Below are 57671 nucleotides of genomic sequence, written 5' to 3' on the forward strand. Positions count from 1 at the left end.
GGCGTCACTGCCCGGTGCTGGTAGGCATCATCGAGCAATATTACTTGTACTTCGGGGTGTTCGGTTAAAATATATGGAATGGCCAATGCCCTTTCTTCTCCCACACTTACTACCGCCTGGGTTCCATATTTTTTGTAAAACTGCATAGGTTCATCGCCTATAGTAGTAGCCGTGGCTTGTTCATCTGCCAAAATAAACCCCTTTGAATCTCTGCCGTAGCCCCGGCTTAGGGTGGCTACCTGGTAGTGCTTGCCCAGCAAACGAATGAGGTATTCTACGTGGGGGGTTTTGCCAGTGCCCCCTACGGTAAGGTTGCCTACATTGATCACGTTGGTGTCAAACTTAATGGCGGGACGTTGCCCTATGTTGTAGAGGTGATTCCGAAAGTCGGTGATCAATCCATACAATAAAGTAAAAGGATACAGCAGGATTTGGGTAAAGTTCATAAAGCAAAAATAGGCAATATCAATAGTTATACTTTGAACCACACGAGTTAACCAAAAAAACTGATGTTGACTGTTGACAATCCTCCGGGTACAAGTTCGAGGCATTGAGCCGAACTCGATGCGGAGGCATAATGGTTAACACTTCGATCATTGTTTACATAGTTGCTCTCTTATTCATATTCAAGAAGAGGCAAATACAGACTATCAGTCACAGATTTTGGTTGTATACCAAACATCTAAAACTTGGCAGTGTCTGGAAATAAGGGCACAAAGATAGAGAATATTTGGGTTTTGTTATACAATCTCATTTATTTGAAACAGCAATAATTTGATACCATCGCTTTTTGAGAAGATAAACAATGACAATTTATACCGTAGAAAACATTCAGGTTGACTGGGAGGACTTATTAGAGAGGTTGAAACACCATCCATCGACACAGGATTTTGAGCATTTCAAGCAAGTGGTGTCGGCTTACTGGGTTGATCAAGACAAGGGGGAAGTGCTTAAAGCTTCTTTTGTACAAATATATGAGCAGATCACCAGCTACTGCGAGGCAACTCAGGAGTTTTTGCTGAGTATTATGTTTGATTTTACCATTACCAACCTTATTGTCGATATATTGCCTCAGGTGTTTGACCAGTTGTTGGCGCAGGAATGCTCTCTGGAGCATGAGTTTTTGGTTGTGCGTTATTTTATTGCCTATCGATGCGAAGGAATCGGTATATGGTTGTCGGTAGAAGACTTTAGAGGGTTGATGGAACGCTACCCCAGCGAACAGATGCAGGCGCATATATTGACCCATGTGGGCGACCTTTATGGGTATAATACATACGTGACGCCTGAAAACCGACAGGCTGCTATTGACCTTTGTTATGAGTATGTACAACACCCTAACCAACGTTTGGCGTATATTGCCTCAATAGGGTTGATGAGGTCGTTGAATTTTGAGACAGCAGACGATATTATTTGTAAGGTGGTAAACGCTTTTGTTGAGCCTTCGCCTTATATGAACTTTTACAGAGATACTTACCTGGTTTACAGGCGGGTACGCAAAGAGTTTTTGTTTAGCGATATTACCGAACGTGGCAGTAAACAAAGCGAAAAACATGCAACACCTGCCGATATTTTATTTTTGACCAATCATGTGTCACTCTTTAGGCAAACGGGCAAAAAACAGTTTACCCTGGTGGTACCCTTGTTGTTGAGTCATTTACAGCCCCAAAATCATAACTCTTTTATTATTCAAGCCATTATGTTGATGGTGTTTGGCGACAATACCATTCAAAATTACCGAAATTTTAACAAGGTGCAGCAGCAAGTACTGGAAACTTTGGTAGAAAAACAGTGGTTGCGGGAAGACAAGATTACGGGAGAGTTGTTGGAAGCGCACGCAATTCCTCAAAACTTCATTGATTTGCAGGTGTTGCTCAACCGCCAAAGTGATCGTAAGGCATTGCCTGACTTTGACAAACTGTATGAGGTAGACTGGAAAAACACTACCCATGCCTATGGCGAAGCAACCGATGTGCCTTTGCAAATTATGAAGTTGTGCTCTGAAGATAACGAAACCCGTGAAGAAGCCTGGTGGCAGTTATGGGGCAACTTGTTTCATCAGGGGTCACGCTATCCGGCATCGGTTTTGGCGGTACCCTATTTCATTGATTTGCTCAAGTACGAGCAGGTGGCCGACAAGGAGAAGATTATGCAGTATTTGCTGGGGCTTACTTTGGGTTACCCCGAATACTATATTCACACCTCGCTCAACTATGAACGCGATATTCTCAATTTTGAGAGCGAAGACGAGGCGTTGATGGCTGAGCTCTACCATGGGGTGGCAGAGGGCATACCAGTATACCTCCACTTTTTGGAAGGGGGAACAATGGAAGAGAAACAAGCGGCTATATTTTTACTGGCTTGGTTTTACCCTTTTCAGAAAAAAATAGTACCTGCCCTTAAGTACTTTATCGAAGAGGAAGAAAATGAAATGGTACAGGCAAACATATTACTGGCATTGAGTTACCTTACCAGCCCTACACCTGCCAACAATCACGCAGACTTTTTTAGGCAGTGGTACCAGCAGGCACAAAGCCAGTGGACAAAACTGGCGGCTACTATAGCCCTGTATCGTTTAGACGAGCCTCAATACCGCCAGGAAGTGCTCAATGAACTATTGCAGCAATTGGGCAGGTCGGTGGCAGAAGAACAACAGCAAGCCGAAGAAACCATTGCCCAGACCAACTTGCCGTGGGTAGACGAGTTTGGCAATATGGAGAGTTTTATCTCTGGTTTTTTTGATGAGTTAAACGAGCAACAAACCAGTCATGTAAACCAGGTATTGCTCGAAAAAATAAGAACTGTATCCATGTTTGAGTCGTTGGCACTCAATAATATCTTGTTTAGGCTTAACTTTGAGTATGCAGGCAAGCGCCCGGTGGCTTTTGACCAGTTGACCAAAAAACAAGTAGGCATTTTGCAAGAGTTGCTTGCGATTGAGCAAATATGGAAAGTGGGTAATTTTATCAGCTTACTCAGCGACTATGGTTTGCCACAAGGACGACAAGAGATGCGTACTTTTTTGAAGGCGGGAGGTCTTTGAAGTTAATTACGAACCGACCAGAGGGAGCTCTGCCTTGGCTAATTACGAATGGGCGCGAGGCGAAGCTTTTTAATTATGAATGGTTCAATTACGAACCGACCGCAGGGAGCTCTGCTTTAGCTAATTACGAATGGATCAATTACGAACCGACCAGAGGGAGCTCTGCCTTGGCTAATTACGAATGGGCGCGAGGCGAAGCTTTTTAATTATGAATTGTTTAATTACGAACCGACCGTAGGTAGCTCTGCGTAAGCTAATGGGCGCGAGGCGAAGCTTTTTAATTATGAATTGTTTAATTACGAACCGACCGTAGGTAGCTCTGCGTAAGCTAATTATGAATGGCTTCGCCCAATTCGTAATTCGTAACTCTCAAATTGCGAATACCCCCACTTTTTTGTGAAAACTCCATTTTTTTATCAACTATCGAAATACTTTGTCGTTGTCATGCATATAATTGTGGTCTTACTTAAACTGATAAAACATGCACGCCATTACCCGCCTATTAGTTCATGCAGGCTTGATAGAAATGAATGAAAAAAAACTGAAACGCTGGGCAAAAAAACGCAAAATATCTTCCATTATATATGCACTCAAACACGCCCATTACACCCATCGAACTTATGCCGCTACTTTGCTGGGAAAATTTGAACAACCTAAAGTAATACAGGCTTTGGTAGATGCCATAGATGATACAATGAGTTATGTGTCCTTAGAGGCAATCGCTGCATTAGAAAAAATGGATGTTTCGGCCACACAGCAAGCCTACATTGCAGAGAAAAAACGGTATTGGGAGGCAGTATTGCCTCAGGTGACAGCCATGAGGGCAAACATTCAAGGAGGCATTGCTGGGTTTTATAAAAGCAATATTCCTTCGCCCGATAGTTTCATCAATAATGATAACTCGGGGTGTTATGGTGTTTAAAAACAAAGGTATGATAAACAGGTATAATAGCTTTTTAGAAAAAAAAAGTGATCAATTATGGGCGAGCTATACAGGCGATTCGTTCGAGTTTTGGCGGGCTTACGAAAAGCTGGTGGCTAGATCAAAAAAAAATGTAGTGCCTACTACATTCGTGAAGAAACAAATGGCAAAGCTTGTTCAGCAGAGAGAGTATGCCAGAGAGGGAGTATGGATAATGGTATTGATATTGATCACTTCTAGTATTTTTTTCTTAGGCACTAGACTATCAGAATCAGACATTACGAAAAACAATGCCTTGCCCGTTTTGCAACAAAAAAACTACCCACCCCAAACAAAGGTGCTGGACTTGTCAGATGAGCCACATCGAATAATGCCTGCCCAAATCACCAAATTACCTGCCTTAATTACCCTCAAGCTGTCCCGAAACGGAATGTTTAACTTATCGCCGGAGATAGGGCAATTAAAGCAATTGCAGGTGTTTGAAGTAACAGATAATTTCTTGACTACTTTGCCTCAAAGCATAGGGCAGTTGAAAAAGTTAAAGTACCTGAACTTGTCTAAAAACAGCCTGACACATTTGCCAGAAACCATTGCCAGGCTTGAAAGTCTAGAGGTGTTGATTTTGAGCCACAATGAAATAACTACGATTCCTTACGAGATTAAATCGCTTAAAAAACTCAAAATATTGGATATATCGCATAACAAAATTACAAGGTTGCCAGAAACCATCAATGCGCTCGACAACCTCGAAACCCTTATTATAAGTCATAATCAATTAACCGAACTGCCCTTGTACCTGGACAGGCTCAAAAAACTAAAGGTACTCAAGTTTGCGCATAATAAGTTTATTGTTCTGCCTGCTACCATAGGGACATTGAAAAAGACAGTAGGGGTGTACCAATAGATGTATTTTGGTTGTAAGAGCTTGGAGGCAAACCTCCTGTGGTTAAATTTTCGGTCATAGGAGGTTTTAGATTAGATGTGGAGCTTTAGCGAGTTTATAAATTCTCCGAACCAAGTTCGGAGTTGTAAACCCAACTTGATTCGGAGCTCTGTTTCACCTTTGAAAATTAGCATTTAAACTAGTTTTGAAGGAATAGTAGCAGTACTTGAGCGAGGACAACGAATCATTGCATAACAATAATAAATCAAGAAAAAACGACCCTGAAGACGCTGAGTACTTATGGCCTACTCCGTATTTTTCACCTAATTCATCCATTAACTCGTCTGGTACAAGCCATTGCTCAAATAAGAAAAGAAACCGAAGAAGCGCTGGAAGAAAAGTACTTAGGAATGGTGTAAAAATAAAGTTCTATAGTAACGCCAAAATATTTTGTTGGCAGGAGAGGCAGGGCAATATCCAGTGGATGTTGAGCCAGCCCTGCGGGACGGCGTCATAGCAGCGCTACGGCAAGTTTTTTTAACGAATTCTGTCAGTGAAAGATGACGTTAAAAATGTAAATTTATTTTGGTACTATTCCTTAGCTCTTGCCGAAGCTTTGTATTAAGAAAAAAGAGAGCGTTTATCAATCCATATTTGCCACAAACCATTGTTGATTTTGAGTCACAATGAAATAACGGTCATTCCTTACAATATTCTTATCTATTCTATCTCGAAAACTTACAATGCTTGTACAGGAGTACCAATAATCCACAGGGTTTGTACGATAGTCAGGTTTTGATAAGTAAATTGTTCGAACAAGTTTTTGACTTCTTTGTAAAAAGAGAAATTAGTTACACGCCTTTGTATTCACTATTTTTATTTGATCACTAAAACATTTCTACCCAAAAAGCACATATCAACGGTGAGTGGTAGTTTTTATCTATAAGGTTTGAAGTGTTTATAGTGAAAAACAATGAATAAAATTACATGTAAATTACACGAAAAATCAAAACACTTCCTACCTTGCGAGCCAAATGACCGGTCTTTATTAACAAAATTTTAACAATTATTTTTTTAATAACCATTATCCAATGAAATACCTTAAAATAATTACAGCCTGCATGTTTATATCTTTTTTTGTTTCTTGTAAGCAAGAAAATGTGCAACCAGATCAAGCTGCAAAACCAGAATTAACTACTGAAAGTAGTGTAACTAATAAGAAAAACATAACGCTTAGGGCTAAGCGTGTAGGCGACTACACTGTTGCTTTCTGGGTAGAGGGTACTACCGATGCCAGTTACAATTACTTTAAGTGGACATTTGGAGATAATACGAGTATTACTACTAGTGCTCCTTATGTTGTTCATAAATACCCGAAAAGAAAAGGGTTTTACTATGCAAAAGTTACTGAAACGCATAGACTCAATGGCAATGTAGCCTCAGATGGTGCATTGATTGTTGTAGATAAGCTGGAACCTTAAAAAAACTTTTGCCCAACGGTTGATATAGCGCTAAATTTAGCCAGGGCAAGCGCATATAATTTGCAGACTACCTCAGTTTTGGGGTAGTCTTTTTTTGTGAGCCGTGTGGCTGTCTCGCTCCAAAGCCTTGAATAAGCTATGGTTTTTGAAATACCTGCAATGGCAGGCTGAGGAACTTACCTGAGTTAGAGGACTTGATTCTACAAAAAAGCCCTACTGGGTGACAGTAAGGCTTTTTTGTTTATGATCAGATCAATTAAACTACTGCTTAGGCGTATATTGTTGACGCAATGCGCGCCCCGCCATATTAAACGTTTGTACATACTGGTTGTTCTTTTGGTTGAGCTCTTGTATGATTTGGTTGGCACGCTTTACATCTTTGCGGGTGAGTTTTTTGCTGTTTTTGGTAAATGTGACCAATTCTGTGTATTCTTTAGAAGCAAATTTTTTACGATATCGGGCTATTTTTTCGGCGGCTTTTTTATAATCTGAGTTGCCATAAAAATCTTTGACTGCCTTAAGTTTGTTCAATGCTTCGCGTGCTGCAGCCAGGGTTTTTTTACGGTGACGTTCCATAACCCCCGCTTTTTTTGCTTCAAAGGCATCCATAAATCCTGCGTTGGCTTTTGACAGCTTAAAGTCTATGAGGTAAATAGAACGAGTATAGCGGTTTACCTGTCCCATCTTTTCAATAGCATCGTCTTTTCTTCCTTCGTTTACAATTTTGATATTGTTTTGCTTGGCAAAGTACTTAGAGGCTGCCTTGAAGCGTTTGTCGGCGCGGTCGAGTTTGGCTTCGGCATGGTCTTGAGCCTTGTAGTAGCGTTCCATTGCCAGGTAAGAGCTTTGGCTGTTTTTTTGGAGCGAGCTTGCTTCTTTAAACTCAATGGTATAAATATTTTTCATTTGCTGTAGCACAGCCAATGCTTCTTTGCGAAAGCGATCGTTGCCATTAAACGCCTTAAGCTCTTTTAAACGTGCCAAAGATTCGTCTATTTGGCTTACCACAGCACGTCGCTTGCGCTCAATGATCCGGTCGTTGTCGCTGTGTACCGACTTAGACACATACCCTACACTTTTGCTCATCACTTTACTTTGGGCACTCATGATAGCGTCCCAGTATTCGCCCGCATTGCTAAACTCCTGTGCTTTTACTTGGTGAGAAAAAAATCCCATGAAAATGGTGAAAAAAGCAGCTGAAAATAAATATAAAAAAGATGATTGTCTCATGACCACTAAATTTTGTTGAATGAATTGTTCTTGTTTAGAGTATTGCTTAAAGCGTGTCTTCAGAGTTAAAAATTACTTTTTTAACCCAGGTTATGATATTTAAACATACTCTTAGACTGACAATACTCCGCAGTGATTTTAGTCTAAGTTGTTTACTGGTTATCAGTTATTTATGAATTTAAAAACTACTTAATTGGGTGTTTAGACGCAAAACCGAAACACTTTTAAAAATAAAGTGAGTACGCAATCTTAAAATACTGGTTTACAGTATTTAACAAGGTGAACATTTACTCGAATCAGCTATGGACTATCGACTAAATACTATGGACTATTGACTGATAAATATGCACAATAATGCAGATAAATAAAAATTTGTGAGCTGCACTCTAGCCACTATAGAAAGTTCGTTTATATTTGTAGTGAAAAATATCAATTGCAAACTACTTACATTATATGCATTTTATCCCCCGAAAAATATACAACGAAGAACATGAGTTATTTCGCCAGTCATTGGCAGATTTTGTAGCCCAGGAGATTACCCCTCACAATGCCCAATGGGAAAAAGACCACATGGTTTCGCGTGAATCGTGGCTAAAGCTAGGTGAAAATGGCTTTTTGGGCATGCAAGTACCCGAAGCTTATGGAGGTTTGGGGATTGAAGACTTTCGTTACAATGCTATTTTTACTGAAGTAATCGCTCAGTCGGGTTGTGCAGGACCAGCAGTAGGTTACCCATTGCACAACGATATTGTACTACCTTATATACTGGAGTATGGTTCAGAGGAAACAAAGCAAAAATACTTGCCCAAAACTGTGTCGGGCGAAAGTATTTTAGCCATAGCGATGACCGAGCCAGGCGCAGGCAGCGACTTGCAGAGCATGCGCGCTACTGCCGAAGACAAAGGAGATCATTACTTGGTCAATGGCTCTAAAACTTTTATTACCAATGGTTACCTTGCCGACCTGGTAGTAGTGGCGGTAAAAACTGATCCTGCCCAAGGTGCCAAAGGAACCTCACTATTGTTGATGGAAGCCGCCGCTGAAGGCTTTAGCAAAGGCAAGCCTTTTGAAAAGGTGGGTTTACACGCTCAAGATACTTGTGAATTGTTTTTTGACAATGTAAAAGTACCTAAAGAAAACTTACTGGGCGAAGAAGGTAAAGGTTTTGGCTACTTGATGAACAAACTGGCACAAGAGCGTTTGGTAGTGGGATTAGGGGCTATAGGTGCCGCTGAAAAAGCTTTGGAAACCACTATTCAATATACCAAAGAACGCAAGGCTTTTGGCAAGTCAGTGGCGCAGTTTCAGAACACCAAATACAAAATGGCAGAACTTGCTACTGAGGTACAGATAGGGCGGGTTTTTGCCGATTATTGTACCGAGCTCCACGATGAAGGCAAACTAGATGGCGCCACTGCCTCGATGGTGAAGTATTGGCTGACCGATTTGCAGTGCAAAGTAGCCGATGAGTGTGTACAGTTGCACGGGGGCTATGGCTATATTTGGGATTACCAGATTGCCCGCTCTTATGCCGATGCGCGCGTACAGCGTATTTATGCGGGCACTAATGAAATTATGAAAGAGTTGATTTCAAGAAAGATATTTAGTTAGCAGCTTTGGCAGGGGGCAAGCTTTAAGCGACAAGTCGCAAGTCCTTAGATGCCGATGAATAGCCGTGCTATTCCCTACTCCATAGGGAGCTATCAAGTTTGTAAGGTGTTTACAACTTTGATAGCTAGCAAATGTGTAATGTAGACCACTTGGTCATAACTAGATATTTATATAAGCAAGTCATCTCGACTTGAAACTCAAAGGTTTTAGTCTGCCATTGGCCAGACTAAAACCTTTTTTTGGTAGGCGAGCACTCATAATGCCTATATTTCAAGGCTTGCCGCTGTTTCATCATTTCTACAAGGCAAACCGCACACTGCAAATCTTGGGTAGGTAGTGGTTCAAGGCTTGCCACGACTCTCCGGCATCTTCTGATAAAAATAAGTTGCCTGTAGTAGTGCCAAACGCCATAGTATTTTGATGGCGTGCCAACGAGTGGCGCAAGACAATATCAAAACAATGTGCCTGGGGCAAACCCTCCCGAAAGTCTGTCCAGGTTTTGCCTCCATCTTCGGTATAATACACTGCCAGTGCCCCATCTACTGCCACCCGGCGGTCATCGCTGGTAGCCGGAATTACCCAGGCTCGGTCAGGGTTGTCATCATCTATGGCTATAGTAAACCCATACTTGGTAATACCTGTAGGGTCGGTTACATCTTGCCAGCTTTGGGCACCATTGGTAGACCTAAAAATGCCACAGTGATTTTGTTGCCACAATACTTCTGGGTGATGCGTACATTGCAACATCAGGTGTGGGTCGTGCCCTACAGCAGCGGTTGGGTTAGGCAAAAAATCGGCTTTTAAACCTTCGTTGCGCACCAACCAGGTTTTACCCCCATCGGCTGTTTCAAAAACCCCTGCACAGCTAATGCCCACCCATATTCGTTGGGAGTTGCTCGAATCTACCACTATAGAATGAATGCCTGGGTGGTTTCGACCGCCGCCAAACCAATGGTCAGGGCGAGATGGCTCATACCAGAGGGCTTCGTTGAGCACGAAACTTTGTCCGTTGTCGCTGCTTTTGAATAAGCCGCCGGGCTCGGTACCTGCCCATAGCACTCCGGGGGCTTGCCCCATTTCTAGGTGCCAAACGTACTTGAGGGTAGCGGGTTTGCCCGGTTTTATTTCGGCATGGGTGGGGTATTTGGGGGCGGGTATTTCTGCCCAGGTAGCGCCTTCATCGGGTGAATAATGCAACTTGGTTCCCCAGTGTTTGTGCGCCAGACATACCCACCAATATCCGTTTTGGGGGGCTTGCCTTGCCACCGATACCGACATGCCTACAAAGTGCATATGATCAAATATCCATTTGCCTTGGGTATTTTTTTTATACACTGCCAATCCTTTGCTGGTGGCAATGAGTAGTGTTTTTTTGTTCATGGGTTTTATGGTTTTATGGTTTTATGGTTTTATGGTTTTATGGTTTTATGGTTTTATGGTTTTATGGTTTTATGGTTTTATGGTTTTATGGTTTTATGGTTTTATGGTTTTATGGTTTTATGGTTTTCATGTTGCTTGACGCAACATTCAAGACAAAGTCATTAGTGATAAACTGGTAGCTGACAATTTACCTGTCTAGTTTATCATTCGTATACTTAATGAGGCTATTGATCAAATAAGGTAAATCTTTTAATTGAGTGTATATGTGTGCGTATTGTTGTTGGGTGACTAACTTCCTTACTTTTGCCTTTTCGCACCAATCCAAGCATTCATACAAAGAACCTCTGGCGTATAAATAAAATTTTATTTTATCCTTCTTATGATACCTTCCAAAACCCTCAGCAATGTTTGCCGAAATGCTATCGATTGCTCTTACAAATTGTTTTCCTACTGTATCTTTGGCAAAATAGTCCCAATGCGCAACCAGCTCCCACACGTCGTTACTCAATTGAAAAGCCTTTTTGTAAGCTTCTACATCGTTTAGAGTTAAATATTTTTTCGCCATTATTTTGATAGTTTATGTTATGGTTTTCATGTTGCTTGATACAACATTCAAGACAAAGTCATTAGTGATAAACTCGTAGCTGATAATTTACCTGTCTAGTTTAGACTATTAATCAAGTAAGGTAAATTTTTTAATTTGGTGTGCATACTGTTGGCATTGTTGTATATTGATATAATAGTGTTTCACTGTTTTTGATATGGGCGTCGCTTCGCGAACCATCAAACAACAGAGCCATCAAACAATTACCTCCCTACTTCACCTTAAATTGATGCGTTGGTGTTAGCCACACGCCGTTACTGGTTTTAAACATAGTTTTGACCGTACAAGTAGGGTATTTACCCTCAGGGCGTGATTGGTCGGTACGTTTTAAGATAAATTTCATGGGGTGGTTTTTGGTCTTTTTCTTCAAAAATACTTGCGTAGCCTTGTGAGGGCTTACCTCCCAGCGTCCGTCTGGGTTGTCCCATTGTAGGTAAAAATGAAGGTCTTGTGAAGTGAAATTATTCATGTGGAAACTAACCTCATAGCCTTCGGGGGTTTTCTTGAGTTGGCTAAAGTGGGCAAACTTTGGTTTGAATAAGTAATAATACAGCAAAAAGTTTTCGTTGTCGCGTGGGTATACCATTTTGGGTGGCAGTATGCTGCCTGCTTTGATAATGGCATAGCTAAATTTTTGATCGCGAACAGTGGCCAGTAAAAAGTGAGGAAAAGTACCACTGCGCAACTCGTGAGTGCCCGATTTTCCGGTAGCGTTGGTCATCACATATTGTATGCCGTCGCGTTCTGTGTATTCGTAATGATGACGATGCCCATAAAACACGTTTTTTACTTTATGTTTTACAAACAATGAGTGCAATTGCTCGTGGTTTTTCAAGGTATAAACGGGGTGGTGAAAAAACACCATTCGGTGGGCTTTATTCTGGGCTTTTTTGAGGTCTTTTTCCAACCATTTTATTTGTGCTTCGCCTATTTGCGCTTCTTTACCGTCGTTGCTGTTGAGTATGGTAAAGTGGGTGTTTTTGTAGTCAAACGAATAGTTGGTTTTGCCCCAATACTGTTTGTAATAGGGCAAAGGATTTCCTTTTTTGTCCAACACATCGTGGTTGCCGGGTACAGGGTAATAAGGCGTGTTGCCCAAGGGCAGTAGTTGGTCTTTAAACCTTGCCCATTGTTTCATAGTAGTGTCTTTGCCCTGGAGTTTACCTTTGATCAAGTCGCCTACTTGTATGACAAACGCGGGCGAGAGCTGGGCTACTTCGTTGATTATTTTGTTAAATAAGGCAGGGGTGTTAAACTGGCTGTCGCCCAATATCACAAAGCTAAACTCTGTTTGGGTAGTTTGCTGGGCAAATAAATTTCCCGAAAGGGTGATAAAAAAAGCCAGTGTTGCTATAAATCTTCTCAAATTCAACATTTTACAACAATATTTTATGTATTATGAGGGCTAAATTTAGAGTTTAATCTCTAGAATTCTTGTTGTTAAAATGTTAAAGAAGTAAGAAATATGTCGGACTATAATCTCACCGTTGAAGATTTGCACCTGATTAATACCCGCAAGGGATTAAAAGAGCTGCTGAAGCATAAACATATTGACTGGAAGAAAATCGTGGAAAAATTACGCTACGAGGATGAGTTGGTGCTGCTACAGGCAGAGTTAAATAAGCTACATAAATGGATTCAAACTGATAAAAGGCGTGTGGCTATTATTTTTGAAGGGCGCGATGCTGCCGGAAAAGGTGGCACCATCAAGCGATTTGCCCAACACTTAAGTCCGAGAGCCACCCGGGTAGTGGCTTTGCCCAAGCCTTCCGATGTAGAAAAAGGGCAGTGGTATTTTCAGCGGTATGTGAGTCATTTGCCCAATCCGGGTGAAATGGTGTTTTTTGACCGAAGCTGGTACAATCGTGCGGTGGTGGAGCCTGTGATGGGGTTTTGTACCAAGCAACAGTACGATCAGTTTATGCATCAGGTACCTGAGTTTGAGCATATGTTGTATGAAGATGATCTGGTGTTGATCAAGTTTTGGTTTGCCATATCGAAAGAAGAACAACAGAAGCGGTTTAAAGAACGAAAGGTAAACCCGCTTAAGCAGTGGAAACTAAGCCCGGTAGACCAAAAAGCCCAGGGTATGTGGGACAAATACACCGTGTATAAAGAAAATATGTTTAGCCATTCGCATACTTCGTATAGCCCCTGGATCATAGTAGAAGCCAATAATAAGCGTCAGGCAAGGTTAGAATCTATTCGTTATGTCTTGGCGCATTTCGATTATGAGGGTAAAAGTGATGCCAAGGTGTCGTTGCACCCCGACCCTAACGTAGTGATGCGTTATCACCGACATTCAGACCATTCAGATTGATTATAGTAAGCTATAAGTAACAAGCTTATTAGGCACGCACAAGCTTCAAGCTGTCCCTTGCTTTACAAGGTTTCACGTTTGTATATCACGTTGATTTTTAGTGATGTATGAAAGCCTTTGTAGAGGCAAGTTTTAAGCTATAAGTAGTAAGCTTCAAGCGACAAGTGCCCTCAGTTGACAATGATATATAGCACTTCACCATACGGCATAGCAACTTGCCTAATAACCCCATGAATGCCAAATAGTATTTTGGATATTTGAAGTATACAAGTTGAAAATACTGATAATAACCAAACTATATAACTATGAAAAATCATCCTAAAGGGTTGTTTATCCTGTTTTTTACCGAAATGTGGGAGCGCTTTAGTTACTATGGGCTCAAAGCTTTGTTAGTGCTGTTTTTGGTGTCTAAGACCAAAGGTGGCTATGGTTGGGGCGAGGCAGAAGCTTTGAGTTTGTTAGGGCTTTTTACTGGCATGGTATACATCATGTCTATTCCAGGTGGCATCATTTCCGATCGTTGGCTGGGTCCCAAGCGTTCAGTAATGATAGGGGGAGCATTATTGTGCGTAGGGCATTTTATGATGGCTTTTCCTGACCCTACATTATTTTATGTAGCCCTTTGTTTTATTGTAGCGGGCATAGGCATGCTCAAGCCCAATATATCTACTATGGTAGGCGAACTGTATACCGAACAAAAGCGTCGGGATGCAGGATTTATCATTTTTTATATGGGCATCAACCTGGGGTCGTTTCTCGCCACCCTTTCTATAGGTTTTGTGGGCGAAACCTATGGTTGGCACTATGGGTTTAGCCTTGCTGGGTTTGGCATGGTGTTGGGGCAAATAGTGTTTATATGGGGGCAACGCTACCTTAAGCATGTGGGCAACAACCTAAAACAACGCCAGGAGGCACCCAAAGAACGCCTCAAACTATCGGGTACCGATATCAATCGTTTGGTTGTGTTGGGCATATTGTTTTTGGTCATTTTTGTGTTTTGGATGTCGTTTGAACAAGCCGGAGGGCTGATGAATCTGTACGCCAAGAAATACACGAATCGGGTGGTGTTTGGTTGGGAGGTGCCCGCCAGCATGTTTCAGAGCATCAACGCGGGGTATATACTATTGTTTGGTGGGGTAGTGGCCGCTTTTTGGGCAGTCCGTAAAACATCGGCTATAGCCAAAATGGGGATAGGCACTATACTGGTAGGTGTTGGTTTTTTGTTTATGGTGGGAGCATCTATGCAACGTGCCAGTGCTGGTCAATCGGCACTTTACTGGTTGTTTTTTGCTTATTGGTTCCATACCATTGGCGAGCTGTGTATTTCGCCAGTGGCGCTGTCTTACATTTCTAAAATAGCCCCCAAAGCCCTGGTAGGCTCTATGATGGGTGCCTATTTTGCTGCCACTGGTTTTGCCAATATTGCTGCTGCGGAGGTAGGCAAACTTGCGGGCAAACTGGGCGAGTTGAATATTTTTTCGGGTTTGGTCATTGTGTCGGTGCTTACGGGTAGTTTGTTGTTGGTTTTCGCCCAAAGGCTCAAGAAAATGACCAGAGAAGACGAGCTCGAAGAAGGCATAAAAGAGGACAGAAAAGAAGCAAAAGATGCAGTGAAAGTTACTTAGTACATTTATTTTTGCTGTACTGTTGTCTACACAAGTACACACACAGAGCACAAAAAACGGCTACATATAGCCGTTTTTTGTGCTTTAGAGTCCATCAGGCATTGCCTTTATAATACAATTTGTTCGTCCCAATGCAGTACTTGTGCGACGACTGCTATCTTTTGTTTGTGGAGACAACTATTGGCTTGATTTCTCTTCTATTTTGCCACAAAAATGTAAACATTTGCTTTGGTATTCAAAATAGTGTAATAATGGAACATTATACAGGAACTTTCAAGCGGGTTTTTCTACTATCTTACCATTGAATTAGATTTTTACTATATTTTATGCAAGCAAAAATCTGTGAATTTTAATATATTGCAAAGGATCATTCACCTGTGTATTGACAGGAATTATAAAAATCCAGCTTAAAAGAATTGAGTCAATGTTAACAACTACAAAGGAAGCAACAGCAAAACTAAAAACAAGCAAACCCCGCCTATCATTTTGGCAAATCTGGAACATGAGTTTTGGCTTTTTAGGCATTCAGTTTGGTTTTGCCCTACAAGGAGGCTTTATGTCCCGTATTTTTCAAACTTTGGGAGCCGACAAAGAAGCCATTCCTATGTTATGGATTGCCGCACCGCTCACTGGTTTATTGGTGCAGCCCATCATTGGTTACCTCAGCGACCACACCTGGCATCCCAGGTGGGGGCGCCGCCGTCCTTACTTTTTTATTGGCGCAGTGTTGAGTTCTATTGCTTTGTTTTTTGTTCCTCACTCAAGCGCGTTATGGATGGCAGTTGGGTTTCTCTGGATTTTAGACGCCTCCATCAATATCTCTATGGAACCATTTCGGGCATTGGTTGCCGACAAACTACCCGAATCACAACGTTCTTATGGGTTTATTACCCAAACCCTGATCATAGGCATAGGTACCTGGGTGGCAAGCAATCTGCCTTGGATGGTGTCGCAGTTGGGCGTAAGTAATGAGACTACCGCCAGTGGGGGCATTCCTATGTCGGTGCAAGTGGCTTTTGCCATTGGTGCTTTTGTGTTTTTAACAAGTGTATTGTATACCATTTTTACCACCACCGAATACCCCCCCGAAGACCTGGAAGAGTTTGAGCGCCAAAAACAGCAGAAAAAGCGTTTTGTTGCCGATATTCTCGACAACATCAAAACTATACCCCCTACCATGCAAAAGCTGGGATTGATTCAGTTTTTTTCCTGGTTTGCCTTTTTTACCATGTGGAGTATGGCTAACCCCGCCTTGACCGAGCACGTTTTCCAGACCCCTATGCCAGTAAAAAGTGCCTACGATATGGCTTCCCCTGCTGCTGCCAAGGCGTTTAAAGTGGCCAGTACAGCATTCCAAAAATCATCAAATCAAGTAGGGAGTTACATGGGCATTTATGGGCTTTCTTCTATGGTTTTTGCTTTGTTGCTCACCTTTTATACTGCCCACAGGCGAATCAATCGGAAACTTGTGCACATGGGGTCGCTCATTGCCGGAGGCATCGGTTTTATCTCTATGTATTTTGTGCCTTCGCCCCAGTGGCTTATCCTTTCGTTTACCCTGGTTGGTTTTGCTTGGGGGAGCATTCTCTCTATGCCCTATGCCATGTTGTCGAGTTCGGTAGACCCTAAAAAGATGGGGGTAATTATGGGGATTTTCAATATGTTTATCGTAATTCCTCAAATCGTTGCTGCACTTGGTGGGGTCAATATTGCCTACAAACTATTGGGTAACCAAACCATTCACGCGATGATAGTGGCAGGGATCAGTTTGGTCATTGCGGGTTTGTGCAATCTGTTGATTACCAACAAAAATGCGATTACCTATCAGCCCAATGAAGTGGTAACATCAACGAAGTAAGTATAATAGAGTTTTTAGCGGGGCAAGTACCAAGGCAGAATTAAACATGCCTAATGAATAGGTGTAACTACTTTATGATGAGCAAGTTACTCTTACTTGTAGCTTATTACTTGCTGCTACTTATATGCCTTTAAGCATACGGCAAGGATGTGTCATGCCTTTTGAGGTGGTGTGTGAGTAGTTATCTCAGGAAGAATCAATAGAGGTTTTTAGGAGGGCTAAGTGTGGCTTTCATGCCTTATCTACTTTCAAGATATTGAGGGGCAAAACTCCCACTTTACTTTTAATTGTTTTTACATCTTTCATTGTTTTCATGTCACTACAGTTTATAAACCAATTGATCATTATCAATATTTTTTTGTTGGTGTACAAATCATTGAATAACTGGAGTATTTGAAGCAACGCAGCATAGGATGAAGAGTGATATTGGAGAAACTGTAAATTTACTGATATTGGTTTGTGGCTTACTTGTATGTATGCTTCGAGCCAATCTTTTACTTGTTGATAAAAAGCAGTAATGTGTTCACTGTCTTCTCCATAAATTTCGAAGAGGTTTGTATGTCTATTGAATAAAATATAGCTTTTTCCCTCTTTGTCTTTCATTCTTAAATCGTCCATAAGTATTTCTAAATAAAATAGTGTAATTGTGTGTTCAGTGTAAATACTTTAAAAAGGAAAGAATAGGTGGAAAGAATCGTTCAACGTTTGATTCTGTTCGATAAAAGAATGAAAACCCTTCTTTTTTGTCATATTCAATCCAAAACTGATTTTTTAGATTCTCTATAAATTTACTTTCCCGAAAGTTTGCCTGCTTTGTAGCAAGGGTGTATACTTATACCATGTCAAAGTTTACAAATAAAGTAATATGGATTACGGGGGCTTCTTCAGGCATTGGAGAAGCCCTGGCTTATCATTTTGCCGCACAAAATGCCCGGCTTGTACTATCGGCACGCCGCCAAACTGAGCTCGAACGAGTAAAAAAACAATGTGGTGCTGCTGCCGATGTATTGGTATTGCCCCTTGACCTTGCCCAAAGCAACACTTTTGCCGATAAAGTAGCCGAAGTGGTTCAAAAATTTGGGCAAATAGATTACCTCATCAATAACGGTGGCATCAGTCAGCGGAGCCTTATCAAAGAGACACTCGCCGAGGTAGATCGCCAGATTATGGAAGTCAATTACTTTGGAAACATCTTGCTTACCAAGGCGGTGTTGCCTCACATGGTTGCTCAAAAACAAGGACATGTGACCATTATCAGTAGCGTTGCCGGAAAACTCGCCGCTCCTTTGCGTTCTACCTATTCAGCGTCCAAGGCTGCCGTTATTTCTTTTTTCGAAACCGTCAGGGCAGAATACCACCACAACGTAGAGGTGTTGGTGGTGTGTCCTGGGTATATCCAAACCAACGTATCGGTCAATGCCCTTACCGGAGATGGCTCTGCCCAGAATACAATGGACAGCACCACTGGCAGCGGTATTTTGCCCGAACGTTGCGCAGCCCTTATTGCCAGCGCCATTCGCAAGCGCAAGCAGCAGGTCATTATCAGTGGGGCAAGAGAAAAACTGGGAATCATTGTCAAGAAATTTTTCCCTCGTTTGTTTGCCCACATGGTGCGCAAGGCTAAAGTAGCGTAGTACTCTAGCTTCTAAGTAGGTAAATGTTGGGCTGTTTTTAAATACTGAAATTTGGGCTTTGACTGAAAACTAAAGATGAATAACCAAAGCCTGTACACGTCCACTTCCGATTTAAAAAATACTGATTAACTTTGCCCATAAATTGCTTGTGTTGCAAATAATAGAGATATGTTACATCAATTAATACAAGCTGATATTCAGCTATTTACTTTTTTAAACGGATTCCACTCTCCTTTCTGGGACCAAGTGATGTGGTGGATAAGTGCCCGTACCCCCTGGATTCCGTTCTACGTGTTTTTGGTCGTGGCAATGGTCATGCGTTTGCGTTGGAAAAAAGGCTTGTTGGCGGTAGTATCTATAGTATTGGTGGTCATCATTGCCGATCGTTTTACTTCTGGTTTTATGAAACCCCACTTCAAACGCCCACGTCCCTCGCACGAACAAAAACTAAGGGCAACCACCCACGTAGTAAAAGACGCCAATGGGCACGAATATCGGGGAGGGGCTTATGGGTTTGCTTCGTCGCATTCAGCCAATGCTTTTGGCATGGCAATGTTTATGTTTTTGTTGTTTCGGGGGCACTGGCGCTGGATGTTTGCCTGGGCGTTTGTAGTAGCCTATAGCCGCATTTATTTGGGGGTGCACTACCCCGGCGATATTTTAGTAGGTGGTTTGGTGGGCTGTTTGGCTGCCTGGTTCATGTACCAGGTGTACAAAAGGTTGGCTGGGGTAATGGTAAAGGAGTAGTTGGGAGCAACAAGGTATAAGCTACAAGTATTTAGGTGCCGATGTATATCGTTGCTGCAATAATGGTTTTAAGAAAATCTCTCTCTGTTGAAAAATTGAACCATCAAAAACTCAGCAACTCTTTAAATTTATTGGCTTGCCTTCGCGAAATCTCTATTTCTTCTCCCGTTTTGAGCATTACCTTCAGGTTGCCACTAAACCAGGGAATAATTTTGTCAATCCATTGTAAATTGATGATATGCTGACGGTTAGCCCTGAAAAAAACGTGAGGATCGAGTCGTTGTTCCATATAATTGAGTGAGCGGGCAATGAGGGGTTGGTGGTCTTCGAAAAAGATACGGGTGTGGTTGCCTTCTATCTCAAACAATCGCACCTTTTTTAATTGAATAAACCAACACTGTTCCCCATCTTTTACAAACACCTGATCGTGTTCGCTCAGTATTTCTTTGGCAGCAGATGGTAGTGGGGTGGTGGCACTTGCCAAAAGTTTTTCTATCGCAGTTTTGAGCCTCACAGGTTGCACAGGCTTAAGCAAATAGTCGAGGGCGTTGTATTCAAACGACTTCAGAGCATACTCGTCAAAGGCAGTGGTAAATATTACCTGTGGGGTAATGGTTAGCTCTTCCAAAAGTTCGAATCCGGTTTTGCCGGGCATTTCTATATCCAAAAAAATAAGGTCAGGCGAATGTTGCGCTATTTTTTCTGCGGCTTCCATTGCATTGGCTGCTTCGTCGAGTATTTCTATGGTAGGATGTACTTTGAGTAAAGTGCGGAGTTCCTGACGCGCCAGCCGCGAGTCGTCTATAATGATTGCTTTCATAAGGTGCAAATATAGTTTTTCTTGGAGAAATTTAGCCCGGAATCAAGACCATAGCATTTACTTTGCCTTGTTTTTCACTGAGCTTTATTTGAGCTTCGGTTCCATACAACATCTGCAAGCGTTCGCGGACATTTTGTAAACCTGTACCTGTGCTTTCCTTCGTGTTTTTTAGCGCAAGCGACCCCGTATTTTCTACTTCCAGGGTCACTGTTCCATTATCTTTAGTGCCTTTCAGCAATATTTTACCTCCTTGTGGCAATTGAGCAATGCCATGTTTGATGCCGTTTTCTACCAGAGTTTGCACGAGCATAGGGGGCACTTGCACATCCATAATAGCTGGGTTGATCTGGTTTTCAAACTGTAGCCTGTCTTCAAACTGAATAGAAGCCAGTTGCAGATAACTATCAACCACCGTTAGCTCGTCTGCCAACGATACTTGCCGGGCGTTGCTGTAGCGCAAAGAATAACGCATCAGCTCTGACAAAGAAGTGAGCATTTCGCGGGCTTTAGTTGGATCTTCTAAAATGAGCGCCCTAATATTGTTTAAGGCATTGAACATAAAGTGCGGGTTAATTTGAGCCTTTAGTGCCATTAGTTGGGCTTCTTGTGCCATAGATGCCATCTTCCATTGATCTATTTCGGCTTGTTTGTAGTTTTTGAAAAAATGCCAGCCAAAGTATAACAAAGACCACATAAAGGTGACTACCACCACATTGAAAATGATAGAAAGTGCCAAGGGGAGCGTAAATGCTACAGGCTTGGTATTGATAAAAGCAAGGAGCCTCCAGATAGAAGTATTGGCTACAAACCAAACCATACCAATGACCACACAAGCAGGTAATACCCGCAATATTATCTGTCCCATGTTTAGTTTGAGCCACCCCTGGCGTTTGATAAAGCTACGGTAGGCGTGAGTAAGCACCAACCCCATCAATGATATAGCAATATTGAATATCATAGAATGTAGTTTTGGACTTCCGTAAAGACTCGCAAATCCAAAACCAGTCAATGTATACACGCCCCAACCAATGCCTTGGCAGTACCAATAATACTTGTTTGCCTGGCGATGTGTGCTTGCCATAGAGTTAGCTTTTTTGGGCAGCAATATACTGATTCTTATTGAGATTCCGGGCTTGTTTTTTTTGTGCCAAGCCAATGATTAAAAATGTGAACCAAGGAGTATAAAAACTAAAGAAGTCCCAAAAAGGAGTAGACAATAGTAAGTGAATAGCCATACTAACAGTCAAGCCAATGGCTCCGATAATGATGAATGGTGTTTTTGATTTCATAATGAATAATGATTATAAGTTTTATTGATCTGGAAAAAATAAGCTGTGCCAATTCAAGAAAATATATTGTTCTCAGACGATTCAAAAAAAACGATGTATAGCCAAAGCTATGAAACTTTTTTTTGAGAAGAAGGAGGGCAATAGATACACTTTAATGGCTCAAATTTTTTATGAAAGATCACTTAAAGCCTGCCCCCTTCAGAAAAGCCCTGAGTTTTTGTATCATCCAGGTTTTGTCGTCATACATAATAAAGTGCTTGGCACTTTTGTGCATCAAAAACTGGTGTTGAGGAATGCGGGCAATCTGCCGGGTATAATTTTTTTTCACTGCTTCCAGTGGTGCACCGTATTCTTTGCCCCACCAAACCCCCATGACCAATGTGGGTGCCTTAATGTTGGCTACTTGTTGACGCAAGTCTATAGTATACAGCTCATACATTGCCTGAGCTATAGCTTTAGGGTCAGATTTTAAGTTCCACTGAAGCACTTGCTTGATGCGTGCCTCCGAGCTAATCATTGCCTGAACCGTCCGGAGTTGATTTTTTTTAGCCACTTCTTTAGAAACAGGCTTGAGCATTTGTTCTTTCATCTGTTGTGCAATGGGTTGCATACTTTGGGAGGTAGCAGCAGGATTTTGCATGCCACCTAAAAAAGGCAAGCCATCTACTGAGACCAGTTTTTGAATTAAGTTGGGGCGTTCGGCAGCAATCCAAAACGACATAAATCCTCCCAGGCTATGCCCAATAAGGGTGACATTTTTCAATTGCTTTTTGTCTATATAAGTAATGATTTGATCCTTGACCACGGGCAACATTGCGTTGGTCTTAAGAGCGGGTTGTCCGGCAAAACCAGCCAAAGTAAACACATGGCAAGCATACTCTTTTTTAAATACCGCTACAGTTTCGTTCCATACCTCTCCGGGGCAACCCAAGCCAGGAATAAACAATATATTGCCCGATTTATTGGTGCCGGTTACAGTTACTTTAAATGCTTTGGTACCATTGTCTGGGGTGGCAACAACTGCCGTAATGCCCAAAATAAGCGAGGTGATCAGGCTAATAAAAATAACAGGTAATTTTTTCATTGTGATTTGATTTGTGAATGATTTACTCAAAAGTACGGCAATTGATTACGCAAGAAAAGCAAAACATGACGAGCGGTACACCACCTTGATAAGCGGTAAATCCAGGGCAAGGTGGCTTTGTCTGAAATAGGTATCAGAGAACTATTGCGTGACAGACAGGCGTGAAATACCTAAAATTTAGTTTTTATTTACTAATTTTGGCGGTTAATAAAACTACAAAACTCACCTGCTGGTCTAAACAGGTGTTTTGTTTTATAGAACACTTTGGTTTTTACGTTTTAACTAATGTTACTATGCTCCACAAAGATTTAAGCCAAAATGACTTGTTGATTAGGAGTAACTGATAGTCAACGATAAATTAGGTGAGTTACTTTCTAGCAAAATTATAAACACTTAAAAATAAGCAACTTATACGTTTGTTGGTTGCTAGTAGAGCAGGGTGTACCTAAGGATTTGCGACTTGTCTCTTGAAGCTTGTACCTATTAGTTAGACACTTTGTCTCCAAATGATTGAAAATATGAGGAAAAATTTACACTATTCAGCCTGGTTAATGCTATTGGTCTTACTTGTTGGAAACGTGATGTTTGTGCAAGCACAAACCCAGCGAGGTCCAATTGGAAAAAATGGCATGGTAGTAACTGCCCACCCTGACGCGTCTAAGATAGGTCTGGAGATTTTGAAAAAAGGAGGGAACGCGTATGATGCTGCTGTAGCAGTACAGTTTGCCCTAGCAGTGTGTTACCCGGCTGCCGGAAATATAGGGGGAGGTGGATTTATGGTGTATCGCCATGCCGATGGCACCATTGGTGCCCTGGACTACCGCGAAAAAGCCCCCGCAAAAGCCCATCGTGATATGTACCTCGACAAAGGCGGCAAAGTAATCAAGAACTTGAGCCGTTATGGGCATTTGGCAGCAGGAGTACCCGGAGCAGTAGATGCCATGCTCAAAGTGCACCAAAGGTTTGGTAAGTTGCCTTTCAAAGAGGTTATACAGCCCTCTATAGATTTAGCCGCCCGTGGGGTGGTACTTACCGATAAAGAAGCCCAACGCCTGAACAAAAGCCGCAATGCTTTTTTTGACCATAACACACAACCTCCTTATCCGCTGGTGCGCAATGACAAAACCCCGTTTAAAAAAGGCGATGTAACTATATATACCGACTTGGCAAAAACCCTGGAGCGCATTCGTGACAAAGGTCGAGATGGTTTTTATGCTGGCAAAACTGCCGACTTGATTGTTAAAGAAATGAAAGCCGGAGGGGGCATTATATCCAAAGAAGACCTTCAAAATTATAGCGCAGTATGGCGCATTCCGGTGGCAGGTACTTACAAAGGTTACCGCATCATTTCTATGTGTCCCCCCTCTGCCGGAGGCATTGTGTTGTTGCAAATGCTCAAGATGGTAGAACCTTATGACCTGAGTAAAATGGGGTGGCAAACCCCCAAGACTGTACAACTCATGGTAGAAGCCGAGCGCAGGAGCTATGCCGACCGTGCCAAGTACCTGGGCGATTCTGATTTTTACCCAGTGCCCCTACACAATCTGCTGGATTCCGCCTACCTGAAGCAACGCATGAAAGACTTTAGCTTTGATAAAGCAGGAAGCTCTACAAAGACCAAAGAAGGCAAGTGGGGGAGCCATAGTGAAGAAACCACGCATTTTTCTATTGTAGACAAGGCAGGCAATGCAGTTAGCATTACTACTACGCTCAACAGTGGGTATGGGTCTTATGTCATGGTATCGGGTGCAGGTTTTTTGCTTAACAACGAAATGGACGATTTCAGTGTCAAACCTGGCGTACCCAATATTTACGGGTTGGTAGGCAACGAAGCCAACTCGATAGCACCCGGCAAGCGTATGCTAAGCTCTATGACACCTACCATTATAGAAAAAAATGGTAAATTGAAAATGGTTGTAGGCACTCCGGGAGGTTCTACCATTACTACTTCGGTTTTTCAAACCATACTCAATGTGTTGGAACATAACATGACTATGCAAGAGGCAGTCAATGCTCCACGGTTTCACCACCAATGGTTGCCCGACGAAGTGTTTGTAGAGAATAAGGCTCTGAGCCAAAAAACCAGGCAAATCTTGCGTAAACTGGGCTATATGATTCGTCCCAGGTCACCTATAGGTAGGGTAGAAGGTATTTTGGTATTGCCCCAAGGTAAACTGGAAGGAGGCGCCGATCGACGTGGCGATGATACAGCTTTGGGCTACTAGCGTATTATGAGCAAAGCCAGCAACAAATCATTGATATGTTCGTTATCTTTTGAGCTTGCTGGCTTGAGTAAGTACACAACATATCTTAATTATATTGAAGTGGCACAACACCTCGATATTTGTCACTTCACAAAAACATTTACTTAGTAACAAAATGATCCATTATAACAACACTCCATCGCTTTTAACTTCGTGTAGCTCAGCACAACAGCACAGCGTGTGTGCTTTGTCAAATAAAAGCACCAGGAAGAAGGTTTTCAACCTGTTGAATTTTAGTATAATACCAGGTGTTGATACTCGTACAACAGTGATGGACTACTGTTATAAACATGTTACTTTTTTTGCCTGCCTGTTATTGCTGAGTTGGGCAAGCCTACAAAACACCGTTGCCCAGCGTCGTCCTTTTGGCGAAACCGAAGGTTATATGAGCTTTGGTATACAGCTCAATGCAATGAACTTTAAAGGAGATGTTTATTCTGATTTGTCGCTTACCCGTCCAGGTGTTTTTTTGCACGCCACCCGTAAATTGGGCGAAAGGGTACACGCCCGCCTAAGCATAGGGGTGGGACGTATTATGGGCAACGATATCAAAGCAGAAGAAAACAGTTTCAAGTATGCCCGTAACCTTAATTTTCGCAATGATTTAAAGGAAATCACTTTGGTAGGTACCTATGATATTGCCGGAAGCCCTGGACGTTTTTTTCGTCGCAGAGACTTTACGCCTTATGTGTTGGGTGGTATAGGTATAGTACATCATAGCCCCAAAGGACATGCCGAAGCAACCAGCGCCGCCCGCTGGACCGATTTGCAGGCGTTGGGTACCGAAGGACAAGGCAGGCCAGACTACGATACCCCCTATAGCAAGGTGCAAGTAGTAGTTCCATTGGGTATTGGTTTACGCTGGAAGCTAAACCGCCGCTGGGACTTTGCCATTGAAGCCAGTGTGCGTTTGTCTCTGACCGACTATTTAGATGATGTAGGAGGCAATTTTGTAGACCCCAGTGATTTGAACAGCGACTTAGCCAAAAGTTTTGCCAATCGGTCGTTTGAGGCAATAGGTGCCATTAACCGTACCCCAAGAAATGTAGGGCAATTGCGTGAGCAATACGGCTCTACCACTTATACTGGGTTTGATGGCAATGCTTACGAAAACCTCAATAATTTGGGAGTGGGTGACGCCAGAGGTAAAAAAGGGAAAGATATTTATATTGTCACCGGATTTCACTTTACCTATATTATAGATACAGGGCTAAGCTGCCCTCAACTAAGGTGGTAAAATGTAGGGCATAAAAAAAGCGGGGTGGAAGCCTCGCTTTTTTTATCTTCAACTCAATGGTTGGGATAAGGATTTTTGAACTTGTACCAGTTTTGATTCTTTGAGTCTTCAATAATTTCCTGCAACATTGCTTCGCTTTGTCCTATCTTAATAGCGTACCCCAAACAAAGCTCATACTCTTTCTCGTGTATTTCTTTGTCAATCATCATTACTTTTACAATGTCTGACAAGTGCAACATTTGTTGTTCTTCGGTATCTGGAATATGAAACTCATCCTGTGTGATATTACGCATAATAGTAGCGGAGTCTCTAATACTTAGCCCCATGCGTATAGCTACTCCTACCAGTAACTCCCTTTCTTCGGTGGCTAGTTTTCCATCAGCAATGGCAACCAAAAAAAGGTTTTGGAAATACTTTTTAGCTCTTTCTTTATCTAGTGTCATTGATTTAAATGTTTTATGGCAATGAATTTCTTTCCTGGATTTTGCACTTTTTCGAATAAAGTGTACAAAAGTCGAAAAAAACTCGCCAATTCGAAAATTGCTGATGTCTAAAAGTAAATTATTTTAATCTATCCCTTTCAGCTTTTATACTATCAATGAGCCTATTCAGAGTGATTTCACTTTTACCTATTTTTTCGGCGTACCGTTTACAAAGTTCATATTCTTGGTTGTGAATATTACCATCCGACATCATCATACTTACAATGTCTTTGAAGTGAGCCATTTGTTCATCTTTGCTCTGGGGCACCACAAAGTCCCGGTATCGGATATCGAGCATGATCTCTGAGGCTTCCCGTGCATTAATCCCCATTTTTTGCGAAAACTTTACCAAAATCTTTTTTTCTTCATCGGCAAGTTTACCATCAGCAACTGCTATCAGATACAGATTCTGAAAATAGTGAAGGGCTGTTTGTTTATCCATTTTACTTCCAACAATTTTAGGTTATTAAAATTTAGTTAAGCAAATAGTTTGTGTTTAATCAACAAAAGTTTAACTATTTTATCGATAGAAATGTAAGCTTTGATCAGGTTGGTTAAGAGTATGCACCCAGCTCTGTTTTTTGAACAACTTGTAGCTCATTATTAAAAGTAGAGAAGAGTGATGTGTCTAAATTACTCTCAGAAAGTTGTGTTTTAGGTAAGTTTTGCCAAAGAAGTTATTACTTTTCTTACGAACTACTTTTACGACAGGTTTTGTTATTGATTAAATACTTGATTAGCAGGTAAAATACTGAGGAGGTTTGGGTACAAATAGGTGGGTAATTTTGTGTTTTTTTGGTGAAAACCTACTTCTTTCAACGATTTGCTTTGTCTTATTAAAAATACATTTTTAATAAGAACCTTTATAATCAAAACAAGCATGAAAATTATTCATATACTGTCACTGCTTTTGTTGGCAGGGTTTTGTGGTAGCCTGCAAGCCCAGCAGTTTAACCGCCAACACGTGAAAATCTCTTATGATAAGGGCACTACTGCAGGCAATAAAAAGAATTTCACCTACAAAAACCTACGCTTATACCCAATCAGGGCAAGTAAAACATTTTTGAAGGACAGCAAAAACATAGGAAAGTATACGCCACTCAAGGTTGCCCTAAAAACCAAGAAAGTAGTCATTACCGAACAAAGTGCTCCTAGCAATGTGACCACAAACCCCAACACCAACAATGTACGAGGGTCTGTTGATACGACTACTCAGAGGTCAAGTAATACTGTTTCTACGCGAGTAAGGCGGTTGCATCGGGTTGACACAGCACAAGTAAGGCAAGCGCGTCGCCAGCATCGTCAGCATCAGGTACAAAGGCGCAATGTTTACCTACCCCAAAACATACAAAATCGTAGAGGAGGAAGTTCGGCTTCAGTAAACAACCTCTATATAGAAAACAAATCACAAGATACTTTGTATATTATGGCAGGCGAAATAGTGCAAGGGGGCAAGCAAGATCGAGTGATTGCTCAAGATATGGTCATTCCTCCCAACAGCGGCAAGATAAACCTGTCGGTGTTTTGTGTAGAAAAAGGACGTTGGTCTTATAAAAAGTCTAAAAACAAAGATAATTTTGATGGCTATTATGGAGTGTCGAGCATTGCTTTGCGCAAGGTAGTAGACACCGAACAAAAACAGCAAAAGGTGTGGAAAGAGGTGGAACGATCGAACGCGAAAAATGCCGTAAAAAGTGGGACGAGTGCTTATACCGAACAAAAAAAGAATGCCAAGTTTAAGAAAGAGTACCTGGCATACACGCATTTTTTTAAAAATAAATTTAAAGGTAAAAGCAACGTAATAGGAGTAATAGTAGCCACGGGTGATCGGGTAGTAGGTTGCGACATGTTTGCTTCCCCTCACTTGTTTCAATCACAATATCAAAACCTATTGGGTTCTTATATCAACGAAGCAGTGACCGACGGAGCTCCGGTACAAATAGCCGAAGCCAAGGTAGAAAAATACATGAGCGATTTGTTGGACAAGGAGCTAAAAAACGAAACAGAATTAAAGAAAAAAGGCAAAGTGTTTAAGCACAATCGAAAGAAGTTGCACGTGTCAAAATACTGAGGTTGATTTTTTTGTAATTTAAGCCTGACTAGAACGCTAGTCAGGCTTTTTTTTATCAGAGCAAACGCATCAAGTTATTTGGAAAAATCAGCTTCTTCAGAAGAAAGTTTTCAATAAATAATCTTTCACCTCTTTTTACAGACTAAATTATATTTTATTAAATTAGACCTCTTGCGAAAGTCCCTAAAAACCGTTTTTGTTCAATACAAAAACAAGATAAAAAACACTTTCGCAAGAAGTCTATTATGTTTTTATTCAGATTTTGATGCGTTAGCCCTGTTTTTTTATACTTTTTATCAACTAATATTAGCATTATGGAACAAGTACTATATCACTATGATGATGACAGTAGAAGTGTTGTAAATGAGGTAAGCTTGGTGTATATTCCTGAGGAACAAACAGGAGTACTTAGGGTGGAGAAAGTTACCCCTTATGATGTTCAACAAGCAACACCCAATCAGATAGAAGAAATAAAGGCTCCTTTTACTTGTAAAAATTGGTGGAACTTTTCAACAGTGAGTAGTATGGTAAGTGGGGTTCAGATGGTAGTAACGTTGTACGTAGAAGTATATAATGCTGAAACAAAAATAGTATTGACAGAAACATTGAAACGAGGTTGGGAACCGCCACTGGGTTGGACACAAGACCCAACAGAGAACACAGAGGCACTGGTCTTTGAAGTAAAGGATTTGCTTCAGTTGTATCAACGCATGCAAGCCATGGACAACCTACAAATGTTGGACATACCTATAGTAGGCAATGTAGCCAAGCAAATTAATGAAGCTATTCGGCGAATGAAATTTAAAAATGCTCCTGGCTATGCCATATTTGAAAAAATCAAAAAACTGATCGTAGTAAAAGAGATCAACGAGTTGCCTGAGGAAGAAAAAAGCTCTATTGCAGAGCAGTTGGGTATTTTGGCGCATAGTGTTTGCCAACAATTTTACGATACTAGCATGGCGTTAGAGATTGTAAGTTTAGGACAAGAGGTAGAAGGTGTTTTGCCAACAATACAAGTATTTTTATCAGATACTAAAGCGAAATAATCGAAAAGCCACTGAAGTACGTCAGGTAGAGCAGGAAAAACTACAAAATAAAAGTATTTGGTATATTATTGCAGCAGTAGCAGGGATTGTATTATATATTTTGCAAGAGTTTGTTTTTTAAACGAGATTTCTAAAATTAGGTGATATTTTTGAGTAGTAGCACAAAAAAACCGTACAGTTCAATACTGTACGGTTCAGTTACATATATGACCAAGTAAAGTTATACTTCTACTTCGGCGGCACGTTGTACTACGCCTACTGTTACCAAAAAGTATTTTTTACCCTTTTTTATTAATAAAAATTTATCCTTCAACAAGCCAAACTCAGGTTTGCTTTCGCCCTGGTCTTTGGTTACAGCTTTTTGGTTGATCTTGATTCCGTTGTTTTTGATCAAGCGGCGTACTTCGCTTTTAGACACCGGCTTGGCTTCGTCTTCGGTCATGGCACTGGCAATGAGGTCTACAGTACTGTCAAAAGCATCAAACTCGGCTTTGGTATAGTTCTTTTTAGGAATGCCCTCAAACACATCCAACAAGGTAGCTTCGTCGGTAGTTTCAAAATCCTCTAAAGTAGATTTTCCAAACAATAAACCTGAGGCTTTTTGAGCCCGGTCTAGTTCTTCCTGTGAATGTACCATACGGGTGACCTCTTCGGCAAGAATACGCTTGAGCATTCTTGGGTCGTTGGCGTAGTCTGCTTCGTGTTTTTCTATAGTTTCCTGATCGAGCAAAGTAAACACCCGCAACAGTTTAGAAGTTTCGCTATCGTCTACATTGAGCCAAAACTGGTAAAATTTATAGGGAGAGGTACGTTTGGGGTCAAGCCATACATTGCCTCCTACCGACTTACCAAACTTGCTGCCATCGGTTTTAGTGATCAATGGACAAGTAACCGCAAAAGCATTGCCCCCACCCATACGGCGGATAAGCTCAGTACCTGTAGTAATGTTGCCCCATTGATCGGAGCCACCCATTTGTATTTTACAGTTTTTGTTTTTGTTGAGCCAGAAAAAATCGTATCCCTGTAGCAATTGGTAGCTAAACTCAGTAAAAGACAGACCACTTTCGAGGCGTTTTTTTACCGAATCTTTAGCTGTCATATAGTTAATGGTCAAATGCTTGCCTACGTCTCTCAAAAACTCTAAAAAATTCATTTGCCCAAACCAGTCATAGTTGTTGAGCAACTCGGCAGAGTTTTCGCCACAGTCAAAATCCAAAAACTTGGCAAGTTGTTTTCCTATAGCCGCTTCATTATGACGCAAAGTTTTTACATCCAACAAATTTCTTTCGGCAGATTTGCCCGAAGGGTCACCCACCATTCCGGTAGCGCCGCCTACCAAAGCCACAGGTTTATGTCCTGCCATTTGCAAATGCTTAAGCATCATAAGGGTGGCAAGGTTGCCTATATGAATAGAGTCTGCGGTGGGGTCAAAACCAATATAACCCACCGTCATTTCTTTATTGAGTTGTTCTTCGGTACCAGGCATTGCGTCGTGCAACATTCCTCGCCAGCGCAATTCTTCAATAAAATTCTTCTTCATCTTTGTCAATCTTTTCATTTGGCAGGCATGCATTGGTGGGGTTTTACTACTGCATACCCATTATTCACTATTGAATTTCTATCAGCCGTAAAATTGAGAAAGTTTTTTCAAATCTGCCAGTGATTAGTAATAAACTTACCACAAATGTAGACACCCTGTAGCTGGCTTAATAAAATGGGTGTGGTGTATTTCCTGGTCAGAATCACGATCATTTTATCATTTTTCTTACATCAGTGGGGTAATTATGCCTTGTACTCATAATCAACAGGTTATCTTTTGTTACTTTGTACCCATATTTCGCTTTGTATACAGAAAAGAAAGTGGTTACCTGTAGAAGCGTATCCGTATAAACCCCCATCAGATTATTTAAGGTATATCTGATAAAAGTTTAAAACTAACTACAACGTCTGCATAAAAATGATAGAGTTAAAAAAAGCCTGGTACTTGCTACTGGTAAGTACCCTATGCCTGCTATTTTGCAATCGCCTGAATGCGCAACATAAAACCCCTAAATTAATAGATGCCCGAGTAGGAATTGATGGAAGCAGCCCAGAGCTGCTTACGGCAGTAGGCAACCAAGTTATATTTAAAGGATCGACTGATGGAAAGGGTAAAGAACTATACTTGTCGGATGGCATCAGAGCCCAAAGCTTTGATGTATGGCCTGGAGGCAACGCCAGTAATCCCTACGACTTTGTGCCATTGAATTTGAACGGCATTCCTTACGCCTATTTTTTTGCCAATAATGGTCAAGTGAACTCAGCGTTGTTCCGAATAAGTCTTAAAGGTGAACTGAGCAGTCGCAATGCTGAGTTTGTTGCCAATGTCCATGATATCGGTGACAATGGGAAATACTTGGTAAAAATGGGCAGTGAGTTATTTTTTGCTGCTCAAGACCCGGTAGGCAGACAGGAATTGTTCAAGAGTGATGGAACAACCACTACTTTGGTCAAAGACTTGAACGCAACGCTTATTCCAGGCGGTGCTGGTGCCACATTACCTTCCGACCCAGAAAACCTTACTGTAATCAATGGTATGTTGTTTTTTAGTGCTGATAATGGCGGAACAAATGATGCCAACCGCGAGCTCGGCATTAGTAAAGGTGATGAAGCCACTACTTTTATGTTGGACATTAACCCTGATGGAAGCTCTAAACCCCGGCATTTTGTAGAAAAAGACGGACTTGCTTATTTTATAGCTGAAGACAATACAGGTACCCATCTTTGGAGCAGTGATGGTACCAACGCCTCCCCCACTAAAATTTCATTTCCTAACGAAATTACATTCTTCAACGATGATCAAGGCTTGGTAGTGGCTGGTGGGCACTTGTTTTTTAGTGCTACCAAAACTACCCAAACTGGGTCAGACTATACGCTATGGTCTTGTGATGGGACAAGTTTTGAAGAAATAGCCTCTATGGGTAACCCTAAGTATATGACCAATATGGGGGGAATTTGCTTTTTTTCTGCCAGGGGTAAAAATGCCAGTGGGATAGCAGTAGGGTTCGAGTTATGGAAGAGTGACGGAACCAGTGCTGGCACCGAATTGGTGAAAGACATTGCCGCCAACTCGTTTTCTTCTTTGCCTTCTGACTTGACCGTAGTAACTACCCAGGTAAATGGCGCAAGCAAAAGTACCTTATATTTTTGGGCAGGCCCTAGCTCAACCAAAGAACTTTGGAGAAGTGATGGTACCACGCAGGGTACAGTATTAGTAAACGTGCCTAACTTGAACTCGAGAACTCCACCTCGTTTTCCTACCATCATAGCAGCAGAAATAAAACCAGGCAAAGAAGGACTTTTTTTTGTGGCTACAGATAAAGACTTGGGGGCAGAACTCTGGTATGCCGCCCCTTGCCCTTCGGCTGAGTTGAGCTATGGAAACAATAGTATTTGTAGGGGAAGTGGCCCAATTAACCCTCAGTTGGTGGGTGCCGATGGAGAAGATGTAAGTGGAGGGGTGTATTCGATAGACAAAACGGGCTTACCTATTGACCCCAGTACTGGAGTGATTACCCCTGACGGGAGTACTGCCCCGGGTGATTATACCATTACTTACCAAGTAATTCAGCCAGGTTGTGATATAAAGGCGCAGGCAGTAGTAAAAGTTGGAACAGGTGGCGGTGGAGGAGGAAGTGCTCCCACCGCAAAGATAAGCACTTTGGCGAAAGGGTTTAAGTTTGATACAACTATTGAGCCTGAAAAAGATGGTTCGGCAGGAATGGTCATTTCGCTCGATGGCAAGTACTTGTATGTAGCCGACCAGCGAAACCAGGTCATTAAAAAAGTAGACTTGGTTACCAAGACAGTATCTATTGTAGCCGGAAGTGGCGTAGCTGGTTTTAAAGACGACAATGGCTCCTTAGCTCAGTTCAATTATCCATCGGGGCTTGCCTTAGACATGGCGGGCAACTTGTATGTGGCAGATAAAAACAACCACGCCATACGCATGATTACCAACCCATCGGGCGGAAGCCCAGTAGTGAGAACCATTGCCGGAAATAGCAGCTACCCCACTGCGGTATCAGGCAATGTTACCGGGGCGTTGGCGGTTGCCAAATTTAACGAACCATCAGGGGTGGCAGTAGATGCTGCTGGTAATATATACGTAGCAGATAAAAACAATCATCGAATTAAAAAAATAGCCAATGGGATGGTGACTACATTGGCTGGTCCTATGAATGATGCGGCTTCTATTCCTGGACGCACTGACGGGGCAGCTGATGCAGCCCGGTTCTTTTTCCCTACGTCTGTAGCTTTAGACATTACAGGTGCTCAATTGTATGTGGCAGACAAGTTGAATAACATCATCCGACAAGTAAACACAGCCGATGGCCATACCCTTACTTATGCCGGAGACGTGGCAAACGGCATTGCTGGGCATCAAGACGGTAACGCTGCCAGTGCAAAGTTTAGGTCTCCAGCTGGCATTACAGTAAACGCAGTAGGTGATGTATATATAGCAGATACTCATAATCAGGTTATTAGAAAAATAAGCCAGGGACAAGTGATTACCATCGCTGGAGAAGTGGAGGTAGCAGATGACGATAGCGATGTACTTGCCAGAGATGCTAAATTTAGGTACCCTTCGGGTATATTTGCCGACCTTGAGCAAAACCTTTACATCAGCGATAAGCTTAATTTTTCTGTGAGAAAGTATCACTTCGACAATACAAATGGCAGGGTGACTACAGGCAAAACAATATGTGCTGGTACCAGCGGAACACTCAAGGTAGAAGGTTTGGCGGTAGGCAGTACTGTAGATAAGTGGCAATCTTCTACTGACGGGGTAAACTGGACAGACATTGCTGGCACGGCCAATGCCACCAGTATCAACTACTCAAATCTAAGCGTAGTTACTTTTTATCGGGCGTTGGTACTCAGCGGTTCCTGTGGGTCAGATCCCTCCAATTATGCCGTTCTCAAAATAGGAGGACCTGCGGCACCAGTAGCAGGCGAAGATCAGACACATTGTGGAAGCGGCAGTGTAACGGTTACTGCCTCAGGTGGCACCAATGGTAGTTATGTTTGGTATGACAAAGACGGCAATGTAGACAATGCCCAAACCAATGGTTCTTATACCGCCAATTTTACTGCGGGAACTTATACTGTACAAGTGGCGCTCAAAGGAGCCACTTGCGAAAGTGCCAAGGTGCCCATTAAAATAACCGTAAGTGCTAAGCCTACGCCTGTAATAGACCCAACAGGTGCTCAAACAGTGTGCGTTAATCAGTCACAAATCTATCAGGTAACTACTGATAATACCGCCAATGGCAACACCTACAAGTGGGAGGTAACCAATGGAACCATTGTAGGGGCTGATGATCAGCCTCAGGTGACTATACAATGGGAAGCCCTGGGCTCTGGTACCCTTAAAGTAACCGAGCAAAGCGGCTCTAATTGTGTAGGGGTATCGGCTATATACAATGTCACCATTAACAGTGGCACTGTAGTTCCCGAAGGTGTTGGTGGCTCTGGGTGTGGTACAAGTGGCGTAATTATACAGTTGGCAGCAAAAAATGCGACGGGGAGTATGCAATATTTGTGGTACGATGCCCCCACTGCGGGTAAATTATTAAAGACCTCTGCCGATGCCAATGATGACACTTTTGATACCCCATCCATTTTTACTACCACTACCTACTATGTAAGCATTAAAAGTACGAGTTGTGAAACCGAAAGGGTAGAGGTAGTGGCGCATGTGCTGGCGGGTACCCCCAACGACCCAACCAATGCATTGGCAAGCCCTCAAACCCGTTGTGGTGCTGGAGAAGTAACCTTTAAAGCCGAAGGTGCTGTAAATGGACAAACCTATCGTTGGTATGACCAAGCCACTGGGGGTAAGTTGTTGCAAGACAACGCAGTAGCTGACTTCAGGACAGGGGTGCCTTTAGGCTCCACTACTTATTATGTAAGCATTCATAATACCAGTTGTGGAGGTGAGAGTAACCGAGTAGCTGTTACAGTAAATGTAACCAATACAGGGGGTACTCCACCACAGGTAACTCCACGGCAAGGCTGTGGCAAAAGTAATCCAGTGCTAGGAGCTACTCACCCCGATGCGGATGGCTCGCCTCAGTTTAAATGGTATGAAAACGCTACTGATGCAGTACCTAAAGCGACTAATACGGGGAGTTTTTTGGTGCCTAATCTTACTACCACTACCACCTACTATGTAAGTTTTGACAATGGTTCTTGCGAAACAGACAGAGTGCCCGTAACCGCTACAATTACCAATTTGACTCCGCCTCAAGTAATCGATGGATCGAGGTGTGATGCTGGCAAAGTAACCCTGACTGCCACAGGTGCCACAAGTGGGCAAATATACCGTTGGTTTTTATCTGCTACACCTCCTGATCCATCTACTGCCAATTGGCTGAAAAGCTCAACAGATGAAAAGGATAATAGCTATGAAACTCCTGCCTTGGGTGCTGACAGAAGCTTTTATGTGGCAATTGTAAATTTGAATGACCCAAACAAGAAAGGCGATGATTGTTACAGCAGTTTGGTAGAGGTAAAAGCAATCATCAAGGAGGCAGGCACACCACCTGATGCTCCCGTAGTACGTGCCATCCCACCCAGTTTGTGTACCTCTGGTACGTTTGACCTAGAGGCTACAGGAGCCACGGGTGGGCAAGTATATAAGTGGTATGCTGATGCAGCCAAGACAGCTTTGAAAAAGACAAGTAGTGATCATCAAGACAATATGTATACTACAGACCCACATACTACCGGAACGACCGATTATTATGTAAGTATTGTAGATGCAAGTTGTGGCAACGCCGAAAGCACGCTTACCAAAGTAAGTGTAACTGTAGGTGGCGGAGTGGCAGATCCTGTACCTGTTCCTGGGGCTACCTGTGGGCCGGGTAAAGTGACCTTGTCGGCAAGCGGAGGTACTGAAGGGCAATACAGATGGTATGCTGACTTGACCAGTGCAACTGTATTGGGCACCAGTGCTACCTTTATTACTAAACTCATTAACCAGAATGCTACGTATTATGTGAGTGTATTCAATGGCACTTGTGAAACCAAGCGGGTACCTGTATTGGCGAGTGTGCAAGAAGCACCTACTGCCAGGTTCGAGGGAAGTAGCCTGGCTTGTGTAAACTCTGAGGTAACTTATACTGCGGCAAGTACTGGGTTGCAATATACCTGGACAGTGAGCAATGAAGGAACCATTACTGCCGGAGGAGGTGCATCAGATAATTTTGTAAAAGTAAAATGGACAACCAGAGGTTTGGGCAAAGTAACCCTGGAAGAGCAAGTGGGTACTTGCAAAGCGCAAACCGATAAAAATATCACCTTGAGTGCCAAGCCTGGTGTTCCGGTGGTTACAGGCGATATTACAGAAGTATGCGCCTATGCTATAGGTACCAACAACGAGGCGGTATACGCCATTGGTACACCCAACCCTGCCTATACTTATGTATGGCGCATTGTAAACGGTGATGTAGCAGGCAAGATTGTTTTTACCAATGCAGAGGCTACACAAGTACGCATTCGCTGGAGTAACTCTTTGCCCACCGATGTATTTACCGAAACATTTGAGGTGTTTGCTCAGGCAAAAAATACGGGTTGTACCAGCGATGTACTTACCCAGGTGGTAAAGGTAAAGCGGGCACCTATCAAGCCGTTATTAACCGATAAGGTAGACTCAGTGTATGTAAATACTATCCGCACTTATGCTACTACTACCAACAATGCCGGAGCAGGTATTACGTATGATTGGCAAGTGACTGGAGGCGCTATTCAAAATCAAAACGCCAATCAGGTAACCATCAAGTGGAGCAATACAGCGGCTACCCGAGAGTTGTATGTCAAAGAAACCGTGACAGCTACGGGTTGTATCAACTATTCAGATACGGCTACTATTTACGTTTTTCCTTACAATGTCACAGCAAAAGCCCTGTACCCTGTAATATGCGAAGGAGGACAAGTGCAACTACAGGCAAATGATGCAAAGGCAGGTACTTATGCCTGGTATACCACGGCAAACGGAGGAGCAGTCCAGTATCAGTCTACCAACAATGGAACCGACTCAGATGTGTTGAAAGTACCCCAAAATGCAGCGGGTTTATATACTTATTATGTGAGCCCGGTAACTCTTTCGGGGGTCAATGGGGCAGATGATTCAGGAGGAGACAATCCCCGTATAGCGGTTGCTTTTGACGTAAAAGCCAACAACCCGGCAAACTTTACAGTGGTAGGTGATACTACCAACGCCCAAAACTGTACTCCCAATGGCGCTGGTGGTGGGGCAGTGACGCTTACGACCGTATCGGGTGGGTTTGCAGGGGCTCCTTATACTTATGTGTGGAGCAAAACCGAAGAGGCTGTCTATAGTGCTACCACCCGTGATATAAGCGATTTGACTCCAGGTACTTATACAGTGCAGGTAACCGATGCTGGAGGTTGTATGTCTGACGTATATACTTTTATCATAGAAGATAGGCGACAGTATGTGACTGATGCCAAATTGAACGTGACAAGCACTGGAAGCCTTGTGTTAAACGCTGCCAGCGATACTGCCACCATTACGGTGGGTGAGTCGGTGATTTTGGCCGCTACAGCAACCGATGCAGCTACTTTTGCCTGGACTGCCAACAACAGTGCAGAGGTAGCCAATATCTCGGATGTGACCGTGGGCAGCCCTACACTTACTCCCAACCAAACCACAAGCTATACGGTACAACTTACCAACTCTAAAGGTTGCGATACTACCCTAACAATGGTAGTGCGGGTATTGCGTTTTCAAGTGTTTGTACCTTCTATGTTTACCCCCAACAACGACCAGAAAAACGACCGTTTTCAGGTGTTTGGCAACCAGGTGGCTACCTTAAGCCTTAAGGTGTATAGTCGTACGGGCTTGCTGGTGTACGAGAGCAATAGCAAAGAAGAGGTGATGGGAAGCAACGAGTTTGGAGCCAAAACGGACGAAACCCAAAACAACGGGTGGGATGGTACCTACAAACAAAGACCCTTGCCCAAAGGAAACTATGTGTGGTATTTGCGGGGCAAGTACAAAAACGGGGCAGAGTTTAAAAAATCGGGCAATGTATTGCTGATAAGATAAAATACGAATGTGTGATTTTAAGCCTTGGTGAGCCTTTGCCCGCCAGGGCTTTTTTTGTGTGGTGATGCGAGCTGATAGGTGTATAAAAGAAAATCGAGGGTGAGCGTAGTCAACAACGATTTGAATACGTTTCCTGAAGTAAACTTTTGAACCTATGATAAAAATAAGAATATTGGTAGTAATGGTTGTTTTGCTGTGGCAACCTGCTGCAGTGGCACAACTGGTAGGCAGGCTGGAAGCCACTTCTCAGGGAGTGGGGGTAGGTGCAGTGTTTGCTACTTCTGAAAAAAATAATATGGGTTTTAGCGTGGTCAAGTTTGAAAATGATTTTTCGGGCGTAGGCGTAGGGCTGGAGTCCCCTTTGTTTTATACCATTCACAATACGACTGATAATCGCCTCATTATTGCTCCTCGTGTATCGTTTGAACACCACAAAAACTTTTGCCCATAGTTTGGGAGGGCGAGCAAGCATCCTTTATTACACCAATTTTGGCGAAGGTACCCTGGCGCTCCGCCCTGAGCTGGGGCTAACCCTGCGTAGCAATATCTACTTGTTTTATGGGTACCACTTTACCTTTGATAAATCTCACTTGATTCCTCGTGTGCACCAACTCACCTTGGGTTTTACATTGGTAGGCAGTCACTGATAGGGCGTTGTTTTGATGTTTAAAATCCTATCAGTGACTGTTTGATTAAGTTTTCAAATGTTTCAACAAGTTGCGGCCAAACTCAAGCATGTTTTCTGTTTCGGTAGGGCTTGAATGACGTATATTTTTAAAAATGCAAATGGCGGTACCATTGCTTTCCAGGTGGTAGGTTTCCTGCGATTGCAAAAAGTCGATCAACTCTTCATTAAACAAATAAGTGATATAGGCTTTGTCAACTCCTTTGAGCAAAAAGCGGGATGAAAACTCTTTATGTTCTTTAAAGTTGATATCACCATAGCCGGCAAACTTTTTTAATTTATCAAGCAACGCCTCTTTTTCCAGCACAAATACAGGAATCTTAAAAGGGAGGTAGAGAATATGCACCGTGGCATAGTACACCTCCGCATCTGACAACAGGCCTTTTACAAAAGTAATATCAAATATTTCCCAGCGGGTATTACAGTCATCGTGTAGCCCTTGCAGCGTGTTGGTCTTGTACTCTAGTATTTTATTTCTAAAATAAGGAAACTTCTTGAGTCCGTGGTTGTCCCATTGAATTTCAGGGCGAAAAGAACTGGAGTGTTGCGTTGCAATCTTCTGAAGTGCAAGCTGACGGGGATTCAAAAACTTCCGCTTGGGGCGACGCAATGCGTGCAAAGCGTTGGGGTGGTTAGAGGTTGTTTGGTGCACATTCAACCCCACGATGTCAAACTGTCCTCCTTGTTGGTGATAGTTTCGGGCGTACTCCTGAGTGTACTCCAGTAGCGTAAAATCTACCACAGAAGCTTTGGCAAAATCAAGTATAATATGACGATTGCTGCCTATGTTGTCGAGTAGTTTTTTTACTCTCAGTAGATTATAAAAGTTGGCAATGCCGATAATGCTGATGTGGTAAGTGTTTTCGGTTTCGTGTGTGTAGCTAATATTGGGGCGAAACAAATCTGAGAAAAAGTTTTGGTAGTTTTTACGCGAAAAAGCATGGTGCACGCCCAAGGTAAATAATATGCCTATCAGAATACCCCAGAGTAATCCGAAAAACAGGGTAGACAACAACGTGGCAAGCATGATTGCCAATTGCTCCCAGCCTTTGCGATAAGCATCTCTAAAAACCCTGGGTGCGGCCAGTTTATACCCTGTATAAATCAAAATTGCTGATAAGGCCGCCCTGGGTATTTCCCGGATGATAGCGCCAAAAAACACGACAAAAATAAGCAGGATAATGCCGTGATAAAAGTTAGACCATTTGGTGAGTGCCCCATTATTTACATTGACCGAACTGCGCGCCACTACAGTAATGGTGGGCAAGCCCCCTATCAACCCCGACAGTACCGTACTAAAACCTACAGCTGCCAGGTCTTGGTTTGCGTGGGTGGGGCGTTTGTAAGGATCAATTTTTTCTATGGCTTTGCTGCTCACCAGGCTTTCTATAGTGGCAAGCAAGGTGATTTGTAGTACCAATACCCAAAAAGTAACCGTACTTATTTTACTAAAATCAGCCATGGCAAAGCCGTCTTTTAGATTTTTAGGGATATTTACTAGATGTTGGGGACCTACCTGATAACTTTTGTTAAATAACGGGATGGTGTGTTCTTTGAAGAAATTGAACAAAAACACCAGAGGAATAGCAAATAGCAGTACCCAAACTGGCGCAGGCACAAATTGAACAACTTTATTTTTGAACTGGGAGTAAGCCACCAATATAACCAGGCTTATGGTGGATATAATGGTAATAAAAGGATTTTGGGTCATAAAAGTAGTCGGTACTGCCATCAATACCTGTATAGTATTGCCTGTTTTGGGGGCTACCCCGCCCAGTGCCACGTGTAGCTCTTTCGATAAAATCATAACCCCAATTGCTGCCAGCATACCCTGAATAACCGATACGGGTAATAAGTCGCTTATTTTGCCCCACTTGAGCAGCCCAACCACTATTTGGATACCCCCGGCTACAATAAAGGCGGCCAGCAGGTATTGGTAACCATTGAGCAAGCCTACTCCAGTTGCCACTACTACTATAAGGCTGTTGGCAGGTCCGTTGATGGCCACATGGCTACTTCTGAACAGCGTAGTAACCGTGCCCCCAATGATTGCCGCCATGATACCTGCCATAGGGCTTACCCCTGACGATAAGGCAATGCCAATAGACAGGGGCAGTGCCACCAGCGATACGCTAAATGCCGCAATTAAATCTATGCGCCAATGTTTGGTAATTCCTTTAAAACCGGTTGCAGGTGTATTTTGTATAAATATCATGGATTGTACTCTTATTGCTTTTTTGTACCGTGGGATTAAAATAAACGCTATGTTGGGAGGTGTTTTATTTGTTTTGAGGAGGAGTATGAGTTTTACTTTTTTCACAAAAAGTGTGTGTCAAAAAGGAGTATTTTCCCTTGATAATGTAGCCCGGTAAAAATTCTATTGAAGCACTATTAAACTGACTACATTGCTTCGCCTCAAATAGGAATAAGTTCAAAATAAGTTTCCAGATTTTGGAAGTACACTCCCCATTAACTGCAAACATATTTCTAAATATATAAAAAGCATCAGTTTTTCACCAAATTAATTGTATGTTTACCGCCTGTAAAATGAATCCACCAGAGGTTTTTGGCTGGTGGGCAAAACCTTCTGCTCAACCGCTCGACTGCTTGCTTTTTGACTAAAATTTTATGAATAAAACTGCCAAGGTACACCTTGCCTTATTTACCGTAAATTTAATTTATGCAACCAACTATGTAGTGGCTTCCAAAATAATGAAAGACGCTTACATTACACCTTTTGCTATTATTTTATTAAGGGTGTGTGGGGCTTCTCTGTTGTTTTGGTTTTTTCAGGCGTTTACTTTCAACGAAAGGGTTCAGAAAACCAGCGACTACCTGCGTTTTGCTTATTGTGCCTTGTTTGGGGTAGTCATCAATCAACTGCTCTTTTTCAAAGGGCTGTCTATGACCGTGCCCATTGATGCATCCATTATACTTACTTCGTCACCTATACTGGTATTGCTTGCCTCAGTCATCATTCTCAAAGAAAAAGTAACCTGGCTTAAGTTATTAGGGATCATATTGGGAGCCATTGGTGCAGTAATGTTGATCGGTGGCGGTGATTTTTCTTTTAAAGGAGAAAATACCTGGGGCAACCTGTTGGTATTGCTCAATGCCAGTTCGTATAGTGTGTATTTGGTGGTAGTCAAACCATTGATGCGCCGTTATCAAGCGTTTACCGTAGTCAAATGGGTGTTTTTGTTTGGCTGTATAGGTGTACTGCCTTTTGGCTGGAGCGAAGTGCAACAAGTGCAATGGAGTACCATGCCAGGCTGGGTGTACCTTATCCTGGGTTTTATAGTAGTAGGGGTTACTTTTCTGGCTTACTTGCTCAATGCCTGGGCACTACGGTTTGTAAGCTCTACTTTGGTGGCATTTTATATTTACCTACAGCCTGTGCTCACCAGTATTATAGCAGTGCTAAGCAGCCAGGACGAATTGACTTTTAAAAAAGTACTGTTTTCGTTATTGATCTTTACCGGTATATTTTTGGTGAGTTACAGTGGGGCACAAGAGGCTAAAAAACGAAAGAAACCAGAAGAAGTGTAGCCGCAGAAAGTCGACCACAAGTTGTCTATCCCTGATCGTTTGTGGTTTGTGGGGTGTCTTCCAACGTTTTCTTTTTTTGCGCCGTCTTTTTTTCCTTTACCTTAGTGGCTTGGTTAATACTGACCCCCATCACCAACAGATCGTCAATCTGCGGCTTTTTACCTTTCCACTCCTCAAAAGTGCTATCTAGTATTTGCTCCTGCTCAACCATAGGGCGTTGATGAATTGCCAACAGCAAAGTTTTTAATTGCGACTTATTAAACAACCTGTTTTTGTAATTGGGTTGATCTACGTAGCCATTGGTAAACATATACAACTTGTCATTTTCTTCCAGTTTTAGGCGGTGTGTTTCAAAAGATTTCTCTTTGATAAACCTGCCTACAGGTTGTTTGTCAGCCTTTACCTCCAACAATGTATACTCACCTTGTTGCATAGACCTTATCTGAGCGTTGAACTGGAAGTTTTCCAAGGCTTTGGTAGGGCGTATAATATGCAAAGCGTTGTAAGCCCCCGCATATTGCAGTTCCATTTTTTCAAGGTCATACATGGCTAGAGCCATTTCTATGCGTCCCTTGTTACTTTCTTCACCTGCCTCATCATTATGGTGCCTAATGGTTTGTTTTACCTTTTCGCGCAGTTGGTCTAAAATCTCTCCAGCGCTCAGCTCCATGTGGTCGCGTACAATGTTGTTCAAAAACGAAATGGCAAGCATGCCTGTCACTGCGCTAGGTACCCCGTGTCCGGTGCAATCAGCCGTTACAATTACTACATAAGGCTTCACTTTTTTTACCCAATAAAAATCACCACTTAAAATTTCGCGGGGCTTAAACAAGACAAAATGATCGGTAAGTACCCGATTGCGTTTTTTCATATTGGGCAACAACACCTTTTGTATTTCGCTGGTATATACCATGCTGTCATAAATATACTCTTGATGTTCAGCTGTTTGCTTTTCGCTTTCAGCAATTTTTTCTTCCTTTAGTTTCAGGGTTTGGTTAGCACCCTTCAGGGCTTCTTCTTTGGTAGAAATCACCTCTTGTTGGTGGGCAATTTCATTACTTTGTGCTCCTACAATTTCTTTTTTCTGGTTTACCAACTCCTTGAAACGCCTTTTTGTCTTTTTATTTTTTCTAAACAGCCATATTAACAATCCGCTGGCGCCAATGCCCACCGTTAGCACCAAAACCAACAACCACAGTGATTTGGCTTGTTCGTTGGCTAGTGTGGCCTTGTGGGCAGTGCGCAACATATCGGTGCGGTGCTGTATCTTCACCTGTGTCTGAAAGCGTTCTTTGGCAAGTGTGTGGCGGTGGCTTTGCGCCAATAAGCTATCGTTGAGTATCTGGTATGCCTTCTGGTAGAGCAATGCATTTTTAGTATCTGCTTGCTTATTATAGTACAAACTCAAAGCTTTTGAGGCATCTCTGGCAATCGTGTGGTTATTGTACTCCAGGCTTTTTTCATACGCTTTTTTAACACATTCAAGGCTTTTTTCCTCATCATCTGCCAAATGCAGCAAACTTAGCCTATAGTAACTTTCAGCAACAAATAACTTAGTTCCCAGCCTGTCAGCGAGCTGTAATACCTGCTCAAAACGTTTGATGGCTTTTAGGTTGTTTTGTTGGGTTTGTTGACTCAAGCCAATGTAGTAATGTTGGGTGAGTATGCCTAAGTGGTGGTGGTGTTTTTGATAAACAGCCAACGCTTTTTTAAATGCCTTGAGTGCTTGACCGGGCTGTTTACGGTTGAGATAAAACATGCCGGTTTTTTGGTGAGTAAGCCCCAATTGTTGAAAATCTTTTTGTTGGGTACATTCTTGTGCCGCTTTTGCAAAGTAGGCCAAGGTTTGAGAGAGGCTGTCTTGTTTGGCAGTGACATCGGCAAGTAACAAGTATATTTGTATCAAGGTTGGTTTTTGTTGGTATTGCTGGGCTGTTTTCAGGCTTTTACTCAATAGTTTCCAGGCAGTATCGAGATCACCGTAGCGACTATAAATTTTTGCCATTTCGATCAGGCATTGTGCCGACTCTTTTGATCGCTTGTCAAGTTTTAGCAAACTGTCAGCTTTTTTATACCAAGTAATTGCTTCAGCGGGTTTATTCTGAGTATACAAAAACTTGCCTTTAGTTTTAGATAAATCAATGAGCCCCTGTCGGTAATTGATGCTGGAAGCGTGCTTAAAGGCTTGGGTGAGGTAAAGTTTGGCTTTAAGGGGGCGATTTACAACGTATGCATTGCTCAACTGACTCAAGATTTGAATCCGGACAGTGTCAATAAAAGCCTCGCTTAGCTCTTGCTCCAAACTATCGGTTTGAGCCAAAGAAAGTCCATTTTGCCCTTTAACAGCGGGAAAGCTTATGTTCAATAGCAGGATTAAGAGTATCCATTTATACATATATAGGGTTTTGTTTCGAGGGATTTTGTGTATTTAATAATTTTTTACTTATAAAACAATTATTGCTCCCTGATTATAGATTATAAACATAGTAGTCTGAGCAGACACTTTTATAGCCTAACAATTTATTTACCAAATAGTTGTAAAGGCTACTTTTTTCTGGATATACCCTCCGTTGATTGAAATAAAATATTTTTTGTTTAACATAATATTAAGTTATTAAACAATTATTAGAAACACCTGCAATGAAAGGCACAAAGCAAATAGGCAAACCCAGAGAAAGGGGAAAAAAGAGGGTGGGAGAGTGACCAAACCAAAAACAACAAAGCCCCTGACCGAACGATCAGGAGCTTTGCTATATTATATAGTTTAATATGTCAATTAGAAGTTATTCTTATACATCCAGTTCAAAGCAGCCTGGTCGCCGCTGGTAAAAGGACGATCACTACCGTCGGTACAAGCCAACATCCAAGATCCGTTATCAGCCAAATCAGCGTCTTTTAAAGTGCCAGGAATGTTGATAGCACCTACATCACTTGCGCCTTCGTTTGCGGTACTGCCACCACAGCTAATAGAGCGGTCAAAGTAGTCGGTATGACGGAAACCAATGCAGTGCCCCATTTCGTGTCCAATGATGGTAGCAATTCCATCAGTACTCAATCCGTAAGAAGACTCAAGTACTCCACTCATTTTAATTTCATTGTAAGGGTTGCCATTGGTTGGAAAACCAGCTGAACCTAATACACCTCGTTGTTCATCTGTTCTGCTCAAACGAGTCATTTTGATGTCAGCGTTCCAAGATGAAGTAGTACGAGAAAAGGTAAGGTCTAAGCCCAAAGCATTGTAACGACTGATGGCTTCGTCTAAGCCAGCCAACATTGCAGAACTGTAGCCTCTGTAACCAGTAGGTGCATAAATGGTGATGTTACGATTGCCGTTCGTGTTTACCACATTACTGGTACGGAACTGCTCGCTTTTTCCAACGACTAGATTGTGTTGCTTGGGTGTGCTGTTCAAATCTGTCTCAGAAAGGAAAATATCGCCTTCTACAATGTAACCACCATCGGTTTTTATTACTCCAGTGTTGGTAAAGCCTAAAGCATTGATCTGGTGTAATACTTTTTCAGAAACTTTGTTGTTAGGTGCAACATTTTTCTCGTCATTTTGCTTACAAGCAAAAGTAAAAGTAAGTATCGCGATTAAAGCGGCGGAAGATAATTTTGATAAAATTTTCATCATGTAATATATATTTGTTGAGTGTAATATTATGGTTGTAAATGTATGGTAGTTATTTTTATTACACAAATTTTGTTTCGGAATTTACAAACAGCATGTTTTTGTTAATGTTATGATTATCAGGTATTTAAATTATTTTTTATTTGTATAAAATAGTAGTATTTACTATATAAAATGAGAAATATCCCTATATGTAATAGGTATAATTACTATAGATTAGGGGTGTATGTTTTTTCCGATATGATAATATAAGTATTATATATTAATATTATATGATTACATGATCATAACTAATTATGATATGCTTTTGGTACTATTTTGCTCTAAACAAAAAAAACAAGGTTGGAGTAATGATCCAACCTTGTCAACTTATTATTTAAACAAAACGCAAAAATAATTACTTGTATAATACATCTTTTTTATGCCTTTTCACCTCCTTTAGTTTGTACTTTTGGTAAGGGCAAGCTACCTACCTATCCAGTGATATATGCAGGTTTGTACTATTTCATTTTAAGGCAAAAAAAAACAAGATTGAAGCATAGCTCCAACCTTGTTCCCTTATTTTTTAAACAAAACGCAGTGGTAATTCCTTATCTGACCACCACTTTCTGTATTTTTTGTCCCCCCTTGGTTTGTACTTTTATTAAGTAGATGCCTTTGGGTAAGTTGCCTACCTTAAATTGTTGAGTAGCTTCTCCATTGTTGGCTTGAGCCACTTTACGCATCATACTTCTACCATTGATACTTACCAAAGTAAAGCTTACCTGGCTATTGTTGGCTGCTTGAGCCTTTACCGTTACCACGTCAGTAGCAGGATTGGGCGATACGCTTACTTCTTCTAACAGAATTGGGAAGCGCTCAGTTTGGCTGGCAAAGGTAGCCGTACCACTTGGAGCAATATTGATGGTATAGTCTTCTACTTCACCATAATTGAATGTTCCACAAGAAGTCGGAATAGCGTTGTACCTCATAGATACCCGCATACGAGTGCTGCCAGTAGTCACCGATGTGGGTATATTGATTGTACCTGAAACAGGAGTGTTTCTGGTAGCTGCCTGGGTAAACACTTGTTCTCCGGCATCAGTAAAGTCACCATCACGGTTAAAGTCAATCCAAACGCTGTAGCCTTCATTATATACAGTGCCTGTCCATACGGGGGTAATCGTAATGGTATTACTTGACCCTTGTGCCAAAGACGTAGAGGTAGAAGTAAAGTCGGTATAGCCATTGCTTCCGTTCGAAGAGTTATCTATGCTGCCCAACTGTACCCTGCCAATATATTCTTCGGTAGAGTTGTTACCCTCAGAGGCACAATAAACCAAAGGAGGAGTACTGGCCTCTACCCGTACATGGTCTATAGCAATATCGCTTTGCCAGCCACTAGAGCCTGTACCTGTGGTTACTGTAAACCTCACCGATACATTGCTGCCTTTGTAAGCATTCAGGTCAATGGTTTGGGTAGTCCAGCTATTGCCTTGATCACCCGACTTATTAAAAATCTCTGCCCAGCTGCTACCATTGGTGCTTACTTCAGCCTTAAGGTTGTTTACTTGCGACCCATACATGTGGTAGTCAAATTTAAGCGTAGGGCTGCTTACGGCCGATAGGTCAAAACAAGGACTGATCAAAGTAGCCGTTTTTGCCGGATAATTAGAGCCAGACGCTTCTACATACATATAAAATGAACCATTGTTGGCAGCCGAAGGTCCGGTACTGTTGGATGCCGTACCACCTGACTGGCGGGTCCAGTTGATGTCGTCTGCTGATGATTGTACCCAGGCACCCAACCCCGTTTCGAAGCTTTCGTTGTAAGGAAATGCTGTAATACAACTTGCCGGAGTGCCAGTAGTAAAACTTGCCGAAGCAGAATAAGCACTTGAGCCATTGCTACAGTTGGTTCTTACCTGAAACTCATAAGTAGTCCCTTCAACCAAACCCGATACATTGGTAGACGTTCCGTTTACTCCATTGACTGTTGCCCAGTTGGCGCTGCCTTGAGCTCTGTAGCGTACATCATAAGTGGTTGCGCCGTTTACTGCGCTCCAGTTAAGTGTAGCCGAAGTAGTCGCAAGGTTAGAAGTAGTGAGGCCACCTGCAACTGCACAAGCTGAGCTGCCAGTAGTAATACCTGTTACAATGATAGAAAAAGCCTGGTTACCACCGTTCAAAGCACCTTTATGATTGACTGTAATAGTATAAGTGCCTGCGCCAGGATTGGCAATAAATACCTTCTCTACATTGTCGCGGTCGTTATCACCTTTAGTAGCCGCTGCACTTGGGTTGGCTGGGTTGAGTATCCAAGGTTGGTAAGTGTTACCATTGCCCGAAAGACGCAAATCCAAATCATTGACCAACATACGGTTAGTAGGATCAAGCGCGGGTGCAGTGGGTGTACCTGGAGCGTCGGTCCATACTATGGTAGCCACCAAAGGTTCGTTGCCCGTAGCGTTTACCTGAATAGAATAAGTACCATTGTTATTCAAAGTTTCTTCTTCTATTTTAGACGATACATTGCGGTTGGTAATTACATCAGCCGCTGCTTTGGTATTCATCAAACCCCAACCATTTGAATAATCAGGACCATTGGCATTGCCTGCTTCGTCGGCAGTGTGAATCACCAACGCCTTAAGGGTAGCTGCACGCATAAAGCTCCCTCCATTCTTATTTTTATAGTGTTGTTGTAGTAGTCCCAAAGACCCGGTTACACTAGGCGAAGACATCGACGTACCACTTTTATTACCGTAGTCGGTATCGCTGCCACTATCTGGCGAGAAAAGACTGGCACCATTTGCCACAAGGTCTGGTTTGATCCGTCCATCGTCGGTAGGTCCCCAAGAGCTAAAACTGGTTTGCACCACGTCAGAAGGTTGCGAATAACCCGAACTGATGTCGTTTACTGCACCTATAGTCAATATATTCTTGGCTACCCCACCTGCGCCTATACAATCATAGTCACCATCTCTTTTGCGAAAAGCAGTAGAATTTACCCAGCTAGTGCCATTGTAGTATTGGTGGCTGCCCGAATGGTTGTCGTTACGGTCGTTACCCGCCGCTTTACAAATCAGGTAAAAAGGTGCATCAAAGGCAATTTGGTCCATGTCTTTAGAGTAATCGCTGTAAAAACCAAACCTGTAGTCTTCAGTAGTGCTGATGTTTACATCGCCGTACCAGCGCCAGCCACTTCCACTAAATGCCCATCCAGTAATAAAACCATACGAGTGGTTAGACAGTAGCAAGCCGTTTGAGGCAGCATTTGCCATTTCGGCAAGGTCGCTGTTCCAGTCATAGGCATGAATAGTAGCGTTGGGTGCCATTCCTTTGGCATTACTGCTTACCCCGGCAGCTCCCATAGTACCCGCCACGTGGGTAGCGTGTGAGCTCAGAGTAGTAGCATTGTCTTGTTGGGTTACCCGGTTGCCAAACTCCTGGTGAGTGGTTCTTACTTTTCCACCGTCCCAAATGCCCAGCACAATGCCTGTACCTGTAAGTCCTAGTTGGGCTTGTACTTTATCAGTAGAAATGGTGCGGGCAGCGTTGAGATTAAAATTGGTAAAGTACAAAGGTGTTCCACCATTGGGGCGGCTAAACCCCTGCAGTTCTATCACCCTGTCTTTGGTCACTACTCTCAGGGGTAGCTTTGCCTTTAGTGCCCTGGCATAAGCACGGGCGCGTTGGGTTTTGTACTTTGCTGTGTAGGCATTGCTTAGACCTTTTAGCTTTTGCGTTTGGCGCTGACTATAGCGCTGTTGTGCCATTACAGGTGTTACCACCAGTGCTGCCAATAATAATAGGCAGACTGTCATTGCTTTTTTGTTAATCATCGTTGTGTAAAAGTTTTGTGTAATAATAATTGGGCATAGTGGTCATTTAGACGTTGCTAAAATGGATGTTTTTTACGATAAAGCAAGGAAAAGCAGGTATACAAAAAGTAAACAAAGGCTGAAAAGAGGTAAATAAAAAGTAAACAAACCGGGTAAAACCAGGATTTTTTCCTGATTGATGTGTAAACATGAAAATATTTGAATAGTCATACTATGAAATGATATTTTTATATAAAACAATGGTCAACTATTAACCATTGGTCATCTAGCTTCATAAGTAGGCAAAGCAGTAGTTGATTTTGTTAGGTTTTACCTATATTTTTAGAAAGGTGGTAGGTTTGACAAGATTTGCTCCTTGACAGTCTTCAATATTTATCATGTAGAGTACCAGGCAAAAGAAACAAAATAATGCTCTGCCTATACAGTGTCTCGAATATTGGATAAAATTTACAAAATAAGCGTTAAAAAATGCCCAATTCAATCTGCCTGGCAAACAAAGCATCGAACTTGTTTTTGTACAATAAATATAATGAGTGACTTACTGGGCAAGCCAAGAGAATAAAGTAGTGGGTGGGGGCTTGGTGAGAAAAAAACTGGGTAACCTTGGGGAAAACTGAGTAGTTTTACGGGTGTTGTCTTCATACAATTACCTGAACTGATGAGGTGTCATAAAAAATACAAATTAATTTTCGTAATTTGCTGCACTGAGTAAATGCGTACTTACTCAGTCGTATGCTTTCAATTATATATTTCTTTCAATTCTTCCATTAGGAATGGTGTAAAAATAAAGTTCTATAGTAGCGCCAAAATATTTTGTTGGCAGGAGAGGTAGGGCAATATCCAGTGGATGTTGAGCCAGCCCTGCGGGACGGCGTCATAGCAGCGCTACGTCAAGTTTTTTTAACGAATTCTGTCAGCGAAAGATGACGTTAAAAATGTAAATTTATTTTGGTACTATTCCTTAGTCAATGCGAACAACAATGGAAGAGTAATTTTAAATTTTATGACAATTACCAAATTCTCAACCTGGGCAATCCTGCTAGTATTGCTGCCATTGACGTGGGGTTGTATCAAACAAGAAAACCCTCACCCTACTACCTTGGATCAGGAACTGGAAAATACCCTGAAAAATGTGTCTAATGGGCAAGGCAAAGCTTTTTTTACTTTACCCGACAGCGACGAACTGGCAAAAATACCGCAAGACCCCAAAAACCCCCTTACTTTAGCCAAGGTAAAACTCGGACAAATGCTTTTTCATGAAACAGCCTTGGCGATTAAGCCTAAAAAAGAGGTAGGCGTGAATACTTATTCATGCTCAAGTTGCCATCACGCCGGGGCTGGTTTTCAGGCTGGTGTAAAGCAAGGCATCGGCGAAGGAGGAACTGGCTATGGCAGCAATGGGGAAGGGCGCACCAAACACACCGATTACCCCGGTGATATGATAGATGTGCAACCTTTGCGGTCTCCATCGGCTATGAACAGTGCCTATCAGCAAGTAATGCTATGGAACGGGCAGTTTGGGGCAACTGGTCTCAATGCGGGTACCCAGGCAAACTGGACGGTAGGCACCCCTATAGCTACCAACCACCTGGGCTACGAAGGGGTAGAAATACAAGCTATAGCTGGGCTTACTGTACACCGAATGGAGGTAAATACAGCAGTATTGTTTCCTATGGGCTATAAGGCATTGTTTGACGAAGCTTTCCCAAATGTGCCCGAAGCCCAGCGTTATACCAACGAAACCGCCGGGCTCGCCATTGCTGCCTTCGAGCGTACCATTTTGGCAAGCGAGGCGCCTTTTCAAAAATGGCTTAAAGGTGACTTGGCGGCCATGAGCAATGCTCAAAAATCGGGAGCAATTTTGTTTTTTGGCAAAGCCAATTGTGGCAGCTGTCATACTGGTCCTGCCTTAAGCTCGATGAGTTTTCATGCCTTAGGGATGAACGATTTTAGTGGGGCGGGGGTATTTGGCCTTACACCTACTCAAATAACCGACGCAGGCAAGGGAAGGGGAGGTTTTACCAAACAGCCCTCTGATATGTATAAGTTTAAAGTGCCCCAATTGTATAACTTAAGCAACTCACCTTTTTATGGACACGGTGGTAGTTTTACCAGTATCAAAGAGGTAGTGGCTTATAAAAACAAGGCAGTGGCACAAAACCTTCAAGTACCCCACAGCCAGTTGGCAAGCGAGTTCAAAGCATTAGACCTAAGCGAGACTGAGCTAGATCAAGTAGTAGCATTTTTGCAAAAAGGTTTGTATGATGCCAATCTTAAACGCTACGAACCAGCTCGACTTCTCTCTGGCAATTGTTTTCCTAACGCCGATGCTCAGTCAAAAACAGACAAAGGGTGTAATTAGAAATAGGGCGTAGTTTGGGACTGTCTTCTAGTAATTTCAACTAAAATATTAGGAGGCAGCCCATACTTTATTTATAAACTGAATACTTCTCCACAAGCACTATTATAAAATCAACCTCCCGCGAAGGTCTTACCGCAGGGCGACCTGAGCAATGCTCACCCAAAACTTTGTAAATGACTTGTATATGATGTTTCGAGTGTTTGCGTGCTTTAGTCTCGTTTCACTAAGACCAAAGCAGGGGACTATGAACTTCGTCATTAAATAAACACCTCCTGCGAAGGTCTTACCGCAGGGCGACCTGAGCAATGCTCACCAAAAACTTTATAAACGACTTATATATGATGTTTCGAGTGTTTGCGTGCTTTGGTCTCGTTTCACTAAGACCAAAGCATGGGAGTATGAACTTCGTCATTAAATAAACACCTTCCGCGAAGGTCTTACCGCAGGGCGACCTGAGCAATGCTCACCCAAAACTTTGTAAATGACTTATATATGATGTTTCGAGTGTTTGCGTGCTTTGGTCTCGTTTCACTAAGACCAAAGCATGGGAGTATGAACTTCGTCATTAAATAAACACCTTCCGCGAAGGTCTTACCGCAGGGCGACCTGAGCAATGCTCACCCAAAACTTTGTAAATGACTTATATATGATGTTTCGAGTGTTTGCGTGCTTTGGTCTCGTTTCACTAAGACCAAAGCATGGGAGTATGAACTTCGTCATTAAATAAACACCTCCTGCGAAGGTCTTACCGCAGGGTGACCTGAGCAATGCTCACCCAAAACTTTGTAAATGACTTGTATATGATGTTTCGAGTGTTTGCGTGCTTTGGTTTTTTAGCGTCGCTTGCGCTCATTAGCTAAAGCAGAGCTCCCTCATTCGTAATTAACCCATTCGTAATTAGCCAAAAGGCAGAGCTCCCCACCTCCTGCGAAGGTCTTACCGCAGGGTGACCTGAGCAATGCTCACCCAAAACTTTGTAAATGACTTGTATATGATGTTTCGAGTGTTTGCGTGCTTTAGTCTTGTTTCACTAAGACCAAAGCGCAGGGGACAATAACCCTTCAGCCCAATTCTTTATAAGAGCCAATTTCAATTGTCTCTACTATTAGATAAAAGTACCATATATGGGTTTTGAGTTATGAGGTAGCCTCGTATTGGTGGTCAATGATACAACTACCCAATTATTTTTTTGCCTGCTGCCGAATATTCAATCAATTTGTTTAAACGTCTTATTTGAGTAGTCTCTTTTTTAGCTCTGATGACCCACCAAATCATTTGGCGTTGATAAAAAGGAGCCGATTGACTAAAAAACTTCCAGGCAACCGGGTTGGCCTCCAAAAGTTGTTGATAAGCTTCAGGCAACTTTGCTTCCTTCTCATCGTTTTCGGGGTTGCGCTTTTCATAAATGGCCAGGCCGGGAGCTTCCATTAGCCCTTGCTCTTGCAAAACTTTCATTTTTTTGAGGTTTACCGCACTCCATACACTATTGGGACGTCGCGGAGTAAAACGCACTTTATAACTTTCCTCATCTACCGTTTTACGAATGCCATCGATCCAACCATAGCATAACGCTTGGTCTACTGATTCGCTCCAGGTAATGCTGGGTTTTTGGGTCGCTTTTTTATAGTAAGCCACCCACAGCTCCTTTTGTTGGTTGTGGTTTTGGGCGAGCCACTCTCTGAAGTCTTGGGGAGTTTTGAAGAAAAGCATGTTTTCCATGAGTGCTGTTATTTAGGTAAACGATTGATGTGATTATATAGCCAAACTGAGTACTAATAGTAAACTTAACTTCTTGGTTAGTAAGCATTCACCGCAATCTTGCCGTCATACGATACACTCACCAACTGCTGATCGAGCAGGAGCACATCTTGTACAAAGTTATTGTGTGCATAGGTCTTGAGCGGTTCAAACCCAAGGTTTGCCTCTACCAGTTTGGTCAACTGCCATAGCTTTACCAGATTGTCTTCTGCCCCACTTACCAACAAATGCTGGTGTATTTTTAGGCATCGTATAATGCCCTGGTGCGCATATATGCTATGCAATGGGGTAAGTTTTAGTGTTTGATTGTCCCATTGCAGGCATTCTATAGTACCATTATTTCTACCCACAAACAGCCATTGATTGGGAGCGTCAAACACCAACGCTGTCACTGGAACTCTACTATGTGCCCATTCGCCCAATAATGCCCGTTTTTGATAATCCCACCACTTCAGCGACCCATCCTCGCTTCCAGTAAGCACACATGCATCGTTCATTTTCACCATTGCCCAAATCCACTCATGGTGGGCCAGCCAGTTTTTTTTGAGTTCCCCTTTAGTCGTTATCATTTGCACCATTCCATCTGCCCCCAGGCTGGCAAAACGTTGGTCGTCTATTTTGCACAAGTTAAGAATGGTAGCTTCGTGTGCCCACACTTGCCACAAGGGGCGCAAAAGGAGCTTGCCTGTGGTATCGTCGAGTTGCCAGCCTCTTACTGTCTGGTCACGCGAAGCCGTTATTACCAAATCATTGCCATAAGGCAGTATAGCCACCACCGAGTTGGCGTGCGCCTGTACCGAAGTCAACGCCTCGCCATCTTTGCTCCATACCTTTAGCAGTTTATCTCTACCTCCAGTAAATACATAGTGTGGGTTATGAGCTATAGCCCAAATATAGCCCAGGTGCCCTTCGGCAAAAGGCTGGTCAGTTGAAGAAGAAACTGGGGAAGTTTTTTGGTAAAGAATATCACTGCGAAGAATGTATTTGATCCCTGAATGGAGCACTTCGCCGGCGTGCCAAATATTGTGATCAAATATGATAAGGTCACCCGTTTCGGGCAAAAACTCTTGGATCACCTCATCACTGTCTTTAGAAGCAAAGAACAAAGTACGCCCTCCGATAAACTCGTGACTATCGTTGAGGTAGACCATAAAAGTAAGCTTAGACTGTACTGTGGCAGATTGATAGTGTACGCCGTCCAGGTGTTTGTTAAAGTATTGTTCGGGCTGGTAGCGACATATCCGCAGTCTATGATTGAGTTCTTTGAGTTGCCAGTTGCCCGCTTCGTCTTTGCCTACACCTGCTATATCAATAGACGAAGGCACATACTGTTTTATCTCCTCAAACAGCAAGGCAGCAAGTGTGTCATCGTCTACCACCTGGCGGTCGTTGTTGCGGTAAGAAGTAGGGTAGTGGGTAATGGCTTTGGCAAAATTGTTTTTTCGTTCTTCAATTATTTTTTTACAAAGCTCAGGAGCAAACGCTTTTTTTACTACCATACATACATAAGGTTGCTGAGGTAAAAGGTGTATTACTTGTTTCATTTAAAACGTAAGTTTGTTTAACCAACCGCCACTGCACAACAAAGTCTAAAAAATCACGATTTTCGCTTTACGCTGTAAATAGCCCTTCCCTCAGCCAGAATGTGTTCAGGCTTGCCTTGGTGGTACGCCTGAATGTGGGTAAAAACTACTCTATTGCCACTTTTTTGCACTTGAGCCTCTACTACCACGTTGTTGTCTTTTTTTGCCGGCGATAAAAAATCAGTTCTAATGTCAATGGTAGCTATTTTGTCTACCTTAATATCTATCATAGTCATGGCCGCCATGCCACCTATCGAGTCCATTGCCGATACAATGACACCCCCGTGAAAATTGCCTGCTACAATATTTCCTAACAGTTCTTTTTTGTAAGGAATAATCAAGCTTGCTTTGCCCTGCTGCAGCACGTCAAGCTCAAAGCCCAGCAAACGGTGATAAGGAATATAGTCGGCAAATATTTTCCGATAAAGCGCAATGTCTAGCTCTGTAGCTTCTTGCATTGTAGGATTGTCTTTTTTTTAAATGATTGGTTTTAAGTTAAACAAAAGCAAGGTTTCCTCAGAAATGTAGGCGAAAACCCTGCTTTGTCTTAAGCATACGCGTTAGCCCTCCCAAATCACCTGATCAGGTTGTTGGTGCCAAGCCAGTAGTTGTTCGTTGTAATGCTTGTTGAGTATATTACGCTTTACCTTTAAGGTAGGTGTAAGCAAGCCATTCTCTACACTGAAGGCTTCTTTGGCTATAATCAGGGTAGAAATTTTTTTGTCGTTTTTCGAGCCTTCGTTGGCTTTTTCAAGCGAAGCAATTAGACTTTCTTTGACTTCTTCTTTTGACTTCATCTCGCCTAGCTCCGATAACGTGACAATGCCCATAGGCTGAGGCATACCCAACCCCACAATACAGATTTGTTCAATGTCGGTATTGGCATCAAACACCCACTCCATAGGTGCAGGCACTATATAAATACCTTTAGAGGTTTTAAAAGTGTCTTTTACCCTACCCGTAAGGTAAAGGTAACCATCCTCGTTTACCCAACCCTGGTCGCCAGTATGTAGCCAGCCATCTCTGAGCACCTCAGCGGTTTTTTCAGGGGCATTGTAATAACCTTGCATTACAAAATCGGCTTTCATGCATACCTCGCCAGTGTCTTCGTCAATCTTTAGGTCAACTCCTGCAGCTGGTTTTCCTACCGAGCCAGGTTGGTCTTCATCTCCGGATAAGAAAGAGCAAACCGCGCAGTTTTCTGTCATTCCATATCCCTCTGATATAGAGATTCCTAAACGTTTGTACCAGTCTTTGAGGCTTTGGGCTATAGGCGCAGCTCCCGACACACAGGCACGTGCGTTGCTAAGCCCCAGCCCTTTCTTTATTTTGTTTTTTACCAAGCCCGAAAGAATAGGGATTTTGAGAAAGAGGTTGAGTTTTTTTTGCGACATTTTGCCCAATACCCCTAGTTGAAACTTAGTCCAGATGCGGGGCACTGCAAAAAACATGGTAGGTTGGGTTTCGCGCAGGTTTTTGGCAAAAGTATCAATGGTTTCAACAAAAGAAATTTCGCCCCCGTGGGCAATGCACAAA

General features: G+C 42.4%; 40 protein-coding genes (2 of these 40 only partly in view). 19 read left to right on the forward strand and 21 right to left on the reverse strand.

Features of this window, described 5'->3' with window-relative positions; all coding sequences use genetic code 11:
• Window positions 1-446, reverse strand: the start of a protein-coding gene (gene lpxK / locus M23134_RS02225) for a tetraacyldisaccharide 4'-kinase (protein ID WP_002693493.1). The gene continues 604 nt to the left of window position 1, outside the view; only the first 446 of its 1050 coding nucleotides appear in the window; its start codon is at window positions 444-446; the stop codon falls past the left edge of the window.
• A gap of 359 nt (window positions 447-805) precedes the next feature.
• On the opposite strand from lpxK, the gene M23134_RS02230 reads away from it, so the two are divergent.
• The 4 genes from M23134_RS02230 (at window position 806) to M23134_RS02245 (ending at window position 6329) form a co-directional block, all read left to right on the forward strand.
• A complete protein-coding gene (locus M23134_RS02230; RefSeq protein ID WP_002693495.1) occupies window positions 806-3043 on the forward strand; it encodes a HEAT repeat domain-containing protein in 2238 nt (745 codons plus the stop codon).
• A 481-nt stretch (window positions 3044-3524) separates the two neighbouring features.
• Window positions 3525-3965 carry a HEAT repeat domain-containing protein gene (locus M23134_RS02235; protein ID WP_002693497.1) on the forward strand — a complete coding sequence of 147 codons (441 nt, stop codon included), beginning with the start codon at window positions 3525-3527 and terminating at the stop codon, window positions 3963-3965.
• Window positions 3966-3975: 10 nt separating this feature from the next.
• Window positions 3976-4869: a leucine-rich repeat domain-containing protein gene (locus M23134_RS02240; RefSeq protein WP_157558296.1), complete on the forward strand. Its 894-nt coding sequence runs from the start codon at window positions 3976-3978 to the stop codon at window positions 4867-4869.
• A gap of 1070 nt (window positions 4870-5939) precedes the next feature.
• Window positions 5940-6329: a PKD domain-containing protein gene (locus M23134_RS02245; RefSeq protein ID WP_002693500.1), complete on the forward strand. Its 390-nt coding sequence runs from the start codon at window positions 5940-5942 to the stop codon at window positions 6327-6329.
• 261 nt (window positions 6330-6590) lie between these two features.
• Here M23134_RS02245 and M23134_RS02250 read toward each other — a convergent pair whose 3' ends face one another.
• The gene (locus M23134_RS02250) at window positions 6591-7505 is read right to left on the reverse strand and encodes an LIC11966 family surface protein (protein WP_157558297.1); all 915 of its coding nucleotides are present in this window, start codon (window positions 7503-7505) and stop codon (window positions 6591-6593) included.
• A gap of 507 nt (window positions 7506-8012) precedes the next feature.
• Between M23134_RS02250 and M23134_RS02255 the strand changes: the two genes are divergently transcribed.
• Window positions 8013-9170, forward strand: coding sequence for an acyl-CoA dehydrogenase family protein (locus M23134_RS02255; protein WP_002693502.1), 1158 nt, complete (start codon window positions 8013-8015; stop codon window positions 9168-9170).
• 297 nt (window positions 9171-9467) lie between these two features.
• Here the strand turns inward: M23134_RS02255 and M23134_RS02260 are convergent, their stop codons facing one another.
• The 3 genes from M23134_RS02260 to M23134_RS02270 all read right to left on the reverse strand — a co-directional run bounded on the left by M23134_RS02260 (window position 9468) and on the right by M23134_RS02270 (window position 12520).
• Window positions 9468-10550 (reverse strand): WD40/YVTN/BNR-like repeat-containing protein, encoded by a 1083-nt coding sequence (locus M23134_RS02260; RefSeq protein ID WP_002693506.1) that lies wholly within the window; start codon window positions 10548-10550, stop codon window positions 9468-9470.
• A gap of 187 nt (window positions 10551-10737) precedes the next feature.
• Window positions 10738-11115: a four helix bundle protein gene (locus M23134_RS02265; protein ID WP_002693507.1), complete on the reverse strand. Its 378-nt coding sequence runs from the start codon at window positions 11113-11115 to the stop codon at window positions 10738-10740.
• A 250-nt stretch (window positions 11116-11365) separates the two neighbouring features.
• On the reverse strand, window positions 11366-12520 hold the full coding sequence (locus M23134_RS02270; RefSeq protein WP_157558298.1) for a metallophosphoesterase family protein: 1155 nt from the start codon (window positions 12518-12520) through the stop codon (window positions 11366-11368).
• A 99-nt stretch (window positions 12521-12619) separates the two neighbouring features.
• Here M23134_RS02270 and ppk2 point away from each other — a divergent pair, with 99 nt between their 5' ends.
• From ppk2 to M23134_RS02285, 3 genes are all read left to right on the forward strand, one after another.
• Window positions 12620-13474 (forward strand): polyphosphate kinase 2, encoded by an 855-nt coding sequence (gene ppk2, locus M23134_RS02275; RefSeq protein ID WP_002693511.1) that lies wholly within the window; start codon window positions 12620-12622, stop codon window positions 13472-13474.
• Between the two features lie 305 nt (window positions 13475-13779).
• Window positions 13780-15099 carry a peptide MFS transporter gene (locus M23134_RS02280; protein ID WP_002693513.1) on the forward strand — a complete coding sequence of 440 codons (1320 nt, stop codon included), beginning with the start codon at window positions 13780-13782 and terminating at the stop codon, window positions 15097-15099.
• 424 nt (window positions 15100-15523) lie between these two features.
• Window positions 15524-16957 (forward strand): MFS transporter, encoded by a 1434-nt coding sequence (locus M23134_RS02285; protein ID WP_002693515.1) that lies wholly within the window; start codon window positions 15524-15526, stop codon window positions 16955-16957.
• 231 nt (window positions 16958-17188) lie between these two features.
• Here M23134_RS02285 and M23134_RS02290 read toward each other — a convergent pair whose 3' ends face one another.
• Window positions 17189-17575, reverse strand: coding sequence for a DUF1987 domain-containing protein (locus M23134_RS02290; protein ID WP_002693517.1), 387 nt, complete (start codon window positions 17573-17575; stop codon window positions 17189-17191).
• A gap of 221 nt (window positions 17576-17796) precedes the next feature.
• Between M23134_RS02290 and M23134_RS02295 the strand changes: the two genes are divergently transcribed.
• Window positions 17797-18591: an SDR family oxidoreductase gene (locus M23134_RS02295; protein ID WP_002693519.1), complete on the forward strand. Its 795-nt coding sequence runs from the start codon at window positions 17797-17799 to the stop codon at window positions 18589-18591.
• Window positions 18592-18759: 168 nt separating this feature from the next.
• Entirely contained in the window at window positions 18760-19338 is a 579-nt protein-coding gene (locus M23134_RS02300) for a phosphatase PAP2 family protein (protein WP_045112837.1), read from the forward strand.
• A gap of 103 nt (window positions 19339-19441) precedes the next feature.
• Here the strand turns inward: M23134_RS02300 and M23134_RS02305 are convergent, their stop codons facing one another.
• The 4 genes from M23134_RS02305 to M23134_RS02320 all read right to left on the reverse strand — a co-directional run bounded on the left by M23134_RS02305 (window position 19442) and on the right by M23134_RS02320 (window position 22531).
• On the reverse strand, window positions 19442-20158 hold the full coding sequence (locus tag M23134_RS02305) for a LytR/AlgR family response regulator transcription factor (RefSeq protein ID WP_002693522.1): 717 nt from the start codon (window positions 20156-20158) through the stop codon (window positions 19442-19444).
• A 31-nt stretch (window positions 20159-20189) separates the two neighbouring features.
• On the reverse strand, window positions 20190-21239 hold the full coding sequence (locus tag M23134_RS02310) for a sensor histidine kinase (RefSeq protein ID WP_002693524.1): 1050 nt from the start codon (window positions 21237-21239) through the stop codon (window positions 20190-20192).
• 4 nt (window positions 21240-21243) lie between these two features.
• A complete protein-coding gene (locus tag M23134_RS02315) occupies window positions 21244-21447 on the reverse strand; it encodes a hypothetical protein (protein WP_045112838.1) in 204 nt (67 codons plus the stop codon).
• 178 nt (window positions 21448-21625) lie between these two features.
• Window positions 21626-22531, reverse strand: coding sequence for an alpha/beta fold hydrolase (locus M23134_RS02320; protein WP_002693528.1), 906 nt, complete (start codon window positions 22529-22531; stop codon window positions 21626-21628).
• A gap of 581 nt (window positions 22532-23112) precedes the next feature.
• Here M23134_RS02320 and ggt point away from each other — a divergent pair.
• Window positions 23113-24756 (forward strand): gamma-glutamyltransferase, encoded by a 1644-nt coding sequence (ggt, locus tag M23134_RS02325; RefSeq protein ID WP_002693530.1) that lies wholly within the window; start codon window positions 23113-23115, stop codon window positions 24754-24756.
• Between the two features lie 310 nt (window positions 24757-25066).
• Window positions 25067-26032: a hypothetical protein gene (locus tag M23134_RS02330; RefSeq protein WP_002693534.1), complete on the forward strand. Its 966-nt coding sequence runs from the start codon at window positions 25067-25069 to the stop codon at window positions 26030-26032.
• A 53-nt stretch (window positions 26033-26085) separates the two neighbouring features.
• On the opposite strand, the gene M23134_RS02335 is transcribed toward M23134_RS02330, so the two are convergent.
• Window positions 26086-26475, reverse strand: coding sequence for a tellurite resistance TerB family protein (locus tag M23134_RS02335; RefSeq protein ID WP_002693536.1), 390 nt, complete (start codon window positions 26473-26475; stop codon window positions 26086-26088).
• A gap of 118 nt (window positions 26476-26593) precedes the next feature.
• Complete coding sequence (locus M23134_RS02340) at window positions 26594-26956, reverse strand: tellurite resistance TerB family protein (RefSeq protein ID WP_002693538.1); 363 nt, start codon at window positions 26954-26956, stop codon at window positions 26594-26596.
• 438 nt (window positions 26957-27394) lie between these two features.
• On the opposite strand from M23134_RS02340, the gene M23134_RS02345 reads away from it, so the two are divergent.
• Both M23134_RS02345 and M23134_RS02350 read left to right on the forward strand, forming a co-directional pair.
• Window positions 27395-28585 carry an ARPP-1 family domain-containing protein gene (locus M23134_RS02345; RefSeq protein ID WP_002693540.1) on the forward strand — a complete coding sequence of 397 codons (1191 nt, stop codon included), beginning with the start codon at window positions 27395-27397 and terminating at the stop codon, window positions 28583-28585.
• A gap of 314 nt (window positions 28586-28899) precedes the next feature.
• Entirely contained in the window at window positions 28900-29631 is a 732-nt protein-coding gene (locus M23134_RS02350) for a hypothetical protein (RefSeq protein ID WP_002693544.1), read from the forward strand.
• Window positions 29632-29851: 220 nt separating this feature from the next.
• On the opposite strand, the gene tyrS is transcribed toward M23134_RS02350, so the two are convergent.
• Complete coding sequence (tyrS, locus tag M23134_RS02355) at window positions 29852-31189, reverse strand: tyrosine--tRNA ligase (RefSeq protein WP_232296763.1); 1338 nt, start codon at window positions 31187-31189, stop codon at window positions 29852-29854.
• Window positions 31190-31588: 399 nt separating this feature from the next.
• Here tyrS and M23134_RS37415 point away from each other — a divergent pair, with 399 nt between their 5' ends.
• From M23134_RS37415 to M23134_RS02370, 3 genes are all read left to right on the forward strand, one after another.
• The gene (locus M23134_RS37415; protein ID WP_002693552.1) at window positions 31589-38746 is read left to right on the forward strand and encodes an Ig-like domain-containing protein; all 7158 of its coding nucleotides are present in this window, start codon (window positions 31589-31591) and stop codon (window positions 38744-38746) included.
• 154 nt (window positions 38747-38900) lie between these two features.
• Window positions 38901-39197, forward strand: a complete 297-nt coding sequence (locus M23134_RS02365) for a hypothetical protein (RefSeq protein WP_002693553.1) — start codon at window positions 38901-38903, stop codon at window positions 39195-39197.
• Window positions 39169-39393 (forward strand): hypothetical protein, encoded by a 225-nt coding sequence (locus M23134_RS02370; RefSeq protein WP_157558299.1) that lies wholly within the window; start codon window positions 39169-39171, stop codon window positions 39391-39393. Before M23134_RS02365 ends, M23134_RS02370 begins: the two co-directional genes overlap by 29 nt.
• Window positions 39394-39438: 45 nt before the next feature.
• On the opposite strand, the gene M23134_RS02375 is transcribed toward M23134_RS02370, so the two are convergent.
• Window positions 39439-41646: a SulP family inorganic anion transporter gene (locus tag M23134_RS02375; protein ID WP_002693557.1), complete on the reverse strand. Its 2208-nt coding sequence runs from the start codon at window positions 41644-41646 to the stop codon at window positions 39439-39441.
• A 413-nt stretch (window positions 41647-42059) separates the two neighbouring features.
• On the opposite strand from M23134_RS02375, the gene M23134_RS02380 reads away from it, so the two are divergent.
• Window positions 42060-42980: a DMT family transporter gene (locus M23134_RS02380; RefSeq protein ID WP_002693559.1), complete on the forward strand. Its 921-nt coding sequence runs from the start codon at window positions 42060-42062 to the stop codon at window positions 42978-42980.
• Between the two features lie 25 nt (window positions 42981-43005).
• On the opposite strand, the gene M23134_RS02385 is transcribed toward M23134_RS02380, so the two are convergent.
• The 3 genes from M23134_RS02385 to M23134_RS37420 all read right to left on the reverse strand — a co-directional run bounded on the left by M23134_RS02385 (window position 43006) and on the right by M23134_RS37420 (window position 50432).
• Entirely contained in the window at window positions 43006-45375 is a 2370-nt protein-coding gene (locus M23134_RS02385) for a SpoIIE family protein phosphatase (protein WP_002693561.1), read from the reverse strand.
• A 381-nt stretch (window positions 45376-45756) separates the two neighbouring features.
• Window positions 45757-46614 (reverse strand): M57 family metalloprotease, encoded by an 858-nt coding sequence (locus M23134_RS02390; RefSeq protein WP_002693563.1) that lies wholly within the window; start codon window positions 46612-46614, stop codon window positions 45757-45759.
• A gap of 587 nt (window positions 46615-47201) precedes the next feature.
• Window positions 47202-50432 carry a S8 family serine peptidase gene (locus M23134_RS37420; RefSeq protein WP_002693565.1) on the reverse strand — a complete coding sequence of 1077 codons (3231 nt, stop codon included), beginning with the start codon at window positions 50430-50432 and terminating at the stop codon, window positions 47202-47204.
• Window positions 50433-51435: 1003 nt separating this feature from the next.
• Here M23134_RS37420 and M23134_RS02400 point away from each other — a divergent pair.
• Window positions 51436-52794: a cytochrome-c peroxidase gene (locus tag M23134_RS02400; RefSeq protein WP_002693570.1), complete on the forward strand. Its 1359-nt coding sequence runs from the start codon at window positions 51436-51438 to the stop codon at window positions 52792-52794.
• Between the two features lie 1173 nt (window positions 52795-53967).
• On the opposite strand, the gene M23134_RS02405 is transcribed toward M23134_RS02400, so the two are convergent.
• From M23134_RS02405 to M23134_RS02420, 4 genes are all read right to left on the reverse strand, one after another.
• Window positions 53968-54513 carry a YdeI/OmpD-associated family protein gene (locus M23134_RS02405; RefSeq protein ID WP_002693572.1) on the reverse strand — a complete coding sequence of 182 codons (546 nt, stop codon included), beginning with the start codon at window positions 54511-54513 and terminating at the stop codon, window positions 53968-53970.
• Window positions 54514-54590: 77 nt separating this feature from the next.
• Window positions 54591-56096: a 2OG-Fe(II) oxygenase gene (locus tag M23134_RS02410; RefSeq protein WP_045112840.1), complete on the reverse strand. Its 1506-nt coding sequence runs from the start codon at window positions 56094-56096 to the stop codon at window positions 54591-54593.
• 53 nt (window positions 56097-56149) lie between these two features.
• Window positions 56150-56593, reverse strand: coding sequence for a PaaI family thioesterase (locus M23134_RS02415; RefSeq protein WP_002693576.1), 444 nt, complete (start codon window positions 56591-56593; stop codon window positions 56150-56152).
• Window positions 56594-56695: 102 nt separating this feature from the next.
• Window positions 56696-57671: the 3' portion of an AMP-binding protein gene (locus M23134_RS02420; RefSeq protein ID WP_002693578.1), read on the reverse strand. It continues 695 nt past the right edge of the window; only the last 976 of its 1671 coding nucleotides appear in the window; its start codon lies beyond the right edge, outside the window — the gene reads right to left on this strand; its stop codon occupies window positions 56696-56698.

Origin of the sequence: Microscilla marina ATCC 23134 (assembly GCF_000169175.1) — a bacterium.
GTDB lineage: Bacteria > Bacteroidota > Bacteroidia > Cytophagales > Microscillaceae > Microscilla > Microscilla marina.

What these genes read in the sequence shown, in the direction of transcription:
- M23134_RS02405 (WP_002693572.1), bottom strand. Translation starts at nt 54,513, where the DNA reads ATGGAAAACATGCTTTTCTTCAAAACTCCCCAAGACTTCAGAGAGTGG.
- M23134_RS02380 (WP_002693559.1), top strand. Translation starts at nt 42,060, where the DNA reads ATGAATAAAACTGCCAAGGTACACCTTGCCTTATTTACCGTAAATTTA.
- M23134_RS02295 (WP_002693519.1), top strand. Translation starts at nt 17,797, where the DNA reads ATGTCAAAGTTTACAAATAAAGTAATATGGATTACGGGGGCTTCTTCA.
- M23134_RS02305 (WP_002693522.1), bottom strand. Translation starts at nt 20,158, where the DNA reads ATGAAAGCAATCATTATAGACGACTCGCGGCTGGCGCGTCAGGAACTC.
- M23134_RS02385 (WP_002693561.1), bottom strand. Translation starts at nt 45,375, where the DNA reads ATGTATAAATGGATACTCTTAATCCTGCTATTGAACATAAGCTTTCCC.
- tyrS (WP_232296763.1), bottom strand. Translation starts at nt 31,189, where the DNA reads ATGAAAAGATTGACAAAGATGAAGAAGAATTTTATTGAAGAATTGCGC.
- M23134_RS02415 (WP_002693576.1), bottom strand. Translation starts at nt 56,593, where the DNA reads ATGCAAGAAGCTACAGAGCTAGACATTGCGCTTTATCGGAAAATATTT.
- M23134_RS37415 (WP_002693552.1), top strand. Translation starts at nt 31,589, where the DNA reads ATGATAGAGTTAAAAAAAGCCTGGTACTTGCTACTGGTAAGTACCCTA.
- M23134_RS02230 (WP_002693495.1), top strand. Translation starts at nt 806, where the DNA reads ATGACAATTTATACCGTAGAAAACATTCAGGTTGACTGGGAGGACTTA.
- M23134_RS02265 (WP_002693507.1), bottom strand. Translation starts at nt 11,115, where the DNA reads ATGGCGAAAAAATATTTAACTCTAAACGATGTAGAAGCTTACAAAAAG.
- M23134_RS02300 (WP_045112837.1), top strand. Translation starts at nt 18,760, where the DNA reads ATGTTACATCAATTAATACAAGCTGATATTCAGCTATTTACTTTTTTA.
- M23134_RS02310 (WP_002693524.1), bottom strand. Translation starts at nt 21,239, where the DNA reads ATGGCAAGCACACATCGCCAGGCAAACAAGTATTATTGGTACTGCCAA.
- M23134_RS02365 (WP_002693553.1), top strand. Translation starts at nt 38,901, where the DNA reads ATGATAAAAATAAGAATATTGGTAGTAATGGTTGTTTTGCTGTGGCAA.
- ggt (WP_002693530.1), top strand. Translation starts at nt 23,113, where the DNA reads ATGTTTGTGCAAGCACAAACCCAGCGAGGTCCAATTGGAAAAAATGGC.
- M23134_RS02350 (WP_002693544.1), top strand. Translation starts at nt 28,900, where the DNA reads ATGGAACAAGTACTATATCACTATGATGATGACAGTAGAAGTGTTGTA.
- M23134_RS02330 (WP_002693534.1), top strand. Translation starts at nt 25,067, where the DNA reads ATGGACTACTGTTATAAACATGTTACTTTTTTTGCCTGCCTGTTATTG.
- M23134_RS02255 (WP_002693502.1), top strand. Translation starts at nt 8,013, where the DNA reads ATGCATTTTATCCCCCGAAAAATATACAACGAAGAACATGAGTTATTT.
- M23134_RS02320 (WP_002693528.1), bottom strand. Translation starts at nt 22,531, where the DNA reads ATGAAAAAATTACCTGTTATTTTTATTAGCCTGATCACCTCGCTTATT.
- M23134_RS02375 (WP_002693557.1), bottom strand. Translation starts at nt 41,646, where the DNA reads ATGATATTTATACAAAATACACCTGCAACCGGTTTTAAAGGAATTACC.
- M23134_RS02315 (WP_045112838.1), bottom strand. Translation starts at nt 21,447, where the DNA reads ATGAAATCAAAAACACCATTCATCATTATCGGAGCCATTGGCTTGACT.
- M23134_RS02250 (WP_157558297.1), bottom strand. Translation starts at nt 7,505, where the DNA reads ATGGGATTTTTTTCTCACCAAGTAAAAGCACAGGAGTTTAGCAATGCG.
- ppk2 (WP_002693511.1), top strand. Translation starts at nt 12,620, where the DNA reads ATGTCGGACTATAATCTCACCGTTGAAGATTTGCACCTGATTAATACC.
- M23134_RS02400 (WP_002693570.1), top strand. Translation starts at nt 51,436, where the DNA reads ATGACAATTACCAAATTCTCAACCTGGGCAATCCTGCTAGTATTGCTG.
- M23134_RS37420 (WP_002693565.1), bottom strand. Translation starts at nt 50,432, where the DNA reads ATGATTAACAAAAAAGCAATGACAGTCTGCCTATTATTATTGGCAGCA.
- M23134_RS02290 (WP_002693517.1), bottom strand. Translation starts at nt 17,575, where the DNA reads ATGGACGATTTAAGAATGAAAGACAAAGAGGGAAAAAGCTATATTTTA.
- M23134_RS02235 (WP_002693497.1), top strand. Translation starts at nt 3,525, where the DNA reads ATGCACGCCATTACCCGCCTATTAGTTCATGCAGGCTTGATAGAAATG.
- M23134_RS02390 (WP_002693563.1), bottom strand. Translation starts at nt 46,614, where the DNA reads ATGATGAAAATTTTATCAAAATTATCTTCCGCCGCTTTAATCGCGATA.
- M23134_RS02245 (WP_002693500.1), top strand. Translation starts at nt 5,940, where the DNA reads ATGAAATACCTTAAAATAATTACAGCCTGCATGTTTATATCTTTTTTT.
- M23134_RS02410 (WP_045112840.1), bottom strand. Translation starts at nt 56,096, where the DNA reads ATGAAACAAGTAATACACCTTTTACCTCAGCAACCTTATGTATGTATG.
- M23134_RS02280 (WP_002693513.1), top strand. Translation starts at nt 13,780, where the DNA reads ATGAAAAATCATCCTAAAGGGTTGTTTATCCTGTTTTTTACCGAAATG.
- M23134_RS02260 (WP_002693506.1), bottom strand. Translation starts at nt 10,550, where the DNA reads ATGAACAAAAAAACACTACTCATTGCCACCAGCAAAGGATTGGCAGTG.
- M23134_RS02335 (WP_002693536.1), bottom strand. Translation starts at nt 26,475, where the DNA reads ATGACACTAGATAAAGAAAGAGCTAAAAAGTATTTCCAAAACCTTTTT.
- M23134_RS02345 (WP_002693540.1), top strand. Translation starts at nt 27,395, where the DNA reads ATGAAAATTATTCATATACTGTCACTGCTTTTGTTGGCAGGGTTTTGT.
- M23134_RS02340 (WP_002693538.1), bottom strand. Translation starts at nt 26,956, where the DNA reads ATGGATAAACAAACAGCCCTTCACTATTTTCAGAATCTGTATCTGATA.
- M23134_RS02285 (WP_002693515.1), top strand. Translation starts at nt 15,524, where the DNA reads ATGTTAACAACTACAAAGGAAGCAACAGCAAAACTAAAAACAAGCAAA.
- M23134_RS02240 (WP_157558296.1), top strand. Translation starts at nt 3,976, where the DNA reads ATGATAAACAGGTATAATAGCTTTTTAGAAAAAAAAAGTGATCAATTA.